A 57,671-nucleotide genomic window follows, 5' to 3' on the forward strand; every position below is an offset into this window, starting at 1 on the left:
CGCCGAGGGCATCGGCGTCCACGCGAACGCCGCGCAGATCGCCGCCGCCGAGGGCGTGGGCGCCCTCCTCGCCCCGGACCCGGCCCCCGCTCCCGTACCGGGCACGCCCGCACCGTTCGGCTCGGCCGACCCCACCCAGGTCCTGCCGCACAACGCGGGCACGTACGACCCGAACGCGGCGACCAGCGTGATGCAGCACACCTCGGGCCCGGCGGGCGCGGCCGACCCCACGGCCGTCCTCCCGAACCGCGGCGCCGCCGACCCGACGGCCGTCATGCCGTCGATGCCGCCGAACCAGCCCGGCCAGCCGGGGCAGGGCGGCGGACCCGAGGACCCGCACCCCTGGCAGAATCAGCTCCGCGCGGCCCGCGACCGCAACGAGCAGACGCAGGTGCAGTACCTCGACCCGAGCGAGGACCCGCTGCGCCGCCGCCCCCAGCGGCAGGTCGCGCGACCGCCCCAGCAGCCACCGCAGGGCCGGCGTCCGCAAGCGCCGCCGCCCGGGCAGGACTACGGCTACCCGCAGCAGCAGCCCCAGCGGCAGCCCCAGCGGCAGGCACCCCCGCCGCCCCAGCCGCAGCGGTACGCGCCGCCTCCTCCGCAGCAGCAGCCCCAGAGGCCCGCGCCGCGCCCGCAGCGCGAGCCTCGTGAGCCCCGGCAGCCGCGACAGCGCAGCGCCAACCCGATGCGCATCCCCGGGCTCGGCTGCCTCAAGGGATGCCTCTTCACGATCGTCATCCTGTTCGTGGCGGGCTGGCTGGTCTGGGAGTTCAGCCCGCTCCAGGGGTGGATCGGGACGACCAAGGGCTACTGGGAGCAGCTCTCGACCTGGGTCGGCGACATCACCGGATGGATCGAGAAACTGGGCGAGAACTCCTCGGGCACGGGCGAGAAGCCCGCGGGCCAGTAGCCCGCCGCACGCTCCCGCTGCCCGCTGCCGCCGCATGCTCCGGCTCCGGCTCCGGCTTTGGCTTTGGCTTCCGGTTCGTCTCGTACCTCATGTTCGTCTCCTACGTGGTTTCGTGCGCCCGCGATGCGTCGCCGAGGTTGGTGATTTGTCGACATCTGACGGGTGATTTCCGTCTCCGCGGTGAAGGTTGGCTCGTCGGACGCGTAGTTTTAGCGACAACACGCGTCCGTAGGAGCAGTCTTGGCACGGAAGATCGGGAGCCGGTACACCGCGAACCAGATTCTGGGGCGGGGCAGCGCCGGCACGGTGTGGCTGGGTGAGGGGCCGGAGGGGCCCGTCGCCATCAAGCTGCTGCGCGAGGACCTCGCCTCCGACCAGGAGCTCGTGGGGCGCTTCGTCCAGGAGCGCACGGCGCTGCTGGGTCTCGACCACCCGAACGTGGTGTCCGTACGGGACCTCGTGGTGGACGGCAACGACCTGGCGCTCGTCATGGACCTGGTCCGCGGCACGGACCTGCGCACCCGCCTCGACCGCGAGCGGCGGATGGCACCCGCGGCGGCCGTCGCGATAGTGGCCGACATCGCGGACGGGCTGGCGGCGGCCCACGCGGCCGGGGTCGTGCACCGCGACGTGAAGCCGGAGAACGTGCTGCTGGACATGCAGGGCCCGCTGGGCCCGGGCGGCGCGCACCCGGCCCTCCTCACGGACTTCGGTGTCGCGAAGCTGATCGACTCCCCGCGTCGTACGCGCGCCACGAAGATCATCGGCACGCCGGACTACCTGGCCCCGGAGATCGTGGAGGGCCTGCCGCCCCGGGCCGCCGTCGACATCTACGCGCTGGCGACGGTGCTGTACGAGCTGCTGGCGGGCTTCACGCCGTTCGGCGGCGGGCACCCCGGGGCGGTACTGCGCCGGCACGTCACGGAGACCGTGGTCCCCCTCCCCGGCATCCCGGAGGAGCTGTGGCAACTGCTCGTGCAGTGCCTGGCCAAGGCGCCGGCCTCGCGGCTGCGGGCCTCGGAGCTGGGCGCTCGGTTGCGGGAACAGTTGCCGTCCCTGGCCGGGATGCCGCCGCTGGACGTGGACGAACCGGACGCGGAGCCGGAGGAGTACGAGGAGGAGACGGAGCCGGCCGCGCCCCGCGAGCGGGTGCGGCGGGGGGCCGTACCCCTGGTGCCGGGGGCCAAGCCCGACTCGAACCGGGACACCCACACGTCGATGCGCGTGCCCGGACCGGACGAGCTGGCCGGGGGTGCGCGGGGAACGGCTCGTGCGCCTCGGGCGGCCGGGGCTCCGCGACCGGGGTCGGCCCGTCACCGGGCCCAGACCCGGCGGCGGCGGATCACGCTCGGTGCGGCGGCGGTGGTGCTGGTCGCCGTCGTGGGGGTGGGGACCTGGGCCGCCACGTCCGGCGACGACTCGGGGGGCGCGCCCACGGACACGGAGAACTCGACGCCTGCGTCTCCGTGACGGGTGGGTGGGCCGGGGTTGTTCCGCCCCCGCCGCCCCTACCCGTCCCATCCCCAGGGGCGCTGCCCCTTCGACCCCGCCAAGGGGGCTGCGCCCCCTGGACCCCCGTCCTTTCGGGGCTCCGCCCCGGACCCCGTTTCGGGGGCCGGCCCCCGGACCCCCGCTCCTCAAACGCCGGAGGGGCTGGGTTTCCAGCCCGTCCGGCGTTTGAAGACGAGGCCGAAGGCCGATACGCGGGAGTCTGGGGGCGCAGCCCCCAGGGATGGAACGGGTGGGGGCGGCGGGGGCGAGGAAACAAGTCCGCCCAGCCGCAGGCGCCCGGGTCGGGTCGGTTGCCACAGCCGTTACGCTGGGAGGCGTGGCAGTCGTCGATGTATCCGAAGAGCTCAAGTCCCTCTCCTCGACCATGGAGTCGATCGAGGCCGTCCTGGACCTCGACAAGCTGAGGGCAGACATCGCCGTGCTCGAGGAGCAGGCGGCCGCGCCGTCCCTGTGGGACAACCCCGAAGAGGCGCAGAAGATCACCAGCAGGCTGAGCCACCTCCAGGCGGAGGTGCGGAAGGCCGAGGCTCTCCGCGGTCGCATCGACGACCTCGGTGTCCTCTTCGAGATGGCCGAGGAGGAGGACGACCCGGACACCCGCGCCGAGGCCGAGGCAGAGCTCGCACTCGTCAGGAAGGCGCTGGACGAGATGGAGGTCCGGACGCTGCTCAGCGGGGAGTACGACGCCCGCGAGGCGCTCGTCAACATCCGCGCCGAGGCGGGCGGCGTCGACGCCGCCGACTTCGCCGAGAAGCTCCAGCGGATGTACCTGCGCTGGGCCGAGCAGCACGGCTACAAGACCGAGGTCTACGAGACGTCGTACGCGGAGGAGGCGGGCATCAAGTCCACCACCTTCGCCGTGCAGGTGCCGTACGCGTACGGGACGTTGTCCGTCGAGCAGGGGACCCACCGGCTCGTCCGCATCTCCCCGTTCGACAACCAGGGGCGCAGGCAGACCTCCTTCGCGGGAGTCGAGGTCCTTCCCGTCGTCGAGCAGTCCGACCACGTCGAGATCGACGAGAGCGAGCTGCGCATCGACGTCTACCGGTCCTCCGGGCCCGGCGGGCAGGGCGTCAACACCACCGACTCCGCCGTGCGGATCACGCACATCCCCACCGGCATCGTCGTCTCCTGTCAGAACGAGCGGTCGCAGATCCAGAACAAGGCCACGGCCATGAACGTGCTGCAGGCCAAGCTGCTGGAGCGGCGCCGGCAGGAGGAGCAGGCCAAGATGGACGCCCTGAAGGGCGACGGCGGCAACTCCTGGGGCAACCAGATGCGTTCGTACGTCCTGCACCCGTACCAGATGGTCAAGGACCTGCGCACGGAGCACGAAGTCGGCAACCCGGAAGCCGTGTTCAACGGTGAGATCGACGGCTTCCTGGAGGCCGGCATTCGCTGGCGCAAGCAGCAGGAGAAGTAGCGCCGCACGCGCCTCCGTCACGCGGGGCGTTTTATCGACAAGGCAACTGCCGCCTCACGGGCGGCAGTTGCCGTCGTATGTGCGGGATGTCGGGGTTTTACGTCACACTCACACCACCTGTCCGAGGCCAAACGATGGTGAAGCGGACATTGCGCGCGCAACGACCTTGACGTTGCTGTGAAAACTGGGAAGGGTGAAGCGTGGCATGCGTATCTCCGGGGCGCATGTGACGCGGGGGACTGAGTGAGCGAGCTGCCCCTGACGCCGTCGCCCCGAGCGCTGCTCTATCGACGATGAGCTACTGGGGGTAGCAAACACATGACCAGGAAGACGCGGATCCGCCTGGCGCGGGTGGCCGCAGGTGCCGTGATCGCCGCCGGCGCCTCCCTGACCGCCGCGGGTGCCGCATCCGCCGCGGAGTCGGACAACTGCCTGCTCGGCCTGCTGTGCACCGAGAGCCCGGCTCCGGACAACCCGGGTGACCCCGAGAACCCGGGCGGCGAGGAGCCCGGGAACCCGGATGACGGCATCGGCCTCCCGGACGCCCCGCCGGAGGCGGAGGAGCCGCCGGCCGGTGACCCGGTCGAGCCCCCCGAGGAGGCCGAGCCGCAGCCCGACAACCCGGGCAACGGCAGCGACAACGGCAACGGGAACGGGAACGGCGACAACGGGGGCGGCAACAACACCGACCCCGACGGCGGCAGCGGCAACGACGCCGTGGCCCAGGAGGAGGGCTCCTCCTCCCTGACCGACACCGGCACGGACACCTCCACCGGCACCAGCACCTCGGCCCAGGGCCAGGCCCAGGCCCAGGGCACCGGCGACGAGCTCGCCGAGACGGGTGCCGCCGAGACCACGTTCCTGCTGGTCGGAGCCGCCACGATGATCGCCGGCGGTATCGGCTTCCGTCTGCTGCCCCGCCTGGTGGGCGGCCGCGGCGGCGCCGCGGCCTGAGCCTGACGGCTAGCCGCACCGCAGTACGCGCAGGAAAGGGCCCGGAGCGAGTCGCTCCGGGCCCTTTCCTGTGCTCCTGTGCCTCTCTCGTGCCCTCCGGCGCCCTACACCGTCTGGTGCGCCAGCAGTGCCACCGCCGCGATCAGTACGGCGAGCAGGGCGATCAGCGTCATCGGGTTCAGCCCCGCGAACGGACTCTCCTGCTGCAGCCGCTCACGGCTCGCCCGGCAGACGGGGCAGCGGCCCTCACTCACGGGCGCCGCGCAGTTCGCGCACACCAACCGGTCGTACGTCATGCGCCTCGCCCTCCTCGCACGCCACGCGTTCGTCTACCCAACGTTTCCGGGAACGCAACCGTTCCCCCTCCACTGTGCCAGGTTCCTCCGGAAAGAGCGCGGGGTCCCTGCGGGGCCTGGCCGGTGCGCTCCGAGTTGGGGAGGGTTTGGGTTGTTTCGCGGCTGGAGGTCTGTTGTGGTTGCTCGCGCCCGCGCGGCGGAGCCGCATATCGACAGGGCCTCGCCCCCCTGCCGGGGCTTGGGCGAGGCGCTCCGAGCGGGGTGGTTTGGATTGTTTCGCGACTGCGGGCTCGTCGTGGTTGCTCGCGCCCACGCGGCGGAGCCGCATATCGACAGAGCCCCGCGCCCCTTGCGGGGGCCGCGCCCCCGTGCCCCGCACAAAACACACATCCCCCACGTAACCCCTACCGGCGACTGCACTCCCGTACCCGGTTCGCGTATGGTCACGCTCATCTACCCCCGGCGACCCGTGGTGCATCCGTGATCCGATTCGACAATGTCTCCAAGGTCTACCCCAAGCAGACCCGCCCCGCCCTCAGGGATGTCTCCCTGGAGGTCGAGAAGGGCGAGTTCGTGTTCCTCGTGGGGTCCTCCGGCTCCGGAAAGTCCACCTTCCTGCGGCTGATCCTCCGCGAGGAGCGGGCCAGCCACGGCCAGGTGCACGTCCTGGGCAAGGACCTCGCCCGGCTGTCCAACTGGAAGGTGCCGCAGATGCGCCGCCAGCTGGGGACCGTGTTCCAGGACTTCCGGCTGCTGCCGAACAAGACGGTCGGTGAGAACGTCGCGTTCGCGCAGGAGGTCATCGGCAAGTCGCGCGGCGAGATCCGCAAGTCCGTGCCGCAGGTGCTCGACCTCGTCGGGCTCGGCGGCAAGGAGGACCGCATGCCCGGTGAGCTGTCCGGTGGTGAGCAGCAGCGTGTGGCCATCGCGCGGGCCTTCGTCAACAGACCCAAGCTGCTGATCGCCGACGAGCCGACCGGCAACCTCGACCCGCAGACCTCCGTCGGCATCATGAAGCTGCTCGACCGGATCAACCGGACCGGCACGACCGTGGTGATGGCGACCCACGACCAGAACATCGTGGACCAGATGCGCAAGCGCGTCATCGAGCTGGAGAAGGGCCTCCTCGTCCGCGACCAGGCGCGCGGCGTCTACGGCTACCAGCACTGACCCCCCGTCCACGGAAAGGCCCGAAGAAGACGCCATGCGCGCGCAGTTCGTTCTCTCGGAGATCGGTGTAGGTCTCCGCCGCAACCTGACGATGACCTTCGCGGTCATCGTCTCCGTCGGCCTCTCGCTGGCCCTGTTCGGCGGCTCGCTCCTGATGAGCGACCAGGTCAACCAGATGAAGGGCTACTGGTACGACAAGGTCAACGTCTCGATCTTCCTCTGCAACAAGAGCGACGCGGAGTCCGATCCCAACTGCGCCAGGGGCGCCGTCACGACGGAGCAGAAGGACCAGATCAAGGCCGATCTGGACAAGATGCCGGTCGTCGACAAGGTGCTGTACGAGTCGCAGGACGCGGCCTACAAGCACTACAAGGAGCAGTTCGGCGACTCCCCGCTGGCCAGCAGCCTCACGCCGGACCAGATGCAGGAGTCGTACCGCATCAAGTTGAAGGACCCGGAGAAGTACCAGGTCATCGCGAGCGCCTTCAACGGCCGGGCCGGCGTGCAGTCCGTTCAGGACCAAAAGGGCATCCTGGATAATCTGTTCACCTTGCTCGGGTACCTCAACTGGGCGGCGCGCGGCGTGATGTTCGTCATGCTGGTCGTGGCGCTGCTGCTGATCGTCAACACGGTGCGTGTCTCGGCGTTCAGTCGTCGTCGTGAGACGGGAATCATGCGGCTGGTGGGCGCCTCCGGGTTCTACATCCAGGCGCCGTTCATCATGGAGGCCGCGGTCGCCGGGCTCATCGGCGGCACCATCGCGTGCGCGTTCCTCGTGCTCGGGCAGTACTTCGTGATCGACAACGGCGTGGCCCTGTCGGAGAAGCTCCAACTCATCAACTTCGTCGGCTGGGACGCGGTGCTGACCAAGCTGCCGCTCATCCTCGCGGCGAGCTTCCTGATGCCCGCGTTGGCGGCGTTCTTCGCGTTGCGCAAGTACCTGAAGGTGTGACGCATGCCAAGAGGGTCGTTCGGTCGAGCAGCCGTACGGCCCTTTTGTGTTGTCCTAGACTCACCGGCATGTCAGGCCACGACCCGTTCTGTCGGCCCCGCCGCCTCCGCCGTGGGGCGGCTCTGACATTCGTCTTCGCGAGTGTCCTCGCGACGGGCGCCGCGACCGGCTCGTTCGGCGAGCCGGGCAGCCCGGACCGCGAGTCGGCCGCCACCTCCCGTTCCACGCTCCAGGGCCACCGCCAGTACGTCGCCGAGGCCGCGGCCCAGGCCATGGCCGCGGGCCAGTCTCCCGTGGAGGCCGCCGAGCGCGCCGTCAGCCGCAGTGGGGACCGCTGGGGCGCGGTGTACTCCGAGGGCGAGTACGAGGAGTTCGAGGAGGCCCTCGACGGGGCGTACACCGGTGTCGGGCTGTGGGCCCGCCGCGGGACCGACGGCCGCATCGAGATCACCCGCGTCCGGGACGACTCGCCGGCCGCCCGGGCCGGCATCCGCAAAGGCGACCGGCTGCGCAGCGTCGACGGTGAGAGCGTCGACGGCCGGCCCGTCACCGAGGTGCTCTCCTTACTGCGCGGCGACGCCGAGGACGCCCCCGCCGGCACCACGGTCTCCCTGGGTCTGCAGCGCGGCGAGCGCGTGTGGAGCGAGACCCTGCGCCGGGCCCGCCTCTCCACGGACCCGGTGACCGTGCGCAGGCTCACCGACGAGGTCACCGTCATCAAGGTCGCCGCCTTCACCAAGGGCTCGGGCGACCACGTACGCACCGCCCTCGACCGGGCGCCCGCCGACTCCCGGATCATTCTCGACCTGCGCGGCAACTCCGGCGGACTGGTCACCGAGGCCGTCACCACCGCCTCCGCCTTCCTCGACGGCGGCCTGGTCGCCACGTACGACGTCAACGGCTCCCAGCGCGCCCTGCACGCCGACCCCGGCGGCGACACCACGAGACCGCTGGTCGCGCTCGTCGACGGGGGCACGATGAGCGCGGCCGAGCTCCTCACCGGGGCCCTTCAGGACCGCGGGCGCGCGGTCGTCGTCGGCTCCCGCACCTTCGGCAAGGGCTCGGTCCAGATGCCGAGCCGCCTCCCCGACGGCTCCGTCGCCGAACTGACCGTCGGCCACTACCGCACCCCCTCCGGCCGCGGTGTCGACGGCCGCGGCATCACCCCCGACCTGGAGGCCGACGAGGGCGCCCTGGAGCGGGCGGAGACGGTACTGAGCGGGCTGGGGCAGTAGCCCGCCCCCTTCGCCGCCCCGGTAAATGCGCTTCCCGTACGCCCCCTCCGTAGTGCGAAAATGGACGGCACTATGAGCAAGGGAATGTACGTACCCAAGGAGGCCCAGCCCAAGAAGGGCGGGGCGGCCGCCAAGGCCAAGGACGGCGAGAAGGGCGGCAAGCGCAAGATCGTCGCGCAGAACAAGAAGGCCCGCCACGACTACGCGATCATCGACACCTACGAGGCCGGCATCGTGCTCACCGGCACCGAGGTGAAGTCGCTGCGTCAGGGGCGGACCTCGCTGGCCGACGGCTTCGTCCAGATCGACGGCGGCGAGGCGTGGTTGCACAACGCCCACATCCCCGAGTACAGCCAGGGCAGCTGGACCAACCACTCCGCGCGGCGCAAGCGCAAGCTGCTGCTGCACCGTGAGGAGATCGACAAGCTGGAGTCCAAGGCGCAGGAGACGGGCCACACGATCGTGCCCCTCGCCGTGTACTTCAAGGACGGCCGGGCCAAGGCCGAGATCGCGCTCGCGCGAGGCAAGAAGGAGTACGACAAGCGCCAGACCCTGCGCGAGAAGCAGGACCGGCGGGAGTCGGACCGGGCCATCGCGGCGGCGCGCCGGAAGCAGCGCGGCTAGGGCTCAGGGTCTGCCCTGACCCGGTCGGCGGGAATACGCTGGCACCCGCCCGCGTTGATCCCGTACGATGGCACAAGCACCTCACCGTGGGTGCGCACCTTGAAAAAACCACATGGGGATGATCGGTTTCGACAGCGGCTGTCGAAGCAGGGGAAGCGTGTCGAGGAAGCGGCCATGATCTCGTAAACCACAGGCCGAAAAAAATAATCGCCACTATCAAGAGCGATTCTCCCAAGGCGACGCAGTTCGCCCTCGCTGCCTGATCAGGTAGCTAGGCAACTGCCCCTTACTTAAGGGAGTGTCAGCCCGGGGCTGTTCCCGACCCGGATCCTGGCATCAGCTAGGGGACTAAACCTCGATCCCGGTCACGGGGTGAAGAGGGAAACCAAACAGTGACTGGGCCCGTCGGCGACTTGTTCGCGTGATCGCCGGGGCCGAGAAAATCACAGCGAACTGCACACGGAGAAGCCCTGATTCCGCACCGTTGGACGCGGGTTCGATTCCCGCCATCTCCACGATCGGGAGGTCCTGTCACCCAGACGGACCACTCCCACCCATGCGAGTGAAGGCCTCGCTGCTCTTGAGCAGCGGGGCCTTCGTCGTGTCTAGGCTCGCTGCGTGACGCACCGGACGGGTGCGTCCTCCCTTCACTCCGGGCCCCTTCTCGTCGGGGCCCGGCCCGACGAGAGCGGTCCCGGGACCGTGACTGGCCGCCTCACGTCGAAGGGAGGACGCCCCTACATGGGCAGTCACGAGGAGCAGAAGCCGACTTTCGTCATCCGGCTGATCCGGCTCATGCCGGAGAGGGCTGCGAAGTATGCGAGGAGGTGGCTGCTCTGGTGGCTCACCAGGTAGCCGGATATCCCCAAACGGTCTGGGGACATCCGACTGGCTCCTGTTGAGCCGGGGCCCTCGTTCGGAGTTTGCCTCTCCGATGCGGGGGCCCACCTTCTCTGGTGGCTCAGCAGCTAGCCGGATACCCCCACAGGGCCTGGGGACATCCGACACGCTCCTGTTGAGCTCGGGCCTCCGCCTGGGTGATGCATCACCGGCCCAGTGCGGCGCCCTCCTCGCGGCCAAGTACAGCACACAGCCCCCGCCATGGCACCACACTCCAGCTCCTCATCACGCGAGCGAGCGACGCCCCGTACTGGCCCTCTCCGTCAGCCGAGGCGCCAGCAGCGTCGCCTCCGGCACCCCCGCGCCGCCCAGCTTCCTCATCAGCAGCTCCACCGCCCCCGCGCCCACCTCCGCCGACGGCACGTCCACGGACGTGACCGGGAGGCGGGTGCGGGCGGCCAGGTCGGCGGGGCAGATGGCGGTGACCGAGAGGTCGGTGGGGACACGTAGCCCGAGGTCCTCGAAGGCGTCGATCAGGGGTTCCAGGATCGCCTCGTTGTGCACGACGACCCCGGTCAGCGCGGGCCGTTCGCGCAGCAGTTGCTCGGCGACCGTGCGGGCCGCGGCGGGGGTCGCCTCGCACGGGTGCACCGAGGACGACAGTCCGTGCCGGGCGGCGGCGGCCGTGAAGCCCTGGGCCACGCGCTGGGCGAACCCGGTCTCGCGCGCGTACACCTCCGGCGGCGACCCGACCAGGGCGACCACGCGGTGGCCGAGGCGCACCAGATGCTCCACGCACACCTCACCCGCTGCCTTGAAGTCGAGGTCGATACAGGTCAGCCCGGCGGACTCGGCGGGGAAACCGATCAGGACCGAGGGTCTGTCCAGGGTGCGCAGCAGGGGCAGTCTGGGGTCGTGGAGCTGAATGTCCATGACAATCAGCGCGTCCGCCGCGGCCGTGTCCGCGACCCGCCGCAGACCGTCCTCGCCCTCCTCCTGCGTCAGCAGCAGCACGTCGTGGTCGTGCGCGCGGGCGGTGGTCACCACCGACACCGCGAACTGCATCACCACCGGCACGTGGATCCCGGCCCGCAGCGGCACCACCAGCGCCAGCACGTTCGATCTGCTGCTGGCCAGCGCCCGCGCGCCCGCGTGCGGACGGTAGCCCAGCAGACGGATGGACTCCTCGACGCGCTGCCGGGTCTCCGCCGAGATCGGGCGCTTGCCGCTCAGCGCGTACGAGACGGTGCTGGGGGAGACCCCGGCGTGCCGTGCCACATCAGTGATCTTCACCATCAGCCCAGCTCCACTGTCAGGAACCCGCTTCCCGCCTCTGCCCGTACCTCGCGTCCGCCCGCGGCCAGTCCCCACGGCACCGTTGGGTCACCGCAAGACGCCCGCAGGGTGTCGCCCTCGCGGACCACGGTGAACGTCACGTCCCCGACGGGCACCGTCACCTGGGCCCCGCGCTCCAGCCCGTACGCGCGCAGGGTGACCCCGTCGGCGTACGCGTAGTCGGGCCGGTCGTCCACCGCGCCCACCGGGATCACCGCGCCCGGGCGGACCAGCAGCGGCACGCTCAGAAAGCCGTGGCGCTCGCGCACCCAGCGGGGACCGGTCACCGTGCGTCCGCTCAGGAAGTGCGTCCAGGTGCCCTCGGGCACGTAGTACGAGACGTCCCCCTCGTCGCTGAACACGGGCGCGACCAGCAGATCGGGGCCGAGCATGTACTGCCGTTCCAGATGCGCGCACCCGGGGTCGTCGGGGAACTCCAGCACCATCGCCCGCATCATCGGCACGCCTTCGGTGTGCGCGGTGCGCGCGGCCTCGTACAGGTAGGGCATGAGGCGGAGCTTCAGCCTTGTGAACTCGCGCAGCACGTCCACGGACTCGTCGTCGAACAGCCACGGCACGCGGTACGACGACGAGCCGTGCAGCCGGCTGTGCGAGGACAGCAGCCCGAAGGCGATCCACCGTTTGAAGAGAGCCGGGGTCGGGGTGCCCTCGAAGCCGCCGATGTCGTGACTCCAGAACCCGAAGCCCGACAGCCCCAGCGACAGGCCACCCCGCAGCGACTCGGCCATCGCCTCGTACGTCGACTCGCAGTCCCCGCCCCAGTGCACGGGAAAGCGCTGGCTGCCGGCCGTCGCCGAGCGGGCGAAGACGACGGCCTCCTCCTCGCCGCGGTGCTTGCGCAGCACGTCGAAGACGGTGCGGTTGTAGAGGTAGGTGTAGTAGTTGTGCATCCGCTCCGGGTCGGAGCCGTCCGCGTACGCCACGTCGAGCGGCACGCGCTCGCCGAAGTCCGTCTTGAAGCAGTCGACTCCCTGCGCGAGCAGCGCCTCCAGTTTCGAGGCGTACCAGTCGCGGGCCGCGGGGCTCGTGAAGTCGACGAGTGCCATGCCGGGCTGCCACAGGTCCCACTGCCAGACGCCGCCGTCGGGCCTGCGCAGCAGGTGACCGAGGGCCTTGCCCTCCGCGAAGAGGGGCGACCGCTGGGCGATGTACGGGTTGATCCACACACAGACCCGCAGGCCCCTCGCCTTGAGCCGGGCCAGCATGCCCTCCGGGTCCGGGAACACCCGTGGGTCCCACCGGAAGTCGCACCAGTTGAACTCGCGCATCCAGAAGCAGTCGAAGTGGAAGACGGAGAGGGGGAGTTCGCGCTCCCGCATGCCCTCGATGAAGGAGGTCACCGTCTCCTCGTCGTAGGAGGTGGTGAAGGACGTCGACAGCCACAGGCCGAACGACCAGGCGGGCGGGAGCGCCGGGCGGCCGGTGAGCGCGGTGTACTTGCGCAGGATCTCCTTCGGGGCCGGCCCGTAGATGACGTAGTACGTGAGCTGCTGGCTCTCCACGCTGAACTGGACCCGGGACACCGCCTCCGAGCCCACCTCGAAGGAGACCTTGCCGGGATGGTCGACGAAGACGCCGTAGCCCGCGTCGGTCAGGTAGAACGGCACGTTCTTGTACGCCTGTTCGGTCGCCGTGCCGCCGTCGGCGTTCCAGATGTCGACGACCTGGCCGTTCTTGACGAGCGGCCCGAACCGTTCGCCGAGCCCGTACACCGATGTGCCGACGCCCAGGTTCAGCTGCTCGCGCAGGTAGTGGGCGCCCGTCGCGTCGCGCAGGATGCCCATGGCCTTGTTGCCGCTGGTGGTGAGGACGCGACCGTGCGCGAGGAAGTCGACCTGCCAGGCGCCGCCCCGGGCGACCCGGACGGAGAGCGCGCCCGCGGTGAGGGTCGCGTGGTCGTCGTCGTACGAGGTCTGCGCCCCGCCCTCCGTACCGCTGACCTCGAAGTGGGGGCCGCGGGGCTCCTCGCCCTCGAAGTGCGTGAACGTGACGCCGATGACGTCGGGCATCGGCGCGTGCGCGCTGATCGTCACGACCGGTCCCTTCAGCAGGTCGCCGCGGTGGCGGACGGGCTGGGTCGGCGCGTGGAGCTCCAGCGTGCCGCCCGGCCCCTCCGTGATGTCGAGGACCTGGCACGGATGGGCCGCGGTGACGCCCTCGCGCAGCAGCCAGTAGCCGTCGGTGAACTTCATGTGGGGGTGTCTCCTTACTTCACGGCTCCCACGGCGATGCCGCGGGTGAGGGTGCGTTGGAAGACCAGGAAGAAGACGATCGCGGGCAGGACGCCCAGGAGCGCGGCGGCGTTGGTCATGGTGGCGTCCATCAGCCGCTGGCCCTGGAGGACGCCGAGGGCCACCGACACCGTCTGGTTGTCGTTGGAGATCAGCATGACCAGGGGGAGCAGGAACTCGTTCCAGGTCCAGATGAAGAAGAAGACCAGCAGGACGCCGAGCGTGGGCCGGCTGACCGGGACGACGATCCGCCACAGCACCTGCCATCTGTTCGCACCGTCGATGCGGGCCGCCTCGATGATCTCGCGCGGGAACCGGCTCAGGACGGCGGAGAGCAGGTAGGTGCCGAAGGCGGCCTGGATGACCGTGAAGACGATGATCACGCTGAGCCGGGTGTCGTACAGGCCGGCTTCCTTGCTCAGGTAGTAGACCGGGTAGACCAGCGCCTCCTGCGGCAGCACGTTGGCGAGGACGAAGAAGGCCAGCACCCAGGTGCGGCCCTTGACGCGGCCGATGCCGATCGCGTAGGCGTTGAGGACGGAGAGCACCACGGCGCCCGCCGCCACCGCGCCGCTGATCAGGAACGAGTTGAAGAGCTTCTGGCCGAAGTCGACGCGTTCCCAGAAGCTCCGGAGGCCGTCGAGGTAGAGGCCGTCGGGGAGGCTGAGCGGGCCGTCCGCCGAGTACTCGGCGGGTGACTTCACCGCGTTGACCGCGACGATCAGGAACGGCACCACCATGAAGAGGGCGGCGACGACCAGGGCCACGAGGACCGGGTAGCGGCCGGCGAGGCTGCGGACGGGGCGGCGGCGCGGCGCTCCGGTGCGTACGGCTGTCGTCATGTGCGGAGCCCTTCCTCGGCGTCCTCTGCCCGCGTCTGGAACCTGAGGCCGACCAGCGCCAGCAGCAGGACGAGCACGGTCAGGACCGTGGAGATCGCGGCGCCGTAACCCACCTGGGTCTTCTCGAAGAACGTGGTGAAGGAGAAGTAGGAGGGGACGTCGGTCGCGCCGCCCGGACCGCCCTTGGTCAGCACGTACACCGCCCCGAAGACCTTCAGCGCGGCGATCGTGCACCAGGTCAGGACGACATGGATCTCCGGGCGGATCTGCGGGATCGTGATGTGCAGGAAGCGGCGCCACCAGCCCGCCCCGTCCAGCTCGGCGGCCTCGTACAGCTGCGGGTCGACGCGTTGCAGGCCCGCCATGAAGACGACGAGCGGGAAGCCGATCTGCACCCACACCATCACGCCCATGACGCTGTAGAGGGCGATGTCGGGGTCGCCGAGCCAGTCCTGCTGCCAGGAGCCGAGCCCGACGGCCCTCAGCAGTTCGTTGAGCGAGCCGTCGTCGGGCGCGAGGATCCAGCTCCACACGATGCCCGCGACCGCGATCGGCAGCACCTGCGGGAGGTAGAAGCAGGCGCGCAGGACGGCGGCGGTTCTGCTGCCGAAGTGCTTGCCGATGTAGTCGAACAGCGCGGCGGCCAGCACCAGTCCGATCGCCGTCGGTACGACCGCCATCGCCACGACCATGAACAGGCTGTGCCGGAACGACGCCCAGAAGGCGGAGTCGTCCATCAGCTCCCGGTAGTTGGCGAGCCCGGACCAGTCGGGCGAGCCCACGCCCTGCCAGTCGGTGAAGCTCATCCCCGTGTTCATCAGGAACGGCACGACCACGACGGCGAGGAAGGCGAGGGCGCCGGGCAGCAGGAACAGGAGGTACGAGTCGCGGGGACGGGGGCGGCGGCGCGGGCTGCCGCGATGGTGCTCACCGACCGCCCGCGCACCCCGTTCGACGGTCACCGTCATCGCTTCGGCGCGCCCTTGTCGTACGCCTCCTGCAGGGCGTCCAGATACGCGTCCGGCTTCGCGCTGCCCGTGATCAGCTTCTGGGTCTCGGAGACGAGGACGTCGTAGAAGCCGGCGACGGGCCAGTCCGGGTAGAAGGCCAGACCGTCCTTCCGGGAAAGGGAGTTGAAGTCGGCGATGAGCTCCTTGGCCTGGGGGTCGGTGATGGCGGCGGGATCGGCGGCGACCGGCACCCCGCCCTTGTTGCCGAGCAGGTTCTGGATCTTCTCCGACATGGTGATGTCGATGAAGTCGTACGCCAGTTCCTTGTTCTTCGCGCCCTTGGGGACGACCCACAGGTTGCCACCGGAGCCGAGGGTGAGGTTCGTGTCCGGCCACAGGAACGTGCCCCAGTCGAACTTCGCCTCCTCCTTGAACCGGCCGTACCACCAGCTGCCGGAGAACAGGATCGGCGCCTTGCCCTGGATGAACGACACCCCGGCGTCCTCGGCCTTCGTACTGCTGGACTTCTCGCTGATGTAGCCCTTCTTCACCCAGTCGGCGAAGGTCTCGGCGCCGTACGTCCAGGCCGCGTCGTGGAAGTCGGTCCGGCCCTTGTAGAGCTCGTACGCGTCCACCCAGGCGCGGTCGGCCTTCGTCAGGGCCAGCTGGTAGAGGTACTGGTGGGCGATGTACTCGGCGCCCGCGTTGGCGAGCGGGGTGACGCCCTCGTCGACGAACTCGTCCATGGCGGCGGTGAGTTCGCCGAACGTGGTGGGCTCTTCGATGCCGTACTTCGTGAACAGGTCCTTGTTGTAGAAGACCATCGTGTACTCGGCGTAGTTCGGCACGCCGTACCACTTGCCGGAGCCCATGACCCCGTTGGTGTCGTACTGGCTGGTGGTGCGCACGCCCGCGCCGATCTTCTTGTCCCAGCCGCGCTCGCCGGCCTCGGCGGAGAGATCGGTGAGGAGCCCCTGCCGGGACAGGAGCCCGGCCGTGGCGTTGCCCTTGTTGTACTCCATGAGGTCGGGGGCGTCGGAGGAGTTGAGGACCATCGGGGCGGTCTTCTGGATCTGTTCGAAGCCCTTCTCCTCGAACTCCACCTTCACACCCGGATGGGTCTTCTCGAACTCCTCGATGGCCGCGTTCCAGGCCACGCCCATCGCGCTGTTCGGGGCCTCGTAGTGCCACAGCCGCAGCGTCCTGCCGTCGCCGGACCCACCGTCCGAACCACCGCAGGAGGCCAGCAGCAGGGCCCCGCTCAGAGCCGCCGCGGCCAGTGCGGCCGTACGCCTTCGTGCCGTCAACATCCTGTGCCTCCGGGGGAGTCGGATGGTTCTCGGGGGCGCCACGCGGTGGCCGTCCGGGTGGCCGAACGGCGCAGTCGAACCGTTTCGATGCGTGACGTCGAAGCGCTTCGACGAGGGAAGGTATGTGCGGGTGGGGAGCGCGTCAATGGGGCGGGTGGCTTCTCGGGGGCGAGAGCGGCTCGGGAAACTGCGCGCCGACCATGGCGCGTTGGCAGCCGTGCGGATCTATGGTGGTCCGTATCCGTGTTCGCATCTGTATCCGGATCCGGATCCGGATCTGGACGCGTGTTCGTGTTCCTTTTCGTGTTCGTGTTCGTGTTCGGCCGGCAGGAGGGGGCTTGCCCATGACCGTGACGACCACCCGAAGTTCCGTACGGGCGCCCGCAGCCGCGGGTACGCCGCTGCTGGGCTCGCTCGCCGACCTGATGCGCGATCCGCTGGGGGCGTATCTGCGGGCCCGGCGTGATCGCGGGGACGTGGTGCGCTTCCGGATCGGGCCGCCTGGGCTGGGGCGGGAGCTCCACGCCGTGTTCTCACCGGAAGGCGTGCAGCGCGTGCTGGCCACGGAGGCCGCCGGTTTCCGCAAGGACACGCCCTTCTACCAGGAGCTGCGCGACCAGATCGGCAACGGGCTGCTCACCAGCCAGGACGCCGACTACCTCCGCCAACGCCGCCTCGTGCAGCCGCTGTTCACCCGCCGCCGGGTGAACGGTTACGCGGAGGGCGTCGCCGCCGAGGCCGCCGCGCTCGCCGAGTCCTGGCGTACGGCGCCGGGCGGGAACGTCGAACTGGTCGGTGAGATGCGCCGGTTCGCGTTGCGCGTGGTCGGCCGCATCCTCTTCGGCACGGACGTGGAGGAGGCGGTCGCCGTTGTCGAACGGACCCTGCCCGCGCTCCAGGACCACGCGCTGAAGCGAGGCCTCGCCCCGGTGAAGACCCCGCCCACGTGGCCGACTCCGGCCAACCGCCGGGCGGCGCGGCGCCAGGCGGAGCTGTACGGGCTGTGCGACCAGATCATCGAGAGCCGGCGCAGCGGGGGAGGAGCGGCCGGAGCGGCGGACTCCGGCGACGATCTCGCGACCCTGCTCGTGCGGGCCGAGAACGCCGAGGACGGGCGGCTCGGGCCCACCGAGGTGCGCGAACAGGTGCTGATCTTCCTGCTCGCCGGTCACGAGACCACCGCGACCGCGCTCGCCTTCGCGCTGCATCTCCTCGCCCGGCATCCCGAGGAGCGGCGGCGGGCGCGGGAGGAAGTGGACCGTGTGCTCGGGGGGCCCGGGGGGCGGGCGCCCACGGCTCAGGACATGGAGGCGCTGCCGTATCTGACGATGGTGGTGAAGGAGGCGATGCGGCTGTATCCGTCCGCGCCGATCATCGGGCGGCGGGCGGTCGCCGGTACGGAGATCGACGGTGTACGGATACCGGCCGGTGCCGATGTGCTGGTCAGTCCGTGGGTGACGCATCGCCACCCCGACTACTGGGCCGAACCGGAGCGCTTCGACCCTGAGCGGTTCACGGCCGAGGCGGAGGCGGCTCGTCCGCGTTATGCGTGGTTTCCGTTCGGTGGGGGGCCTCGGGCCTGTATCGGGCAGCATCTGTCGATGCTGGAGTCGGTTCTGGCGCTGGCGGTGCTGCTGCAGCGGTACGACTTCGAGGCGGTCGGGGACGACGAGGTGCCGCTGGGGGCGGCTATCACGTTGATCGCGAAGGGGCCGGCCCGGTGTCGGGTGGTGGGCCGGTAGGTGTTTCGCCCCCGCCGCCCCTACCCGTCCCACCTCCAGGGGCGCTGCCCCTTCGACCCCGCCACGGGGGCTGCGCCCCCTGGGCCCCCGGGTTCGCCGGGGATGCGGCCCCGCCTCCGTCCTTTCGGGGCTCAGCCCCGGACCCCGTTTCGGGGGCCGGCCCCCCGGACCCCCGCTCCTCGAACGCCGGAGGGGCTGGGTAGTGCGGGCGGGGCTGGGTGGTGTGGGGCGGGGCTGAACTTTTCCGGGCGGGGCTGAGCTTTCCCGGCCGGGCTTGGACTTTCGGCCGAGGTCAGGCATATCCAGCCCGTCCGGCGTTTGAGGACGAGGCCGTCAGGCCGATGCGGGGGTCTGGGGGCGCAGCCCCCAGGGACAGGATGGGACGGGTAGGGGCGGCGGGGGCGTGATCCCTCCAGGCCTGCCGCCGGTCAGGGCTTGCGGCCCACCCCGCAGTACGCGTCCACGGCGGAGCCGCGAGCGGCTGACGCAGGAGCGTCGGGACGCCACTCGGGGACCCGGACGACGCCCGGATCCACCAGTTCGAGACCGTCGAAGAAGCCGGCTATCTCCGCGACGCCCCGCACGTAGTACGGCACCGCACCGCTCGCGTTGTACGCCTCCGACGCGGCGATCATGCCGTCGCTGGTCGCGGTGCTGTCACTGATCACCAGGTGGCTTCCCGACGGGAGGCCGGCCATCATCCGGCGCACCAGGTCACGCGCCTGGTCGTAGTCGGCGACATGTCCGAGCGTGTTGAGGATCATCAGGGCGACCGGCCGGGAGAGGTCGAGGGTGGCCGCGGCGGCCTGGAGGACGGCCTCCGGCTTGTACAGGTCGGCGTCCAGATAGGCCGTCCTGCCCTCGGGTGTACTGGTGAGCAGCGCCTTCGCGTGGGCCAGCACGATGGGGTCGTTGTCGACGTACACGATCCGGGCGTCGGGGGCCACGCGCTGTGCGACCTCATGGGTGTTGTCGGCGGTCGGGAGGCCGGTGCCGACGTCCAGGAACTGCCGGATGCCCCGCTCTCCGGCCAGATGGCGGACGGCGCGCCCCAGGAAGTGGCGGCTGGTGACCGCCACGTCGACCAGACCGGGGAAGATCTCCTTGATGTGGTCCCCGATCTTCCGGTCGACCTCGTAGTGGTCCTTGCCGCCGACGAAGTAGTTCCAGAACCGGGCCGAGTGCGGCTTGGTGGTGTCGATCCTGGCCCGTGTCTCCGCGGCGGCGTGGATCAGGGGGTTGGACTCGGACACGGGACGGCCTCCTGCGGATCGGTGACGGTGATCAGGACTCAACCTAGGCGAACTCGTAGGGGACGCTGGGGAGTTCAGCGGTATGCGACTCACGCACCGTGGGGTTTTGGCCACTCGCGGCCGGGGACGGTGCGGCGGCTGTCGTCGTGTGTACGGCGCGCGGCGATCAGTACGGCCGTCAGCGACGCCGCGAGCGGGACCCCGTAGCCGACGGTCGCGGACACGCCCTCCGTCACCCACCCCCCGGCCCCCGCACCGCACGCGATCCCGGCCAGGAGCCCCGTCACCGCCAACGTCATGCCCTCGTTCATACGGCCCTCGGGGGTGCGGTGCTGCACCAGGGCCATCGTCGTGATCATCGTGGGAGCGGTCGCCATGCCGGCGAGGAGCAGGGCGAGAGCGAGGGCCCAGAGCGAGCCGGTGAGGGTGGCCGTGAGGAGGGGGAGTGTCATCAGCGCCGTCATCGCCGCCACGCACCGGGGGAGGCGCCGCGAGGCCGGGCCGCCGGGCTTCAGGGCGCCGTACAGCAGTCCCGCCCCGCACGAACCGGCCGCCTGCAGCGCGAGCACGATCCCCGCGGCCGACGGGTGCCCGTGCGCGTCGGCGAACGCGATCGTGACAACCTCCGTCGAACCGAAGACGGCGCCCATGGCGAGGCAGACGGCCAGCAGGGGCGCCATGCCGGGTGCCCGCAGCGGTGAACGCGCGGTGGTGGACGGAACCGGCCGACCCGACGCGGGCGGTTCCGTCGACCGCTGGGCCGTGAAGACAAGCACCCCCGCCAGCAGCAGCACGGCGCCCACCAGCGTCCCCGCCTCCGGGAACAGCGCGGTGCACAGGAACGCCGCCAGGATCGGGCCGAGCATGAAGCACAGCTCGTCCGCGGCCTGCTCGAAGGAGTTCGCGGTGTGCCGGGCCGCCGGGTCCTCCCGCAGCAGATGGGCCCAGCGGGCACGGGACATGCCCCCCGTGTTCGGGGTCGTCGCGGTGGCCGCGTAGCAGAGGAAGAGCGTCCAGTCGGGGGCGCCGCGGCGCACGCAGAGCAGGAGCGCCAGGCTGCCCAGGACGGCGACCACCGTGGCGGGCACGGCCACCCGCGCCTGCCCGTGGCGGTCGATCAGCCGGGCGGTCCAGGGAGCCACCAGCGACGTGGCCAGCAGCCCCGTCCCGGTCACGGCGCCGGCGAGGGCGTACGAACCCCGTGACCCGGCGATCATGATGACCGCGCTCACGCCGAACATGCCCATCGGGAGCCGGGCGATCAGGTTCCCGAGGGTGAAGGCGCGGGTGCCGGGGAGGGCGAAAAGGCGGCGGTACGGGGCCAGGGGGCCGGTCCTCCGGCTACCGGAGGACCGCCGTCGTCGCGGCGAGAGGTCGGCCGCGACCAGCGTGTCGGCGGTGACCGTGAGGAGGAGGGGGCGGCGGGGTGCGCCGGTGGGTCGTCGCGGTGGTCGCGGTGGTTGCGGCATGAGCACCACCGTCGTCCGCCGCGTGATCAGGCGTCCAACACCTACTCCGTGGGGACTGACGCATCCTCGTTGTAAGTTCGCCGGATGCCCGCCCCGACCGTGGATCCCCGTCTCCTCCGTGCCTTCCTCGCCGTCGCCGAGGAACTGCACTTCACGCGGGCCGCCGCCCGGCTGTACGTCGCCCAGCAGGCGCTCAGCCGTGACATCCGGCGGCTGGAGAGGGAACTGGGCGCCGAGCTCTTCGTGCGGACCACCCGGCAGGTGGCCCTGACGGCCGACGGTGCCCGGCTGCTGCCGTACGCGCGTCGGGTGCTCCAGGCGCAGGAGGAACTCCTCGCGGCGTTCGCCCCGCAGGCCGGCGCGGGTGGCTCGCGGCGGCCGCTGTTCGTCGACGTCAACAGCCCGGGGCTCGTCGGGGAGCGCGTCCTCGCCCGCGCCCGCGCACTCGTCCCCGGCGAGGAGCTGATGACCCGTTACGAGAGCGGCCTCACGGGTGCCGCCACGGAGATCCTCGCCGGACGGCTCGACGTGTCGTTCGGCCGGTTCGCGGGACTGGACCCCGCGGTGCGGGACCGGCTCGCCCAGCGGCCGGTGCGGTACGAGCCGATGGCCGTGATCCTCCCCGAGGACCACCGGCTGGCCCCGCGGGAGAAGGTCTCCCTGGCCGCCCTCGCGGGTGAGACCGTGTACGCGGGCGCCGGGAACCCGCGGACGCCCGAGTGGACCGACCTGGCGCGCCGGCTCTTCGCGGGGCGCGGCATCGAGGTGGCGCCGCCCGAGCCGCTCGCCGTCGGCGCCGAGGAGTTCCGGCGGATCATGGCCAAGAACCGACACCCCGTCCTGGCCGTGGCGGAATTTCCGGCCATGCCCGGAACCGTGATCCGGCCTCTCGTCGACCCCGTTCCCCTCTCACCCGTGTCACTGGTGTGGCGCAAGGGGTTCCAGCATCCGGGAGTTGACGCGCTCGGACGCGCCGTGGACGAGCTCGCGGCCGAGGAGGACTGGCTGAGGCGTCCCCCGGAGGGATGGATTCCAGCCACAGATGCACTCATTATGGTGAGCCGCTCCTGACACATCGCCCGCACCATTCCCCCACGTGCGCTACATTCATCACCCGGGCGCTGTGATAGTGGGGGGCGCTCGGACCGGGTGGGGGCCCGGTCCGAACAAGAAAGTGCGAAAGTGCCCGGATCGTTCGCGCGCCCGAAAGTGTCCCTTGGGGGGATGAGCGTGCGAGTGGACAACTGGCGGAAAGACGCCCAACCGAACCGGCGGAACACCGGTCGACCGGGCAGCGGAGCAACCGATGCGTCGGACCGGTCCGAGGCCGGCGAGCGGCAGAGCGGTCAGCAGACCGACTGGCCGGATGCGATCGGGCGGACCGCGTCCTGGCAAGGGACCCAACACGTCCACGTACCGAGACAGCCGTCGGCATCCGGCCAGATCGCGGACAACGGCACTGAGTCGCCACGCACCGAGTCCCCGTACTCCTCGTCGCGTCATTCACGCGAGTCAACGGAGTACGACAGGGAAGGCGGCATGGGACGCGCCGAGGAGCCGTCGCGATACGACGCGGCAGCCGAAACCCGTCAGGTCGACGCCCCCGGCAGAGGGTGGATCACCGACTCGGAGACCCGGCAGTTCAGAATCCCGGACACCCAGCGGCTCGGGCACGTCCCGGACGGCCGCGGGAGCGACCGGGCCCTGGGCGGTCCCGGGAGCGACCAGGCCCCGGAGACCCGGCTGATCGAGCCGGTGCCGGCCGGCACCGAGCGGGAGCCCGGTCCGGACCCGGACCCGTCGCCGGTCTGGGAGGAGTCCGGCGAGCCCGTCACCCACGACCCCCACGAGGTCACTGTCCAGCTCGACGGTGTGGGGCGGGAACTGGAGGACTGGCTGGTCCGGCAGGCCAAGGACGCGCCGACCGGGCCGGAGTCCGACGGCCCGGTGTTCGTGGACGAGTCCGGCCGCCGCCGCAGCAGGCTGCGCCGCATCGGCGTTGTCGTCGGCCTCGCCTGCGCTGTATACGCCATCGTCATCGGTGCCACGCTCATGTCGGGCAACTCCAACGCGCCCTGGCTGCCGGGTCTCGGACAGCAGGACGAGGAGCCGGCGAGCAAGGTCGACACGCCACCCCTGGACGCCGAGTCGGCCGAACCGTCGCAGAAGGTGACAGGCGTGCCGAGCGCGGGTGCGTCGCCCACGGACGGCGCCACGACGGCACCCGGCACGGGCGCCTCGCCGTCGGGCGATGCCTCCCCGCCGGCGGCCCCCGGCTCGTCCAAGCCGCCGGCCAGCGACGAGCCCGACCCGGACCCCACCACGGAGGACCCGGGCACCGACCCGTCCCCGTCACGGCCCGACCCGTCCACCCCCGCCACGTCGCCCGACCCCGAGCCCAGCGCCACGGAGTCCACGGACACCAGCGGCGGCACGGGCACCGGCACCGGCACGGACTCCGAGCCCGTCGCCGGAGAGGCCCCCGAGCCCGCCCCCGTCGCGACGGGCACCGCACCCAGCTCCTCCTCACCGGAGAACCCGGAGAACATCGCCTGATGGCACGCACCAACCGCCACGGCCCGGCCCCGCGGGCCCGCCGTCGGCTGCCCCTGCGTTACCTGCTGCCCGTGCTCGTCCTCACCGCGCTGATGGCGATGCTGATGCTGCGCGGCTACGTGCACAGCGAGATCCTCGCCGACCACCGCGTCCGGCCCCCGGCCGCCTCCGACAAGGTGCCGGAGAAGATCCTCAAGGGCGGCCCGGTCATCGACACCCGCAGCGGCCGCACCCAGAGCCTGAAGGTGGACGACCGCCGGCTCGTCCTCACCTTCGACGACGGCCCCGACCCCGTGTGGACGCCCAAGGTGCTCGACGTGCTGGAGAAGCACCGGGCGCACGCCGTCTTCTTCGTCACCGGCACCATGGCCTCCCGCTACCCGGACCTCGTCCAGCGCATGGTCGACGAGGGCCACGAGGTGGGCCTGCACACCTTCAACCACCCGGACCTGTCGTACCAGTCCAAGAAGCGCATCGACTGGGAGCTGTCCCAGAACCAGCTCGCGCTCGCGGGCGCGGCCGGCATCCGCACCTCGCTGTTCCGGCCGCCGTACTCGTCCTTCGCCGACGCCATGGACAACAAGTCGTGGCCGGTCACCGAGTACATCGGCAGCCGCGGCTACATCACCATCGTCAACAACACCGACAGCGAGGACTGGCAGCGCCCCGGCGTCGACGAGATCATCCGCCGCTCCATGCCCAAGGACGGCAAGGGCGCGATCGTCCTCATGCACGACTCCGGCGGCAACCGCGCCCAGACGGTCGCGGCGCTCGACAAGTTCATCCCCATGCTCAAGGAACGGGGCTACGAGCTCGACAACCTCAGCGAGGCCCTGGACGTGCCCAGCGCACACACCCAGGTCGACGGGCTCGACGCGCTCAAGGGCGAGGCGTGGATCGTCCTCGTCCAGGCCTCGGAGCACATCACCGACGGTCTCGTGGCAGGCCTCGCCGTCATCGGCGTCCTCGTCTTCACCCGCTTCGGCCTGATGCTCCTGCTGTCCGGCATGCACGCCCGCCGTGTGCGCAGGAAGAACTTCCGCTGGGGCCCGGCCTCACCCGTCACCGAACCCGTCTCGGTGCTCGTGCCCGCGTACAACGAGGCCAAGTGCATCGAGAACACGGTGAACTCGCTGATGGCGAGCGAGCATCCCATCGAGGTCCTCGTCATCGACGACGGCTCCAGCGACGGTACGGCCCGCATCGTCGAGAACATGCGCCTGCCCAACGTGCGGGTCGTCCGCCAGCTCAACGCGGGCAAGCCGGCCGCCCTCAACCGCGGCCTGCGCAACGCCCGGTACAACCTGATCGTGATGATGGACGGCGACACCGTCTTCGAGCCGTCCACCGTCCGCGAGCTCGTCCAGCCCTTCGCCGACCCGCGCGTCGGCGCGGTCGCGGGCAACGCCAAGGTCGGCAACAAGGACTCGCTGATCGGCGCCTGGCAGCACATCGAGTACGTGATGGGCTTCAACCTCGACCGCCGTATGTACGACATCCTGCGCTGCATGCCGACGATCCCCGGCGCGGTCGGTGCGTTCCGGCGCTCGGCCCTCGAACGGGTCGGCGGCATGAGCGACGACACGCTCGCCGAGGACACCGACATCACCATGGCGATGCACCGTGACGGCTGGCGCGTGGTGTACGCGGAGAAGGCACGGGCCTGGACCGAGGCCCCCGAGACGGTCCAGCAGCTGTGGTCGCAGCGCTATCGCTGGTCGTACGGCACGATGCAGGCGATCTGGAAGCACCGTCGCGCGCTCATCGAGAAGGGACCGTCGGGTCGCTTCGGCCGGGTCGGCCTGCCGCTGGTGTCGCTGTTCATGGTCGTGGCGCCACTGCTGGCACCGCTGATCGACGTGTTCCTGCTGTACGGCCTCGTTTTCGGCCCGACCGGCAAGACGATCGGGGCCTGGCTGGGCGTCCTCGCCATCCAGGCGGTGTGCGCGGCCTACGCCTTCCGCCTCGACCGGGAACGCATGACCCACCTCATCTCGCTCCCGCTCCAGCAGATCCTCTACCGGCAGCTGATGTACGTCGTTCTGCTCCAGTCCTGGATCACCGCGCTCACCGGCGGCCGGCTGCGCTGGCAGAAACTGCGGCGCACGGGCGTGGTGGGAGCACCACCGCCCGAGGGCGTCCCCGGGCAGCGCGTACGCAGTGGCAGTGAGCGGAGGCCGGTGGGATGACCCAGGGATACCAGCAGCAGAGATCCACCGAGGCCGAGAACCCGTACTGGGCCTCGTACGGGGAGACGTACGGCGCACCGCAGCAGCGGGCGGACGAGGCGCTGATCACGGAGGAGCAGGCGCCGCGGGCCGAGGGGCCCGAAGCCGGGCAGCCCGAGGTGAGGCAGCCCGATGCCGAGCGGCCGGACGCCAGGCCGAAGAAGCCCGGCCGCGACCGCTACCTGGACCTGCTGCGTTCCATCGCCCTGGTCCGCGTGGTGGTGTACCACCTCTTCGGCTGGGCGTGGCTGACGGTCCTGTTCCCCTCCATGGGCGTGATGTTCGCGCTGGCGGGCTCGCTGATGGCGCGCTCGCTGAACCGCCCGGCGTGGGGCGTGATCCGGGGCAGGATCCGCCGGCTGCTCCCGCCCCTGTGGGCGTTCAGCGCGGTGGTGCTGGTGCTGATGTTCGCCGGCGGCTGGGACCCGGGGAAGTCGTCCGACGGACCCATGTGGGGCTGGATCCAGCTCGTCAACTACGTGATCCCCGTCGGCGCCCCGCCCTTCCCCTGGCTCATCGGCTCCAAGTCCGGCCTGCTGGAGGACACCTGGGCGGTCCAGGCCGCGGGCGTGCTGTGGTACCTGCGCGCGTACCTGTGGTTCGTGGTCGCGTCCCCGCTGCTGCTGTGGGCGTTCCGCAGGGTGCCCTGGGTGACGCTGCTGGCGCCGCTCGCCCTGACGGCGGTCGTGGGCACGGGCCTGGTCAAGATCCCCGGTGAGACGGGCAACGCCGTCACCGACTTCGCGGTCTACGGCAGCTGCTGGGTCCTGGGCATGGCCCACCAGGAGGGCTTCCTGGCGAAGGTCCCCCGCTACATGGCGGTCTCCTGCGCGGCACTGATCATGGCCTTCGGCCTGTGGTGGGCGTCGGGCCACCTGGGCCCCGACGGCTGGGACCTGAACGACATCCCGCTGGCCCAGGCCACCTGGTCCTTCGGGTTCGTGGTGATCCTGTTGCAGTACTCACCGTCCTGGCAGGAGCTGCCGGGCAGGCTGGCGCGCTGGGACAAGCTGGTCACCCTGTCGAACAACCGGGCCGTCACGATCTACCTCTGGCACAACCTCCTGATCATGGCGACGGTCCCGCTCCTCGACCCCCTCTACGAGCTCCCGTTCATGCAGAGCGACAGCGCGGTCTCGGCACTCGACACGACGTACATGATCTGGATGTTCGTGCTGGTGTGGCCGCTGATCGGGCTGGCGATCGTGGCGCTGGGCTGGATCGAGGACGTGGCGGCCCGGCGCAGCCCGAGGCTGTGGCCGAACGGCGTGCAGCGCGGGGGGAGCCGGCGAAAGGCCTGATTCCGGCGGGCGGTTGGGCGTGTACCGAGTGCGTAACCGAGTGCCGGACGCGCTTGCCTGCGGGTGCGGCCGGGTGGACCTTTTTGGGGCGCGCGGGGGGCGCCCGGCTCGCCGACGCGACCGAGGAGTGAGAGCCCATGACCCAGCCTCCCGACCGGCCGCCGCAGCACGACGGTGACGGATCTCCCGGCGCGTACGGATCTCCCGGCGCGTACGGACCTCCTGGCGCGTACGGATCTCCCGGCGCTTACGGAGCTCCGCAGGACCAGCCGCCGCAGCAGCCGCCGTACCCGGGGTCGTACGCACCGCCCCCGCCGCCGTCACAGCCCCCGGCCCAGGCTCCCGGCGCGCCCCCGAACCCGTACGCGATGCCGCAGCCACAGCCGCCGTACGGGGGCGTGCCGGGGCCTCCGGGAATGCCTCAATACGGTGCGCCGTACGGGAGTCACCCGCCACCCCCGCCTCCCTCGGGGTCCGGCAACAAGATGGTGCTCATCGTGGTCGGCGCGGTCGTGGCCCTGGCGCTGGTGGGCGGCGGCGTCTTCCTGGTCACCGGCGACGGCGGCGACGACGCCAAGGCCGACAGGAGCGTCTCGGCCGGGCCCAGCGCGTCCGAGAGCCCGGCCGGCGAGGTGACCGACGTGCCCACGGCGGGGCTGCCCCCGTCCGGCCTGCCCTCGGGCGGCCGGACGGAGGTGCCCGACCTGCCCACCCCCGACTTCGGCGACGACTCGGGCTCCAAGAAGGCTCCGCCCGCGCCCGGCGTCGAGGGCCAGTGGCAGGACGCGGACGCCAAGACCCTCACGGTCGGCGCGAAGTACACCTCCGGTGACCTGAAGGGCAAGTACGCCCTCTCCTACATCGACACCGAGGGCAAGGGCGTCCTCACCGGCCTCGGCACCTACCGCGCCGACGACTCCTTCCGTCTCGTCCTCAGCCGCATGGGCGCACAGGCCACCACGGAGTCCGACCTCACCTACGGCACGGTCCGCCGCTCGGGCGACGACGTGGTGATCACGTGGGACGACGGCGGGACGGACACCCTGGCGTACATCGGGTCGCTGTCGAACTGACGGTTCCTGTCCCACTGAGCCCGTCCGCCTGCCGGGTGGCGTGAGCGGAGTCACTCCGACCTGGGCGGAAGGCCCGCCCGGCCCGGCAGGCCCTGGCCTACCTTGGACGCGGGCCCGCGCGAGCTCGTCCTCACCGACGGGTTCGCCCGCTCGTGAGAGCAAAGTTCCTTTCCGGTCACTCGGTGCCACAGGCAGGAAACGCGCCGTCCCTACCTTCGGGACTCATCACCCCTCACCACCCCGAGATACGAACCTGAGTACCGGAGAGCCGTGGAGGCGCCATGACAGCCCCGAGCACATCCCCCGCCCCCAGCAGGGGAGGCCGCTGGATCGAGCACTGGGATCCCGAGAACGAGACCTTCTGGAACGAGACCGGCGAGAAGGTCGCCCGGCGCAACCTGTGGTTCTCCGTGCTGTCCGAGCACATCGGTTTCTCGATCTGGACCGTGTGGTCCGTGATGGTGCTCTTCATGGGCCCCGAGTACGGGCTCACCCCGGCCGACAAGTTCTTCCTCGTGTCGATGGCCACGCTGGTCGGCGCCATCGTGCGCGTCCCCTACACCTTCGCGGTCGCCCTCTTCGGCGGGCGGAACTGGACGATCGTCTCCGCGAGCCTCCTGCTCGTCCCGACCATCGCCGCGTTCATCGTGATGGAGCCGGGGACCTCGTTCACCACGTTCCTGGTGTGCGCCATGCTCGCCGGCATCGGCGGAGGCAACTTCGCGTCCTCCATGACCAACATCAACGCCTTCTTCCCGCTCAGGAAGAAGGGCTGGGCCCTCGGCCTCAACGCCGGCGGCGGCAACATCGGTGTGCCGGTCGTGCAGCTCGTCGGCCTCGCGGTCATCGGTGCCAGCGGCGGTCCGCGCGTGCTGCTGGGGATCTACATCCCCTTCATCGTCATCGCCGCCGTGCTCGCCGCGGTCAAGATGGACAACATCGCGCACATGAAGAACGACACAGGCGCCGCCAAGGAGGCCGTGAAGGACGCACACACCTGGATCATGTCCTTCCTCTACATCGGCACCTTCGGCTCCTTCATCGGCTACAGCTTCGCCTTCGGCCTGGTGCTCCAGACGCAGTTCGGGCGCACCCCGCTGCAGTCGGCGTACGTCACCTTCATCGGCCCGCTGCTGGGCTCGCTGATCCGGCCCGTGGGCGGCTTGCTCGCCGACCGCTTCGGCGGTGCGAAGATCACCCTCTGGAACTTCGTCGCCATGGCCGCCGCCACCGGCGTCATCGTGATCGCCTCGATGCAGAAGTCGCTGCCGCTGTTCACCACGGCGTTCATCGCGCTCTTCGTCCTCACCGGACTCGGCAACGGCTCCACGTACAAGATGATCCCCGGTATCTACCAGACCAAGGCCCTCGCGATGGGTCTGGAGGGCGAGGAGGCCGCCGCGTACGGGCGCCGGCTGTCCGGTGCCTCCATGGGGCTCATCGGTGCCGTGGGCGCGCTCGGCGGGCTCGGCATCAACCTCGCCTTCCGCCAGTCCTTCCTCTCCGTGGGCTCTGGAACCGGCGCCTTCCTCGCCTTCCTCGCCTTCTACGGGATCTGCTTCGCGGTCACCTGGGCCGTATACCTTCGCCGCCCGGTGGCCGCCAAGGTCGCGGCCGCCGCCACGAGCGAGTCCAAGCCGCAGCTCAGCTACGCCGAGGTGTGACGGTGCGACGCCCCGGGGAGAGCCGCCCCGGGGCGCATCACAGGACGAGCGCAAAGAAACCGGAGCAAAGTGGGAAGGCTGATCGCATCCGGTGATTTCACATGAGGCGGTATCGGTAACACCGCCGACATAAACCCGAACCGAGTCTGTCACGCGCCGTTGACAGGCTCGTTCGGCACTCCGGTTTCAGCACGCCAGTGCTGCGACGACTCGACTGCGGGACGAGACATGTACGACGAACAGCAGCGACCACCAGACCACGGGCCCCTCGCCGGGTTCACCGTGGGCGTGACGGCCGCGCGACGGGCCGACGAGCTCGGAGCGCTGCTCCAGCGGCGCGGCGCGTCCGTCCTCCACGCGCCCGCGCTGCGCATCGTGCCGCTCGCCGACGACAGCGAGCTGCTCGCCGCGACCAAGGAGCTGCTCGACCAGGCCCCGGACATCGTGGTGGCGACCACCGCCATCGGCTTCCGCGGCTGGATCGAGGCCGCCGACGGGTGGGGGCTCGGCGAGGACCTGCTGGCCCGGCTGAGAGAGGTGGAAATCCTCGCGCGCGGGCCCAAGGTGAAGGGCGCGGTACGGGCCGCCGGGCTGACGGAGGAGTGGTCCCCTTCGTCGGAGTCCATGGCGGAGGTGCTCGACCGGCTGCTCGAGGAGGGCGTCGACGGCCGCCGTGTCGCCGTACAGCTGCACGGCGAGCCACTGCCCGGATTCGTCGAGGCGCTGCGGGCCGCGGGAGCGGAGGTGGTGGGCGTGCCCGTCTACCGCTGGATGCCGCCGGAGGATCTGAGTCCGGTGGACCGCCTGCTGGACGCGACGGTGAGCCGTGGGCTCGACGCCCTGACCTTCACCAGCGCTCCCGCCGCGGCGTCGTTGCTGTCACGCGCGGAGGACCGAGGACTGCTGCCGGAGCTGCTCGCCGCGCTCAACCACGACGTGCTGCCCGCGTGTGTGGGGCCGGTCACCGCGCTGCCGTTGCAGTCGCGGGGCGTGGACACGGTTCAGCCCGAGCGGTTCCGGCTGGGCCCGCTGGTGCAACTGCTGTGCCAGGAGCTGCCGGCCCGTGCTCGTACGCTGCCCATCGCCGGGCACCGGGTGGAGATCCGTGGCCACGCGGTGTTGGTTGACGGGGTCCTGCGTCCCGTGCCGCCCGCCGGGATGTCCCTGCTGCGGGCGCTGTGTCGGCGGCCGGGCTGGGTGGTCGCCCGCGCGGACCTGCTGCGGGCCCTGCCGGGGGCCGGACGCGACGAACACGCCGTGGAGACGGCCATGGCCCGGCTGCGGACCGCGCTGGGCACCCCGAAGCTGATCCAGACCGTGGTCAAGCGGGGGTACCGGCTGGCGCTGGACCCGGCGACGGACTCCAAGTACGCGGAGTAGTGCGTCCGCCTCCGGCGGTTGGGCCGGTTTGGGTGGTGGGTGCCTGGGGTTTGTTGGTTTGTGCGGGTTCGTAGTGGCTGGTCGCGCAGTTCCCCGCGCCCCTGGGAGGTGGGCGGACCCGGCAGCACGAGGTGCCGCCACCCCTACCGCCGTACGCCGGAGCGCCGTTGGGGGGTCGGGGGCGCGCCGAGAGGTCTCCGTCCTCGGTCCGGCGGTTCTGTGGGCGGTCACGGGCCCGGCGGCGGACGCCGGCCGCTGCGGGCGGACACCTCCCGGCACACCCCCTGCCGTGCGTACGCGGCTGCGGGCGAGACGTGGTGCCGGTCAGTGATGATGCCGGGCGCGCCCCAGGCTCTTTAAGGGGCGCGGGGAACTGCGCGACCAGCCACAGCCAACCCGCAGCCGCCCACCGACAGGAACCCGGCAGACGAGAACGCACCCGCCCCCGCCGGAGGCGCATGTGCGGACGGGCGGTGCGGGGGGTACGAATTCCTCGAACGGCGTTCGTATCACCCGCACCTCACCCGACCCCCGCACGGGGTGACCCCAAGGCGGTGACAGGCACATGGCATTGGATACGGCCACAGCCTCGTACGAGCCGCGTTTCGACTGTGGACGGCTCTGCCTGGATCTCCTCGCCACCACGCACCCCGTGGAACAGCTCAACTCGCCTGAGCGGTTGCGGGCGTGGATCGCGGGAGCCGGGTGCGTGCCGCCGGGGACCCAACTGACGGGCGCCGACGCCTCCTGGCTGGTGGGCTTTGGTGAACTCCGGGCGTGCGTCGGTCAGTTGGTGCGGCGCGAGCCGGGCGGCGGTGGTGGCGCCGACTCCCGCTCGTTCGAGTTCGCCCTCGCCCGGCTCAACGAGTTCGCGCGGGCGGCGACCCCCGCACCGCGAGCCGTGCGCACGGCGGAGGGACAGCTGGTCCGGACGCTCGACGGCGCCCCCGGTCGCGCCGCGCTGCTGGCCCTGGTCGCCCGGGACGCCGTGGAGTTGCTCACAGATCCGGTGGCGTGCGCGAGTCTTCGCCAGTGCGCGGGGGACAACTGCCCCATCGTGTACGTTGACACGTCCCGCGGGCGGCGACGCCGATGGTGCTCCAGCGAGACGTGCGGTAACCGCGAGCGGGTGGCACGCCACCGGAGGCGGGCGGCGCTGGCCCGGACATAGGGCCTTCACAAGGGACGCTCCCGCACCTGCGGTCTGCCCTGGTTTGCCCCTGACTGACTGCGCTTCTCACGAGTTATCAAGTTCTTTGTGACTCGTGTCAGTTGGGCCGCTTTCCCGACCGCGTGCCGCGCCAAACGTGGCGAGTTTCACAGCATGGGATTCATCTCTTCACAATTCCTGCCATCCCGTGCCGCGATTGGGGCGGAATTGGGCTCCTTGTCCCCCAGCTGCCCCCCAACTCGCATCTCGATCAGGAAAGTTGTGTCGTCACTTTGAACACACACCTGGTTACCTACGTAACTCGTGATGAGCGACCGACTGGGGGAACCCCCGGACACCGGAGGTAACCGTGCGCAAGGATTCCGCTGTGGCCGATGAACGCCCGCACAGGGCACGACATCGCGCGTCGCAGCCCTCAGAGCCTGACGAGGAGCTGATGCGCGCGCTTTACCGCGAACACGCGGGACCTTTGCTCGCATATGTGCTGCGCCTGGTCGCTGGGGACCGGCAGCGCGCCGAGGACGTCGTGCAGGAAACGCTCATCCGTGCCTGGAAGAACGCCGGTCAGCTCAATCGAGCGACCGGTTCGGTACGCCCCTGGCTGGTGACGGTCGCACGCCGCATCGTCATCGACGGCCACCGCAGCCGGCAGGCCCGGCCGCAGGAGGTCGACCCGTCGCCGCTGGAGGTCATACCCGCGGAGGACGAGATCGACAAGGCGTTGTGGCTGATGACACTCTCGGATGCGCTGGACGACCTGACCCCTGCCCACCGGGAGGTCCTGGTCGAGACGTACTTCAAAGGGCGTACGGTCAATGAGGCGGCCGAGACGCTCGGCATCCCCAGCGGAACGGTGCGCTCACGGGTGTTCTACGCCCTGCGGTCGATGAAGCTGGCTCTGGAGGAGCGCGGGGTGACGGCATGATGAATACGTACGGGGGTTACGGAACCGGGGGCTCCGGGCCAGTAGGCGGAGCCCAACAAGGTGGCGGCGGGCCAGGCGACATCCACGAAACCGTGGGCGCGTACGCCCTCGGGATACTGGACGACGCCGAGGCGACCCAGTTCGAGGCGCATCTCGCCACGTGCGAATGGTGCGCCCAGCAACTGGACGAGCTCGCCGGAATGGAACCGATGCTGGCCGCGCTCGCGGACCTGCCCGGTGCGCAGGGGACCCCTGCCATCGGCGAGTCGCTGGCGGTCAAACCGAGCCAGCAGATGTCGAAGCGGCTGGTCGGCGAGGTCGTCCAGGCGCGTGCCGCGAAGAAGCGGCGCAGCTTCTACATGCTGGCGGCCGGCGTCGCGCTGATCGTCGGCGGTCCGACCGCCGTGTTCGCGACGACGGACGGTGGCGACAACCCGGGCAGGTCTGTCCAGGCGCAGCCCAAGAGCGCCAATCCCGCCAAGGACGCCTTCGACAACCTGAACGAGAAGGTCACAGCCACGGACAAGTCGACCGACGTCAGCGCCACGGTCGCCCTGGAGTCCAAGGGCTGGGGCACGAGCACCGTCCTGGAGCTGGCGAACGTGAAGGGGCCCGAGAAGTGCTCCCTGATCGCCGTCGGCAAGAACGGTGAGCGCGAGACGGCGACCACCTGGGCGGTCCCCGCTCAGGGGTACGGCATCAAGAACGCCACGGACGCGAAGGCGAAGGAGCCGCTCTACACGTTCGGTGGCGTGTCCATGGACACCAATGACATCGACCACTTCGAGGTTCAGACCTTCACGGGCAAGAAGCTCGTCAAGATCGATATGTAGGACATGCAGGACATGCTGGACTCGGACAAGGTCCGCCGCAGACCGTGTGACGGTTCTGCGGCGGGCTTGTGAACACACCTCGGGCGGCCGCGTAGCCTCCCGGGGTCCCCTTCGCGTACGGTTGACGGCTGCCCAGCACGTCAGAAGGGGGCCCGGTGGCCGCTCAGGTTCAACAGGGGACCGCGCTCGGCTCGGTTCACGATTCCGTCCGTGAGCGCGAGATCCGCGTCGAACAGGAACACCTGGACCAGGTGTACCGGCGCCTCGAGGAGAAGATCCACGAGGCGGAGTTCCTGATGAACGACGCCGCCAAGCGCGGCCAGGTCGGCACGCCCGGCGCGCTCGCCGAGCGGGACGCCCAGGTCTTCCGGGCCGGCGTCCACCTCAACCGGCTCCACAACGAGTACGAGGACTTCCTCTTCGGCCGGATCGACCTGCTGCTCGGCAAGGACGGCAAGAAGGGGCCCGACGGCGCGTACACGGCCGTCGAACCCGCCGAGGGCGCGGTACGCGAGGACGGTACGGCCGACATCGCCGAAACCCTGCACATCGGCCGCATCGGAGTGCTCGACGAGGACTACGCGCCCCTGGTCATCGACTGGCGGGCGCCCGCCGCGGCCCCCTTCTACCGGTCCACCCCCGTCGATCCCGGACGGGTCGTACGGCGGCGCGTGATCCGTTCCAAGGGGCGCAGGGTGCTCGGCGTCGAGGACGACCTGATGCGTCCCGAACTGAAGGCATCCCTGGACGGGCACGAGCTGGCGGTGATCGGCGACGGCGCCCTGATGGCCGCGCTGGGGCAGGCGCGCAGCCACACCATGCGGGACATCGTCTCCTCCATCCAGGCCGAGCAGGACCTGGTGATCCGTGCCCCCGCCGCCTCGGTGACGTACGTCGAGGGCGGTCCTGGCACCGGGAAGACGGCCGTCGCCCTGCACCGGGCCGCGTACCTGCTGTACCAGGACCGGCGCCGGTACGCGGGCGGCATCCTGATCGTCTCGCCGACCCCGCTGCTCGTCGCCTACACCGAGGGCGTGCTCCCCTCGCTCGGCGAGGAGGGCCAGGTCGCCATCCGGGCCATCGGCTCCCTGGTCGACGGCGCCGAGGCCACGCTGTACGACGCGCCGTCCACGGCCCGCGCCAAGGGCTCGTCCCGCATGCTGAAGGTGCTGCGGAAGGCGGCGCGGGGCGCGCTGGAGCTGAACGACTCGCCGAGCCGGCTCCGGGTCGTCGCCTTCGGGCGCCGGCTCGAACTGGAGGCCGACGAGCTGGAGGGCATCCGGCGCACCGCGCTCAGCGGGACCGCCCCCGTCAACCTGCTGCGCCCGCGCGCCCGCCGCCTGCTCCTGGACGCCCTGTGGGCGCGGTCGGGCGGGGCGACGCGTCACACCGACCCCGAGCTCGCCGCCGAGCTGCGGTCGTCGTTCGACGAGGACATCACGGGGGAGGACGACTTCACCGCGTTCCTCGACGCCTGGTGGCCCGAGCTGACCCCGCGGCGGGTGCTGGACGCCATGGCCGACGAACGGCGGCTCGGGCGCTGGGCCCGGCGGATCCTCACCCCCGGCGAGGTGCGCCGCGTCGCCCGCTCGCTCAGGCGGGACGGACTGTCCGTGCACGACGTGGCCATGCTGGACGAGCTGCAGGCCATCCTCGGGCTGCCGGCCCGCCCGAAGAAGAAGCGCGAGCTCGATCCCCTCGACCAGCTCACCGGTCTGGAAGAGCTCATGCCCGTACGCGAGGAGTCCCAGCGCGAGCGCGCCGAGCGCCTGGCCCAGGAGCGGACCGAGTACGCGCACGTCATCGTCGACGAGGCCCAGGACCTCACCCCCATGCAGTGGCGGATGGTGGGGAGACGGGGACGCCATGCCACGTGGACGGTCGTCGGCGATCCGGCCCAGTCGTCCTGGTCCGACCCGGACGAGGCGGCCGAGGCGAGGGACGAGGCCCTCGGCACGCGCCCCCGCCGTCGCTTCACCCTCACCGTGAACTACCGCAACCCCGCTGAGATCGCCGAGCTGGCGTCCAAGGTGCTCGCACTGGCGATGCCGGGTTCGAAGTCCCCGTCGGCGGTCCGCTCCACGGGCGTGGAGCCTCGCTTCACGGTGGTACGGGAATCCCTCCCCCACACCGTCCGCGAGGAGGCCGCGCGGATGCTGGACCGGGTCGAGGGCACCGTGGGCGTCGTCGTCGCCATGAACCGGCGCGAGGAGGCGGCCCGCTGGCTCGCCGGCCTCGGTGACCGGGTCGTCGCCCTCGGCAGCCTGGAGGCCAAGGGCCTGGAGTACGACGCCACGGTCGTCGTCTCGCCCGCCGAGATCGCCGACGAGTCCCCGGCCGGGCTGCGGGTGCTGTACGTGGCGCTGACCCGGGCGACCCAGCAGCTCACCGTGGTCTCGGGCGAGCGGGACGAGCCGGACGCGCACGGGGTGCCGGATCTGCTCCGCGACTGAGGGCGAACAGCGCCGCCACGGGGCCCTTCGGATGAACTACCGGTACGGGAATGGCTCTACGGGATCTGTTTGTTAGCCTGGATGTGGCACCGGCCCGATCCAAGCCCCCGGGCCCAACCTTCGTCGCTTCGAGCGACCACTTGCCGCGAGGCGAGCATGGCGGGTCGGTGCCACTGAGTGTGCGAGAGGCCCACATCACCTGGTGGTGTGGGCCTCTTCCGTTGCCGTGAACCGGCTGGACACTGCTTGATCAACGAACAAAACGTTCGCAATCCGAGGGCGGCTACCACGTACTCCGTAGTAGGTGCGACGATCGGACGGCACTACCACGATCCAACGGCACTACCCAGCTCCAGCTGAAAGCAGAGGAAGTCGGTCATGGCAACGGCGCCCAGCGTCTCCTACTCGATGACGGTCCGGCTGGAGGTGCCCGCGAGCGGAACCGCGGTCTCCCAGCTCACCACGGCCGTGGAGTCCTCCGGAGGCTCGGTGACCGGCCTCGACGTGACCGCGTCCGGACACGAGAAGCTCCGGATCGACGTCACCATCGCGGCGTCCTCCACCGCGCACGCCGACGAGATCGTCGAGGAACTGCGCGGCATCGAGGGCGTGACGCTCGGCAAGGTGTCCGACCGTACGTTCCTCATGCACCTCGGCGGCAAGATCGAGATGGCGTCGAAGCACCCCATCCGCAACCGTGACGACCTGTCCATGGTCTACACGCCGGGCGTGGCCCGCGTCTGCATGGCGATCGCCGAGAACCCCGAGGACGCGCGCCGCCTGACCATCAAGCGCAATTCCGTTGCGGTCGTGACGGACGGCTCCGCGGTGCTGGGCCTGGGCAACATCGGCCCGAAGGCCGCGCTGCCCGTCATGGAGGGCAAGGCGGCCCTCTTCAAGCGGTTCGCCGGCATCGACGCCTGGCCGATCTGCCTCGACACCCAGGACACCGACGCCATCGTCGAGATCGTCAAGGCGATCGCCCCCGGCTTCGCCGGCATCAACCTCGAGGACATCTCCGCCCCGCGCTGCTTCGAGATCGAGGCCCGTCTCCGCGAGGCCCTCGACATCCCCGTCTTCCACGACGACCAGCACGGCACCGCGATCGTCGTCCTCGCCGCCCTGAAGAACGCGCTTCGCGTGGCGGGCAAGGCTATCAGCGACATCCGCGTCGTCATGTCGGGCGCGGGCGCGGCCGGTACGGCCATCCTCAAACTGCTCCTCGCGGCCGGCGTGAAGAACGCCGTCGTGGCGGACATCCAGGGCGTCGTGCACTGCGACCGCGAGGACCTGGCGGACCACGCCCCGGACTCCCCGCTGCGCTGGATCGCCGACAACACCAACCCCGAGAGCCTCACCGGCACCCTCAAGGAGGCCGTGCGCGGCGCCGACGTCTTCATCGGCGTCTCCGCCCCGAACGTGCTCGACGGGGACGACGTGGCCGCCATGGCCGAGGGCGCCATCGTGTTCGCGCTCGCGAACCCCGACCCCGAGGTCGACCCGGCGGTCGCCCGGCAGACGGCGGCGGTCGTGGCCACGGGCCGCTCCGACTTCCCGAACCAGATCAACAACGTGCTCGTTTTCCCGGGCGTCTTCCGCGGCCTGCTGGACGCCCAGTCCCGCACCGTCAACACCGAGATGATGCTGGCCGCGGCGACGGCGCTCGCGGACGTCGTGACCGAGGACGAGCTCAACCCGAACTACATCATCCCGAGCGTCTTCAACGACAAGGTCGCCGGCGCGGTGGCCGGGGCGGTCCGGGACGCGGCGCGGGCCGCGGGCGTGACGGTCTGAGCCCGCTCCGGCCCGGACCCGCGGCGGTTGTGACGGTGGCCACGGCCACCCCCGAACACGGCGCGTCGCGGGACGGGGCCCCCTGGCTGCCCTCTAGGGTGTCGGCCAGGCTCAGGGCCTGCCATGACCTGCGGGTCGCCGCCGGTGGCGAACAGCGCGTCACCATGCCGTTGCGGTGGCGCTTCCGTGTGACTCCCAAGGGTGTTCGTGTGACTCCCAGGGGTGCCGGATTGGCGTTCCCGCCGCAGGTGGAGGCAGGATGCGTCCCTGGGCGCGAGGGTCTGACGAGGGACCCGGGTACGGGGACCCACCGAGGGCCCTGGCAGCATCGGCTTCGCTGTGCCCACCATGCGGCTCCGCCGCGTGGCACGCCTCAACGGCAAGAAAACACGGGAGTAACAACATGAACCGCAGTGAGCTGGTGGCCGCGCTGGCCGACCGCGCCGAGGTGACCCGCAAGGACGCCGACGCCGTGCTGGCCGCGTTCGCCGAGACCGTCGGCGAGATCGTCGCCAAGGGCGACGAGAAGGTCACCATCCCTGGCTTCCTGACCTTCGAGCGCACCCACCGTGCCGCTCGCACCGCGCGCAACCCGCAGACCGGCGACCCCATCCAGATCCCGGCCGGCTACAGCGTGAAGGTCTCCGCGGGCTCCAAGCTCAAGGAAGCCGCCAAGGGCAACTAAGCGCTCCGCTTCGAGCGCCGGGGGCCGTGCGGGCCGTCCTGCGGCTTGCGGGCCGCCGCGTGGCGGGTCGCGCCCACGCGCCGGAGCCGCCTGCGCGGCACGGCCCCGCGCCCCTTCCAGGAGCGCCCACAGAACGCCGATGGGGCGGTCACCCGAGTTCGGGTGACCGCCCCATCGGCGTTCACGGACGACGGCTGTCGGCTGTTCCAGCCCGTGGGCGCGTGGCTCTAGCCGAGGGCCTTGCCCGGCAGTTCGACCTTCGCGCCCAGCTCCACCAGCTTCTCCATGCTGTGTTTGCCCGGGGGTGACCCCCGGACCCCCAGCCGACGGGCGCGTGGGCGTCCTAGCCGAGGGCCTTGCCCGGCAGTTCGACCTTCGCGCCCAGCTCCACCAGCTTCTCCATGAAGTTCTCGTAGCCGCGGTTGATCAGGTCGATGCCGTGGACGCGGGACGTGCCCTGGGCGGCGAGGGCCGCGATCAGGTAGGAGAAGCCGCCGCGGAGGTCGGGGATGACCAGGTCGGCGCCCTGGAGCTTCGTGGGGCCGGAGACGACCGCGGAGTGCAGGAAGTTGCGCTGGCCGAAGCGGCAGTCGGAGCCACCGAGGCACTCGCGGTAGAGCTGGATGTGGGCGCCCATCTGGTTCAGGGCCGAGGTGAAGCCGAGCCGCGACTCGTAGACCGTCTCGTGGACGATCGACAGGCCCGTGGCCTGCGTGAGGGCGACCACCAGCGGCTGCTGCCAGTCCGTCTGGAAGCCGGGGTGCACGTCCGTCTCCAGGGCGATGGACTTCAGCTGGCCGCCGGGGTGCCAGAACCGGATGCCCTCGTCGTCGATCTCGAAGGCACCGCCGACCTTCCGGTAGGTGTTCAGGAAGGTCATCATCGAGCGCTGCTGGGCGCCGCGGACATAGATGTTGCCCTCGGTCGCCAGCGCCGCCGACGCCCAGGAGGCGGCCTCCAGACGGTCCGGGATCGCCTGGTGCGTGTAACCGCCGAGGCTGTCGACACCCGTGATGCGGATGGTGCGGTCGGTGTCCATCGCGATGATGGCGCCCATCTTCTGCAGCACGCAGATGAGATCCTCGATCTCGGGTTCTATGGCCGCGTTCGAGAGCTCCGTCACACCCTCCGCGAGGACCGCGGTGAGCAGCACCTGCTCGGTGGCGCCGACGGACGGGTACGGCAGCCGGATCTTGGTGCCGCGCAGCCGCCGCGGCGCCTCCAGGTACTGCCCGTCCGCCCGCTTGTCGATCTTCGCGCCGAACTGCCGCAGCACCTCGAAGTGGAAGTCGATGGGCCGGCCGCCGATGTCACAGCCGCCGAGGCCGGGGATGAACGCGTGGCCGAGGCGGTGCAGCAGCGGGCCGCAGAACAGGATCGGGATGCGCGACGAACCCGCGTGAGCATCGATGTCGGCGACGTTCGCGCTCTCCACGTGCGACGGGTCCATCACCAGTTCGCCCGGCTCCTCGCCCGGACGGACCGTCACCCCGTGCAGCTGGAGCAGCCCGCGGACGACGCGGACGTCGCGGATGTCGGGTACGTTGCGCAGCCGGCTCGGAGCGCTGCCGAGCAGCGCCGCGACCATTGCCTTCGGTACGAGGTTCTTCGCACCGCGGACACGGATCTCACCCTCCAGCGGGGTTCCGCCGTGGACAAGCAGGACATCGTCGTTGACGGTCATGAATCTCGCGTTCCGTGGAGTCGGGCAGTTGTGTCGGCAGACGATCGGCAGACCTGTGGTGCGGGAGCCGGACCGGCATGAGCCGATGAGCAAGCGTAATGGCCGCCTACCCCTTCGCAGTAAGCCCAAGGGCCTCCAAGAGACGTCATAGGTTTGCCACAACACGAACCGTTTCCCAGCGGGCACGGGCGGTCACCGGCGAGGTAACCGGCATCCGCGTGCGCGGGGAGCGCACCCGTGCGCCCGCCCGCCACCCGCCACCGCCCTGACCGGGGCCCTTCGGGCCACTGCCTTGGATTCATGGCTGCGTGCCTGTGGGTCGGAGGATTGGCTCCCCGCGCGCGGGAAAGATGCGGGATCATGTCTGGCATGACCGAGGTGTCCTCGCTCACAGGGCGGCTGCTCGTGGCCACGCCCGCCCTGGCGGACCCGAACTTCGACCGCGCGGTGGTGCTTCTCCTCGACCACGACGAGGAGGGCTCGCTCGGCGTGGTCCTCAACCGGCCGACCCCCGTGGACGTCGGCGACATCCTGGAGGGCTGGGCGGACCTCGCCGGCGAGCCCGGTGTCGTCTTCCAGGGCGGCCCCGTCTCGCTCGACTCGGCGCTCGGCGTCGCGGTGATCCCCGGTGGCACGTCCACCGAGCGCGCCCCCCTGGGCTGGCGGCGCGTGCACGGCGCGATCGGCCTGGTCGACCTGGAGGCCCCGCCGGAGCTGCTCGCCTCGGCGGTCGGCTCCCTGCGCATCTTCGCCGGCTACGCGGGCTGGGGGCCGGGCCAGCTGGAGGACGAACTCGGCGAAGGGGCCTGGTACGTCGTCGAGTCGGAGCCCGGGGACGTCTCCTCTCCCGCACCGGAGAGACTCTGGCGCTCGGTCCTGCGCCGCCAGCGCAACGAACTGGCGATGGTCGCCACCTACCCGGACGACCCTTCGCTCAACTGATGTCGGTGCTCTTCAGTACCCTTGCAGCCATGAGCACTCTTGAGCCCGAGCGCGGTACTGGTACGGGGACCCTCGTCGAGCCGACGCCGCAGACGTCGCACGGCGATGGCGACCACGAGCGCTTCGCGCACTACGTCCAGAAGGACAAGATCATGGCGAGCGCCCTCGACGGCACGCCCGTCGTGGCCCTCTGCGGCAAGGTGTGGGTGCCCGGTCGCGACCCGAAGAAGTACCCCGTGTGCCCGATGTGCAAGGAGATCTACGACTCCATGGGCGCCGGGGACGAGGGCGGCGACGACAAGTAGCGGTCGGCCGCCGTCAGGGTGGGGCGGCTGCGGGGCCCGTCCGGGGCAGGCGGACGGGACGTGCGCAGCCGCCGCCGCGAGTACGGCCGCGGTGCCCTGGGCGGGTGCCGCGGTTTCGTCGTACCTGAGGGTGGACGGAATCGCGGGTGCACGGCCCGGGGTGGGTGGGGCTGGCGGCGCACAGTGGTTTTCATGAGGACTCGGGCGCGCTCGACGAGGCGTCCGAGTCCAAGTCCGAGTCTGCGGGTGCGGGTGCGGGCATCGGCGACGGTGAGCGGGTGGCGTGGATCGGTGTGCTGTGCCGTGTTGGCCGCTTCAGGTGGCGGACGTGCGGGGCGGTGACGCGTTCGCGGCCGGGTCCGGGGCGACGGGGGCTGCTGCTGGGGGGTCTCTCGCCCCCGCCGCCCCTACCCGTCCCATCCCCAGGGGCGCTGCCCCTTCGACCCCGCCAAGGGGGCTGCGCCCCCTGGCCCCCCGGGTGCGTCCCCCCCCGGCCCGGTCCTTTTGGGTCTTCGTGCCTTGGTCCCGCGGGTTCGTCGTGGGGTGCGTCCCCCGGCCCGGTCCTTTTGGGTCTTCGTGCCTTGGTCCCGCGGGTTCGTCGTGGGGTGCGTCCCCCGGCCCGGTCCTTTCGGGGTTCCGCCCCCGGGCGCTCGTTCCGAGGCCGCTTCCGGACTCCCGCTCCTCGGTGTGCGGTGCGGTGGAGGGTGGGTGCCGCGCTGGACGTGTGCCGGGGGTACCGACTCTGCACGGCCGGGGCTGAGGCTTTGGCTGTGACCTTGGGGTTTCGGCCGAGGCCGGGTGCACCCAGCCCGTCCGGCGTTTGAGGACGAGGCCGAAGGCCGACAAGCGGGGGTCTGGGGGCGCAGCCCCCAGGGGACGGATGGGGGTCCCCCCGCTCGAGCGAAGCCGAGAGTGGGGGAGGGTAGGGGTGGCGGGGGCGAAGAAAACCGGACGCGACCGAGAAGCCGGCGCCCCCCGGGCCCCAGGGCGCGACACCGGGCGGACGAGCACGTGGGCCGGCGGACGCGAGCCCGGGCCCACGGAAATCGCGGGACCGAGCACGCCCAGGGCGAGGGAACACCAGGAGACGCGACCCACAGGATTCCGCGGCCGGTTTCCGCCCCGACGCGCGAAACCCAACTTCCGTTACCCCTACGGTAGTTGACCGCATCCTCTCCACCCACGCACCACGCGGCGAGCCACGCAGCCCACAACACGCCCGCACACGCACCCCGTTGCACGGAACGCTTCCGCCGGTCACAGAGTGGTTGAGACCTCTTGTGGGCATGTTCATGGACTCCCTAACCTCCGGTGTGTTGTACAGCGCGAAACCTTCATTGCGCATGTTGCAACGCTGTCCCCCACCGAAGGAAAGCCCCATGAAGCTCGCTGCCAGAACGGGCCGCCCCGCCCGGACGTCTCGTACGGCCCGCATGGCCGCCCCCGTGGCGGCACTTGTCATCGCAGGGCTCACCGCCACCTCCTGCGCCCCCCAGACCTCCGACAACTCCTCCTCCGGCAAGGACGAGAAGACCGGCACCCTGCGCGTCTGGCTGTTCCAGGAGGTCAGCAACAAGCCGAAGGAACAGGTCGTCAACGAGACGATCTCCGCCTTCAGGAAGGCCCATGACGACGTCAAGGTCACCGTCGAGTACATCCCGGTCGAGACCCGCGCACAGAAGATCAAGGCCGCGTTCAACGACCCCAAGAGCGCCCCCGACCTCATGGAGTTCGGCAACACGGACACCGCGGGCTACGTGAAGGACGGCGGCCTCCTCGACATCACCAAGGAGTTCACCGCCTGGAACGAGGCCAAGGACTCCGACCCGACGGCCAAGCAGTCCGTGACGGTCGACGGACGGATCTACGGCGCGCCGTTCTTCGTCGGTGTCCGCGCCCTGTACTACCGCACGGACGTCTTCAAGGAACTGGGCCTCGAACCCCCCAAGTCCCAGGCCGAGCTGATCGAAACGGCGCGCAAGATCCGCGCGGCGAAGCCCGACCTGTACGGCCTGGCGGTCGGCGGTGCCTACACGTTCGGCGCGATGCCGTTCGTGTGGGCCAACGGCGGTGACATCGCCGTGGGCAAGGGCGGGTCCTACGCGTCGAGCATCGACAGCGCGGCGTCCCAGAAGGGCATCAAGGCGTACACCTCCCTCTTCGGCGACGACAACTGCCCGGCCGCCAAGTGCGCGGGCTTCGGCGGCAACGACACGGTCACCGCGTTCGCCTCCGGCAAGGCGGGTATGGCCATCGGCGGTGACTTCAACTACGCGGCGGTCGAGGCCGGGAAGGTGAAGGGCAAGTTCGGGGTCGTACCCCTGCCGGGGGTCAAGGAGGGCTCGATCGCGCCGGCCTTCGCGGGCGGCAACAACATCGGCGTCCTGAAGAGCACCACACACCGCACGCTCGCCGTCGACCTCATGGAGCAGCTGGCGTCGAAGGAGACACAGGGCAAGCTCTTCGACGCGATGGGCTTCCTGCCGACGTACACCGACGTGCGCGCGGACCTCGCCAAGAAGGAGCCGCACATCGGACCCTTCGTGAAGACGCTGTCCGCGGGCACCAGGTTCGTTCCCGCTTCGCCGGCCTGGTCCCAGATCGACGCCTCGCTCGTCCTGCCGACGATGTTCCAGGAGATCGTCAGCGGCAAGAAGGACGTGGCGGCTGCCTCGAAGGACGCGGCGAAGAAGATGAACGACGCGTTCAGCTCCGCTGGGTGACGCGGATGACGGACCGTACGGTCCCGGCGGAGGGGCCGACCGACCGCGAACACGGCGGTACGCGCCGGGAGGCGGCCGGCGACACGGGCCAGGTGACGGCTGGCGGTACGCGCCGTGAGACGGATGGCGGCATGGACCGGACGGCAGCCGGTGACACGCACCGTGAGACGGACGGCTCCTCGCACGGGCGGCCGTCGGAGGGGGGCCGGGCGGCCAGGGGGCGCGGCGGTTCGCCCCGGTCCCGTGGCGGCTGGACACCCTGGCTCTATCTCGCGCCCGCCCTCGTCGTCCTCGGCGGACTGCTGGTCTACCCGATATACCAGCTCGGGCTGATCTCGTTCCTCGAGTACACCCAGGCGCAGGTCAGCGGCGGGCAGCCGACCACCTTCCAGGGCTTCGGCAACTACGCGGAGCTTTTCGGGGACCCGGAGTTCTGGCAGGTGCTGCTGGCCACCGTGCTCTTCGCAGCGGCCTGTGTGGTGTCCACGCTGGCCGTCGGCTGCGCCCTCGCGGTGCTGCTGACGCGCGTACGGGCCCTGCCGAGGCTCGCGCTCATGCTGGCCGCGCTCGGTGCGTGGGCGACGCCGGCCATCACGGGCTCGACCGTGTGGCTGTTCCTGTTCGACCCCGACTTCGGGCCCGTCAACCGGATGCTGGGGCTCGGCGACCACTCCTGGACGTACGGGCGGTTCAGCGCCTTCTTCCTCGTCCTGCTCGAAGTGGTGTGGTGCTCCTTCCCGTTCGTGATGGTGACGGTGTACGCGGGCATCCGCGCCGTACCCACCGAGGTCCTTGAGGCCGCCGCGCTGGACGGCGCCACGCAGTGGCGGATCTGGAGGTCGGTGCTCGCACCGATGCTCCGCCCGATCCTGACCGTCGTCACCATCCAGTCGGTGATCTGGGACTTCAAGGTCTTCACGCAGATCTACGTCATGACGAACGGCGGCGGTATCGCCGGGCAGAACCTCGTGCTGAACGTGTACGCCTACCAGAAGGCGTTCGCGTCGTCCGAGTACAGCCTCGGCTCGGCGATCGGAGTGGTCATGCTGCTGATTCTGTTGGTGATCACGCTCGTCTATTTGCGGCTGCTGCGCAGGCAGGGGGAGGAGCTGTGACTTCCATGAGTTCCGTGACGTCCGTGACTTCCTCGAGTTCCTCAAGTCCCGTTCGGCGGAAGTCCGTTGCCCGTCGTTTCGTACGGCGCCCCTGGCGGCTCGCGGCGGAGGCGTCCGCGCTGGTCATCGCGGTCGTGGTGGCGTTCCCGCTGTACTGGATGGTGCTCAGCGCGTTCAAACCGGCGGGGGAGATCGAGTCGACCGAGCCCCGGCCCTGGACCCTGTCACCCAGTCTGGATTCCTTCCGGCGCGTCTTCGAACAGCAGGAATTCGGCCGTTACTTCCTCAACAGCCTGGTGGTGGCCGGCTCGGTGGTCGTCGCCTCCGCGATCATCGCGTTTCTCGCGGCGACCGCCGTGACCAGATTCCGCTTCCGTTTCCGCACCACCTTGCTGATCATGTTCCTGGTGGCGCAGATGGTGCCCGTGGAGGCGCTGACCATCCCCCTGTTCTTCCTCATGAGGGACTTCGGCCAACTCAACACCCTGGGCTCGCTGATCCTGCCGCACATCGCCTTTTCGCTGCCGTTCGCGATCTGGATGCTCCGGGGTTTCGTGAAGGCGGTGCCGGAGGCGCTGGAGGAGGCGGCGTACCTCGACGGGGCGAGCCGTACGCGATTCATGTGGCAGATCCTTTTCCCGCTCGTCTTCCCCGGGCTGGTCGCGACGAGCGTCTTCTCCTTCATCTCGGCCTGGAACGACTTCCTGTTCGCCAAGTCGTTCATCATCAGCGACACCTCCCAGTCGACCCTCCCGATGGCCCTGCTCGTCTTCTACAAGCCCGACGATCCCGACTGGGGCGGCGTCATGGCGGCGTCCACGGTGATGACGATTCCGGTGCTGGTCTTCTTCGTACTCGTACAGCGACGACTGGTCTCCGGGCTGGGCGGAGCGGTAAAGGACTGACGTGACCGAACTGATCCCGAAGCCCCGCAGCGTCGTCGCCGGTCCCGGCGAGGTGCGCCTGACGACGCACTCCCGGCTCCACGCCGACACGGCGGCGGAGGGCGTCGGCCACTGGCTGGGCACCGTCCTCGGACAGGCCACCGGCCTGCCGCTCCGCGAGGGCCGTGAGCTCGACGGCACCGGCGGCGACGGCCTCGGCGGCGGCATCAGGCTCCAGGTCGACTCCGGTCTCGGCCCCGAGGAGTACCGCCTCGTCAGCGACGGGACGGGCGTCCTGATCGAGGGCGGCAGCGCGGCCGGTGTCTTCTGGGGCGCCCAGACGCTGCGGCAGCTCCTCGGGCCCGACGCCTACCGCAGGGCCCCGCTCGGCCGCGACCGTGTCTGGGCAGTGCCGCACGTCACCATCCACGACAGCCCCCGCTTCCGCTGGCGCGGCCTCATGCTCGACGTCGCCCGGCACTTCATGCCCAAGGACGGGGTCCTGCGCTACCTCGATCTGATGGCGGCGCACAAACTCAACGTCTTCCACTTCCACCTGACGGACGACCAGGGCTGGCGCCTGCGGATCGAGCGGTACCCGAAGCTCACCGAGATCGGATCATGGCGGGCACGCACCAAATTCGGTCACCGTGCCTCACCCCTGTGGGAGGAGAAGCCGCACGGGGGTTACTACACCCAGGACGACATCCGGGAGATCGTCGCCTACGCCGCCGAGCGGCATATCAGCGTCGTCCCCGAGATCGACATCCCGGGACACTCGCAGGCCGCCATCGCCGCGTATCCGGAACTGGGCAACACCGACGTCATCGACACGACCTCCCTCACGGTCTGGGACACCTGGGGCATCAACAAGAACGTACTCGCCCCCACTGACAACACCCTCCGCTTCTTCGAGGGCGTCTTCGAGGAAGTGCTGGAGCTGTTTCCGGCCGACGCGACCGGATCCACGGGGTTCTCGTCCTTCGTGCACATCGGCGGCGACGAGTGCCCCAAGGACCAGTGGCGCCAGTCCGCGACCGCGCAGAAACGCATCCGGGAGCTGGGGCTCGCCGGCGAGGACGAGTTGCAGTCCTGGTTCATCCGGCACTTCGACAACTGGATGGCCGCGCGCGGGCGTCGCCTGATCGGATGGGACGAGATCCTTCAGGGCGGCCTCGCGCCGGGTGCCGCGGTGTCGTCCTGGCGCGGCTACCACGGCGGGATCACGGCCGCCCGAGCGGGCCACGACGTGGTCATGTGCCCCGAGCAGCAGGTCTACCTGGACCACCGGCAGCACGGCGGCGCCGACGAGCCGGTGCCCATCGGCTACGTACGCACCCTGGAGGACGTCTATCGGTTCGAACCGGTTCCACCGGAGTTGACGCCCGAGGAGGCGCGGCACGTGCTGGGCACCCAGGCCAACGTGTGGACCGAGGTGATGGAGGACCAGGCGCGCGTGGACTACCAGACGTTCCCGCGCCTTGCGGCCTTCGCGGAGGTCGCGTGGAGTTCCCTGCCCGCCCCCGGGGAGCGGGACTTCGCGGACTTCGAGTACCGCATGACGGCGCACTACGGGCGGCTCGACGCCCTGGGAGTGGCCTATCGGCCTCCTGCCGGGCCCCGGCCGTGGCAGCGGCGCCCAGGAGTGCTCGGACGCCCGATCGAGGGGGCGCCGCCGAACGTGTGAGGCGACCTCGAAACGGCGCAAGTCGGGCATTGGTCCAGAAAAGGCGGCCTCACGAGGAGAAAGTCCCACAAGGATTGTCGAAGAGTGGCAATACGTACTCACGGGTGATGCGGTGCGAAAACGGACCATCACCGTGGTGAGGTGGGCGAATGCCTCCTAGCGGACCCCCGCGTTCGGGTCTCGCGAGAATGTGCCAGAGTTGCCACGTCCGCCCTGTCAGCACGTACCGTACGGCAGCACAGGTGGGACCAGGTGGGGCAGCGGGAAGGGGCAGCCGGTTTTGACCACGCACGCACCGCAGGCGGCGCAGGCCGTGACGCTGCCCGGCTCGCTGGACGAGGCCGTGGAGGCGCTGGCCGCCATGCCCGCCGCCGTCCCGGTGGCCGGCGGCACGGACCTGATGGCCGCGGTCAACTCCGGGCAGCTCAGGCCCGCCGCGCTCGTCGGCCTCGGCCGGATCAGCGAGATCCGCGGCTGGCAGTACCAGGACGGTCACGCGCTGCTCGGCGCGGGCCTGACGCACGCACGCATGGGGCGCCCCGACTTCGCGGCGCTCATCCCGGCTCTCGCGGCCGCCGCGAGAGCCGCGGGCCCGCCGCAGATCCGCAACGCGGGCACCCTGGGGGGCAACATCGCGACGGCCGCCCCCACGGGGGACGCGCTGCCCGTGCTGGCCGCCCTGGAGGCGACGCTGATCATCGCGGGCCCGGGTGGAGCCCGCCGTGAGATCCCCGTCTCGCACCTGCTGGCCGGCATGGAGATGCTGCGCTCCGGTGAACTCATCGGGTACGTGCGCGTGCCGTTGCTGCACGCGCCGCAGGTCTTCCTGAAGGCCACCGGACGCACCGGCCCCGGACGCGCCACGGCGTCCGTCGCGGTCGTCCTCGACCCCGCCCGGCGCGGGGTGCGCTGCGCGGTCGGTGCCATAGCGCCGATGCCGCTCAGGCCCCTGGACGCCGAAGGATGGGTCGCCCAGCTGATCGACTGGGACGGCGAGCGCACGCTCGTGCCGGAGGCCCTGAACGCCTTCGGGGAGTACGTCTCGGTCGCCTGCATCCCGGACCCGGCGCCCGCCGAGGACGGCTCCGTGGCACCGCTTCCGCCCGCCGTACTGCAACTTCGGCGCACCGTCGCCGTACTGGCCCGACGAGCATTGGGGAGGGCACTTTCGTGACCGACGACCAGCACGGGGAGGGCACGCCCCAGCAGGGCGCGCACGGCGGCTGGGAGCGGCTGCCCCAGGGGGACTACGACGACGGCGCGACGACGTTCGTCCAGCTCCCCGAAGGGGGCATCGACGCGCTGCTGGCGTCGGACAGCCCGCTCGCCGCGCCCGGCCACGGCTACGTGCCCCCGCAGATAACGGTGACGCCCACCGAGGCGGCGGGCACCGACCCGGCGGGCACCGGCACCTGGACGGCACCGGCCGAGGGCGCGCAGTGGCCCGACCCGAACACCGTGCCCCAGGGGACGGAGCCGCACGGGTTCACGTACAACCCGGGCAGCACCGGCCAGTGGACCTTCGGGGACGTCCCCCAGGAGCAGACCGGTGCCGGGTCCGCTCCGGGTCACGACGTGACCGGGCAATGGTCGATTCCCGTCGCCGGGGGCGAGATTCCGGACGAGTCGGGCGAGTTCAGCGCCTCGGCCCTCGTCGAGCAGTGGGGCGGCACCCCTCCGGCCACGCTCCCCGGGGGCGCGCCCGCGCCTTGGGCGACGGAGGAGATCGGGACCGCGTGGACGGCACCGCCGCCCGGGCGGACCGAGGAGCGCGCGCACGGCGCGGCCGTCGAGGAGCACGCGCCCGGAGCTTTCGACGGGGCCTCCGCAGGGCACCCGCCCGCCGAACCGGAGGGGCCACCGGCGGCCGAAGCGCCCGAGGTGCCCGCTGAGGCGCCAGGGCAACCGCCGCGCGACCCGTACGCGGGGTCGCCCTCCGAGGCCGCCAGCGAGGCGCCTGAGGGTGCTCACGAGGCCTCGGGGCAGACCGACGAGGCCTCCCCGGAGCCGTCCGGCGCCCCCGAGGAAGCCCCGGCCGGCGACCCGCCCGGCGCCGCACCGGCCGCCGAGGACGCGGAGGAAGAGCCCGCCGAGCCCGCCGCGCGCCTGCTCGACGACCACCCCCTCGCCTCGTACGTCCTGCGGGTGAACGGCACCGACCGGCCGGTCCCCGACGCGTGGATCGGTGAGTCGCTGCTCTACGTGCTGCGCGAGCGCCTCGGCCTCGCGGGCGCCAAGGACGGCTGCTCGCAGGGCGAGTGCGGTGCCTGCAACGTGCAGGTCGACGGCCGGCTGGTCGCGTCCTGCCTGGTGCCCGCCGTCACCGCCGCCGGCAGCGAGGTCCGTACCGTCGAGGGGCTCGCCGACGACGGGCAGCCCTCCGACGTGCAGCGGGCGCTCGCCCGGTGCGGCGCGGTGCAGTGCGGATTCTGCGTGCCGGGCATGGCCATGACCGTGCACGACCTGCTGGAGGGCAACCCCGCCCCGACCGACCTGGAGACCCGGGCGGCCCTCTGCGGCAACCTGTGCCGCTGCTCGGGCTACCGGGGTGTCGTGGAGGCCGTACGCGAGGTCGTCGCGGAGCGCGAGACGCACGCCAAGGCGGAGTCCTCGTCGTCCTCGCAGTCCCCGCAGTCCGCACCGGAGGCCGAGGAACCGCGCATCCCGCACCAGGCGGGCCCCGGAGCGGGCGGCGTCAACCCGGCGGCGTTCGAGGACCCTTCCGGGTACGACCTCCCGGGGCATCCCCCGGGACAGCATGACCAGGGGTACGGACCGGACGGAGGAGGCCAGGCGTGACCAACGAAGCCGCCACCGCGACCCCCGCGGAGGCCACACCGGCCGCCGATCCGCTCACGCACGGCCTCGGCGCTTCGCTGTCGTCCGCCGACGCCCGCGCGAAGACGGAGGGCACGTTCCCGTACGCGGCCGACCTGTGGGCCGAGGGCCTGTTGTGGGCCGCCGTGCTGCGCTCCCCGCACCCGCACGCGCGCATCAAGTCCATCGACACCTCCCACGCGCGCGAGATGCCCGGCGTCCGCGCCGTCGTCACCCACGAGGACGTGCCGGGGACCGCGCTGCACGGCCGCGGCAGGGCCGACCGCCCCGTGTTCGCCTCCGAGGTCGTACGCCACCACGGGGAGCCCATCGCCGCCGTCGCCGCCGACCACCCCGACACCGCGCGCATGGCCGCCGCCGCCGTCATCGTCGAGTACGAGGTACTCGACCCCGTGACCGACCCCGAGCAGGCCTTCGAGGCCGAGCCCCTGCACCCCGACGGCAACCTCATCCGCCACATCCCGCTGCGCCACGGCGACCCCGACGCGCTCGGCGAGGTCGTCGTGGAGGGCCTGTACCGCATCGGCCGCCACGACCCGGCCCCCATCGGCGCCGAGGCAGGACTGGCCGTGCCCCGCCCCGACGGCGGCGTCGAGCTCTACCTCGCCTCCACCGACCCGCACACCGACCGCGACACGGCCGCCGCCTGCTTCGGCCTGGAGCCCGACCGCGTCAAGGTCGTCGTCACCGGCGTGCCCGGCGCCACGGCCGACCGCGAGGACCAGGGCTTCCAGCTCCCGCTCGGCCTGCTGGCGCTCAGGACCGGCTGCCCGGTCAAACTCGCGGCGACCCGCGAGGAGTCCTTCCTGGGCCACGCCCACCGCCACCCCACCCTGCTGCGCTACCGCCACCACGCGGACGCCACGGGCAAGCTGGTGAAGGTCGAGGCGCAGATCCTGCTGGACGCGGGCGCCTACGCGGACACCTCCTCGGACGCGCTGGCCGCCGCCGTGGCGTTCGCCTGCGGCCCGTACGTCGTCCCGAACGCCTTCATCGAGGGCTGGGCCGTACGCACCAACAACCCCCCCTCGGGCCACGTCCGCGGCGAGGGCGCCATGCAGGTGTGCGCGGCGTACGAGGCCCAGATGGACAAGCTGGCCAAGAAGCTGGGCCTGGACCCGGCGGAACTGCGCATGCGCAACGTCATGTCCACCGGGGACGTCCTGCCCACCGGCCAGTCGGTGACCTGCCCGGCCCCCGTGGCGGAACTCCTCCAGGCCGTACGGGACTTCCCGCTCCCCGCGCTCCCCAAGGACACGCCCGAGGAGGAGTGGCTGCTGCCCGGCGGGCCCGAGGGCGCGGGCGAGCCGAGCGCGGTCCGCCGCGGTGTGGGCTACGGCCTGGGCATGGTGCACATGCTGGGCGCCGAGGGCGCCGACGAGGTCTCGACGGCCACGGTCAAGGTCCAGGACGGCGTGGCCACGGTCCTGTGCGCGGCCGTGGAGACCGGCCAGGGTTTCACCACGCTGGCCCGGCAGATCGTCCAGGAGACGCTCGGCATCGACGAGGTGCACGTCGCGCCCGTCGACACGGACCAGCCCCCCGCCGGAGCGAGCTGCCACGGCCGCCACACCTGGGTGTCGGGCGGCGCGGTGGAACGCGCGGCGAAGATGGTCCGCACCCAGCTCCTGCAGCCCCTGGCGCACAAGTTCGGCATGTCCACCGAACTGCTCCAGATCACCGACGGCAAGATCACGTCGTACGACGGCGTCCTGTCCACCACCGTCGCCGAGGCGATGGACGGCAAGGAACTGTGGGCCACGGCCCAGTGCCGCCCCCACCCGACCGAACCGCTCGACGACACCGGTCAGGGCGACGCCTTCGTGGGCATGGCGTTCTGCGCGGTCCGCGCGGTCGTGGACGTCGACATCGAGCTGGGCTCGGTACGGGTCGTGGAGATGGCGGTCGCCCAGGACGTCGGCCGGATCCTCAACCCCGCCCAGCTCGCCGCCCGTATCGAGGCCGGCGTCACGCAGGGCGTGGGCGTGGCCCTGACCGAGAACCTCCGCTCGGCCCGCGGCCTGATCCGCCACCCCGACCTGACGGGGTACGCCCTGCCGACCGCCCTGGACGCCCCCGACATCCGCATCGTCAAACTCGTCGAGGAACGCGACGTGGTCGCCCCCTTCGGCGCGAAGGCCGCCAGCGCGGTCCCGGTCGTGACGTCGCCGGCGGCGGTCGCCTCGGCGGTCCGCGCGGCGACGGGCCGCCCGGTCAACCGCCTGCCGATCCGCCCGCAGGCGGCGGTGGTGACGGGCTCCTAGGGCCTGTCGTTTGGATCATGCCGGCTCCGGGTGAGGGCTTCTCATGGCCTCCGGTGAGCGGGGCTTGGTGCGTGCAGCTGCAAGGCGGAGGAGGGCGTCAACGCGATGGGGGTCCCCCCGCTCGAGCGCAGCCGAGAGTGGGGGAGTTGGCAACCGACGACAACGCCGCAGATGTGCGTGCCAAGCCCCGCGGCCCAGGCATGATCCAAACGACAGGTCCTAGGCGCCCGGAGCACGCGGCACCCGCGCACCGTGGCCCACGGTGCGGATTGCGGCCGTTGTCAGTGGGGACGCGTAAGGTTCTTGGTCAGTGGGGGATGGCCGCGCCGCTGGTGCGGGCGTTCCCGGCTGGGGGAAGCACGACGTGAAGCACAGGTGCTGGGGGAGCCATGAGCACGAGTACGACTACGGTGGGCAGCGGGACGATCACGCTGACCGGCGAGGAGATGGGCCCGTACGTCACGCACGCGGACACGCGGCGGTGGCTGACGGACCCCGGAGTGCCGCACGGCAGCGCGCTGCTGGGATTCGGCCCGCTGCGCGAGGGGGCCGGGCTGCGGAGGGTGGCCGAGCTGGTCGCCGACGCGGGGTTGCTCGCGCAGGAGCTGCGGGACCAGCTGGTGATCGGGTCACTGCGCACCCTGGACAGGGACCTGGAGTCGATCGTCCTGGACGGCGCGACGGGCGAGATCTCGACGACGTCCTTCCACCCCGCCCCGGGGCTGATGGACCTCTCCCCGCTCGCCCCGTCGCTGGAGGCGCTGCTGCGGTTCGCGGAGGCCACGGAGGAACTCGTCGAGTGCCGGGGCCGGTTCGCGACGTTCGAGGGCCGCGTGGGCCCGAAGCCGGTGGCGGCGATGACCTCGCAGCTGACCTCTCACCTGACCGAACTGCTCGCCGCGGACACCGCGGCGGACGAGGCGCCGGATCTGACCCGGCTGGCTCCGTACTGGCGGATGGCCGCCCTGATCCGCCCCCTCGCCCGCATCGCGGGGCCGGGTGACGGACTCGCCCTCTCCCTCCCTCCGCGTCTGCTGGACGAGGAGTTCGGCGCGGGCGAGATCATGCGCTTCGAGGAGGTGGACTTCCCCGCCACCCTCGTGCACGAGCCGACGCGCCGCTTCCTCAAGGAGGTCGGCCTCCCCGAGGACGGCTTCATGTTCCAGCTGGACACCGAGGTGGCGCTGCCGACCCTCCCCGAGTACTACGCGGAGGAGCGCCCCGGCCACGTCGCGGCCGCCGAACTGCCGGCGGACGCGGACCGTTTGGTCCGTCTCGGCCAGCTGCTGGAGGAGACGAGCCTCGTCGTCGACGGCACCACGGGCGCGATCCTGTGCTGGAGCGAGCGCGACCGCACGCTCCGCCCCCTGAACGCGGACATCTCCACCCTCGCGTTCACCGTCTGGCTCATCCACCGCGAGAAGGCCCTGGACGCCGAGTACGACTTCACGGCCTCCTACACGCAACTGGCCGCCACGATGACGGAAACCCTCGCCACGGTCGACCCCATCGCCTGCGACCGCACCCCCACGGCCCCCGACGACGACGGCTGGCGCTACTGGCCGGAGATATTCGAGGACCGGACAAGCGGCACGCTGTACGCCTAGGACGTGATGGCTTCCAGGACTTCGGGCAGTGACGTGACACCGTCCGAGGCGAGGAAGTGGCCGGCCCCCGGGACCACCTCGGGGGAGACTCCGAGCAGCCCGGCGAGACGGTCGGTGTGCCCGAGCGGGACGTACGGGTCCGTGTCGGACCTGAAGATCCTCAGTCGCCCGACGCGGTTGCCGAGCCCCTCCACGTCACAGCCGTCCGCGATGTAGGAGTCCAGTTCCGGAAGGGCGGGCAGGGGATCGACGAATCCGGAGACCAGCACGAGGGTGCCGAGGTGCCAGGGAGCCGGAAGCGACCGCAGGTGGCGCAGCACGGTCAGACAGCCCAGGCTGTGCGCCACGACGATCGAGTGCTCGTCGAGGGCCCCCAGGCCGGTGCGTACGGCCTCCGCCCACCGGGCGGGGTCCGGGTCCTGTGAGTTCGGAAGAGCCGGGACGGTCGTCGGGATGCCGTTCGCGCCGAGTCGACCGGCGAGCCAGCCGAACCAGTGATCTTCAGGGGACGCGCCGTAACCGTGGATGATCGAGGCACGCCGATGAGTTGTTCCGGTGGTCATGCCACAGGACGGTAGGGGTTGACGTCAGCGTGAAGGTCAAGCCAGCGGAGAGGAGCCGGCGGTGCTGATCAGCGAACTCGCCGAACTGACCGGCGTGAGCGCACGAGCGCTACGGCACTACGAGGACCAGGGACTGCTGCTCCCGGCCCGCGACAGCAGTGGGTACCGGGACTACTCCGAGTCAGATGTCGTCCGAGTGGCCCGGATCAGGGCGATGATCTCCGCCGGTCTGGGCACCTCGCTCATCCGCCGGTACCTCGACTGCGCTCGCGACGGCGACCACGGCACGTCCCTCGAGATGTGCCCCGGCCTGCGGGCCGAACTGGACGCCCTGGCCCGGCGTCTCGACGCCGAACAGGCCGAACTCCGGGAGAAGCGGCGACGGTTGAGCGTCCTCGCGCCGGAGGTGTGAGGCGCCGACGACGTCACGGCCGGACCACCCGCCAGTGGCCGACCGCGACGCCTGTGTGGAAGCCGCGACCGGATTCGAACCGGCGTAACTCGCTTTGCAGGCGAGTCCCTGACCACTCGGGCACACGGCTGTGGTGGAGCAGTTGGAGCAGTTGGAGCAGTTGGAGCAGTTGGAGCAGGCGGGATGGTTGAAGCAGCGGGACAAACTGCGCGTTCCGAACTCGGTACACCGACCCTAGGCCGTGCTCGTCGTCGTGCTCAAGGGAACCGGCCGCGCCGCAACGGGACTGCCATACGCCGTTCATGAACGAGAGGCGTGGTCCTACGACCAAGGTCCCAGGCGGGTGACTCCTTTTGACAGGAGCCAATGTCGGCGGTGCCCCTTACGCTGGCGACCATGGCCACCCTGGAACCTCTGGAACCGCGTGACGCGGACGTCGCCGACGCCATGCCCGCCCTCTCTGAAGCCGACGGCGCTGGTGTGCTGCGCAGGCCGTACCGTGCCCTCAGCATCGGCATCGTCTCCGTCGTGCTGCTGATCGCCTTCGAGGCGACGGCCGTGGGCACGGCGATGCCGGTGGCGGCGCGGGAGCTGGACGGGATCCCGCTGTACGCGTTCGCGTTCTCGGGGTACTTCACGACGAGCCTGTTCGGGATGGTGCTCGCCGGGCAGTGGTCGGACCGGCGTGGGCCGCTGGGGCCGTTGACGGCGGGGATCGGCGCCTTCGCGGCCGGGCTGCTGCTGTCCGGGACCGCGGGGGCGATGTGGCTGTTCATCCTCGGCCGGGCCGTGCAGGGACTCGGCGGTGGACTGGTGATCGTCGCGCTGTACGTGGTCGTGGGGCGCGCCTACCCGGAGCGGCTGCGGCCGGCGATCATGGCGGCGTTCGCGGCGAGTTGGGTGCTGCCGTCCGTGGTGGGGCCGCTGGGCGCGGGCGCGGTGACCGAACACCTCGGCTGGCGCTGGGTGTTCGTCGGCATCCCCGTGCTGGTCGTGTTGCCGCTCGCGCTCGCGCTGCCGCAGGTGCGGCGACTGGCGGCCGGGCCGGCGGCGGGGACCGAGCCGGCGCCGCTCGACCGCCGCCGCATCCGCCTGGCCCTCGGGATCTCGCTGGGCGCGGGCCTGTTGCAGTACGCCGCGCAGGACCTGCGGTGGCTCGCCCTGGTACCCGCCCTCGCGGGCACCGCGCTGCTGGTGCCCGCCGTACTCGGGCTGTTGCCCCGCGGCACCTATCGGGCGGCTCGCGGGCTGCCGTCCGTGGTGCTGTTGCGCGGGGTCGCGGCCGGGTCGTTCGTCGCGGCCGAGTCCTTCGTGCCGTTGATGCTGGTCACCCAGAGGGGTCTGTCGCCGACGCTCGCCGGGTTCTCGCTGGCGGCGGGCGGGGCGACCTGGGCGCTGGGGTCGTGGGTGCAGTCGCGGCCGCGTGTGGAGCCGTACCGGGAACGGCTGATGACGGCCGGCATGGTGCTGGTGGCCGCGGCGATCGCGACGGCGCCGAGCGTGCTGATCGAGGCG

The 57,671-nt window shown here is 71.0% G+C and carries 45 protein-coding genes, 1 tRNA gene and 1 other RNA gene (2 of these 47 cut by a window edge); 35 read left to right on the top strand and 12 right to left on the bottom strand.

All coding sequences use genetic code 11. The annotated features are described in order from the left end of the window. The 4 genes from ACZ49J_RS33115 to ACZ49J_RS33130 form a co-directional block, all read left to right on the top strand. Nucleotides 1–910, top strand: partial view of a serine/threonine-protein kinase gene (locus ACZ49J_RS33115; RefSeq protein WP_467450298.1) — the 3' portion only. Its footprint begins 827 nt before the window's first position; 910 of the gene's 1,737 nt are visible here — the last part of the coding sequence; the start codon falls outside the window, past its left edge; the stop codon is at nucleotides 908–910. Nucleotides 911–1,150: 240 nt separating this feature from the next. Further along, the gene (locus tag ACZ49J_RS33120) at nucleotides 1,151–2,380 is read left to right on the top strand and encodes a serine/threonine-protein kinase (protein WP_467450299.1); all 1,230 of its coding nucleotides are present in this window, start codon (nucleotides 1,151–1,153) and stop codon (nucleotides 2,378–2,380) included. Between the two features lie 358 nt (nucleotides 2,381–2,738). Beyond that, complete coding sequence (prfB, locus tag ACZ49J_RS33125) at nucleotides 2,739–3,845, top strand: peptide chain release factor 2 (protein WP_467450300.1); 1,107 nt, start codon at nucleotides 2,739–2,741, stop codon at nucleotides 3,843–3,845. 318 nt (nucleotides 3,846–4,163) lie between these two features. Then, nucleotides 4,164–4,799 carry an LPXTG cell wall anchor domain-containing protein gene (locus tag ACZ49J_RS33130; protein ID WP_467450302.1) on the top strand — a complete coding sequence of 212 codons (636 nt, stop codon included), beginning with the start codon at nucleotides 4,164–4,166 and terminating at the stop codon, nucleotides 4,797–4,799. 104 nt (nucleotides 4,800–4,903) lie between these two features. Here the strand turns inward: ACZ49J_RS33130 and ACZ49J_RS33135 are convergent, their stop codons facing one another. Beyond that, nucleotides 4,904–5,095 (bottom strand): hypothetical protein, encoded by a 192-nt coding sequence (locus ACZ49J_RS33135; protein ID WP_467450303.1) that lies wholly within the window; start codon nucleotides 5,093–5,095, stop codon nucleotides 4,904–4,906. Nucleotides 5,096–5,575: 480 nt separating this feature from the next. Between ACZ49J_RS33135 and ftsE the strand changes: the two genes are divergently transcribed. From ftsE to ssrA, 5 genes are all read left to right on the top strand, one after another. Then, the gene (ftsE, locus tag ACZ49J_RS33140; RefSeq protein WP_467450304.1) at nucleotides 5,576–6,265 is read left to right on the top strand and encodes a cell division ATP-binding protein FtsE; all 690 of its coding nucleotides are present in this window, start codon (nucleotides 5,576–5,578) and stop codon (nucleotides 6,263–6,265) included. A gap of 34 nt (nucleotides 6,266–6,299) precedes the next feature. Then, nucleotides 6,300–7,217 carry a permease-like cell division protein FtsX gene (gene ftsX / locus ACZ49J_RS33145; RefSeq protein WP_467450306.1) on the top strand — a complete coding sequence of 306 codons (918 nt, stop codon included), beginning with the start codon at nucleotides 6,300–6,302 and terminating at the stop codon, nucleotides 7,215–7,217. A gap of 68 nt (nucleotides 7,218–7,285) precedes the next feature. After that, complete coding sequence (locus ACZ49J_RS33150) at nucleotides 7,286–8,452, top strand: S41 family peptidase (protein ID WP_467450308.1); 1,167 nt, start codon at nucleotides 7,286–7,288, stop codon at nucleotides 8,450–8,452. Between the two features lie 84 nt (nucleotides 8,453–8,536). Continuing rightward, the gene (smpB, locus tag ACZ49J_RS33155; protein WP_467450625.1) at nucleotides 8,537–9,076 is read left to right on the top strand and encodes an SsrA-binding protein SmpB; all 540 of its coding nucleotides are present in this window, start codon (nucleotides 8,537–8,539) and stop codon (nucleotides 9,074–9,076) included. Nucleotides 9,077–9,190: 114 nt separating this feature from the next. After that, nucleotides 9,191–9,594: a transfer-messenger RNA gene (gene ssrA / locus ACZ49J_RS33160) on the top strand. Nucleotides 9,595–9,825: 231 nt separating this feature from the next. Here the strand turns inward: ssrA and ACZ49J_RS33165 are convergent. From ACZ49J_RS33165 to ACZ49J_RS33190, 6 genes are all read right to left on the bottom strand, one after another. Beyond that, nucleotides 9,826–9,960, bottom strand: coding sequence for a hypothetical protein (locus tag ACZ49J_RS33165; protein ID WP_467450310.1), 135 nt, complete (start codon nucleotides 9,958–9,960; stop codon nucleotides 9,826–9,828). A 241-nt stretch (nucleotides 9,961–10,201) separates the two neighbouring features. Next, on the bottom strand, nucleotides 10,202–11,212 hold the full coding sequence (locus ACZ49J_RS33170) for a LacI family DNA-binding transcriptional regulator (protein ID WP_467450312.1): 1,011 nt from the start codon (nucleotides 11,210–11,212) through the stop codon (nucleotides 10,202–10,204). Then, nucleotides 11,212–13,464 carry an alpha-xylosidase gene (gene yicI, locus ACZ49J_RS33175; protein ID WP_467450314.1) on the bottom strand — a complete coding sequence of 751 codons (2,253 nt, stop codon included), beginning with the start codon at nucleotides 13,462–13,464 and terminating at the stop codon, nucleotides 11,212–11,214. The genes ACZ49J_RS33170 and yicI overlap by 1 nt, the downstream gene beginning before the upstream one ends. A gap of 14 nt (nucleotides 13,465–13,478) precedes the next feature. Further along, nucleotides 13,479–14,345, bottom strand: coding sequence for a carbohydrate ABC transporter permease (locus ACZ49J_RS33180; protein WP_467450315.1), 867 nt, complete (start codon nucleotides 14,343–14,345; stop codon nucleotides 13,479–13,481). Continuing rightward, nucleotides 14,342–15,313 (bottom strand): carbohydrate ABC transporter permease, encoded by a 972-nt coding sequence (locus ACZ49J_RS33185; RefSeq protein WP_467450317.1) that lies wholly within the window; start codon nucleotides 15,311–15,313, stop codon nucleotides 14,342–14,344. The genes ACZ49J_RS33180 and ACZ49J_RS33185 overlap by 4 nt, the downstream gene beginning before the upstream one ends. Continuing rightward, nucleotides 15,310–16,605 (bottom strand): ABC transporter substrate-binding protein, encoded by a 1,296-nt coding sequence (locus ACZ49J_RS33190; RefSeq protein WP_467450318.1) that lies wholly within the window; start codon nucleotides 16,603–16,605, stop codon nucleotides 15,310–15,312. The genes ACZ49J_RS33185 and ACZ49J_RS33190 overlap by 4 nt, the downstream gene beginning before the upstream one ends. 344 nt (nucleotides 16,606–16,949) lie before the next feature. On the opposite strand from ACZ49J_RS33190, the gene ACZ49J_RS33195 reads away from it, so the two are divergent. Further along, nucleotides 16,950–18,347 carry a cytochrome P450 gene (locus ACZ49J_RS33195; RefSeq protein ID WP_467450319.1) on the top strand — a complete coding sequence of 466 codons (1,398 nt, stop codon included), beginning with the start codon at nucleotides 16,950–16,952 and terminating at the stop codon, nucleotides 18,345–18,347. 428 nt (nucleotides 18,348–18,775) lie between these two features. Here the strand turns inward: ACZ49J_RS33195 and ACZ49J_RS33200 are convergent, their stop codons facing one another. Beyond that, nucleotides 18,776–19,600, bottom strand: coding sequence for an SAM-dependent methyltransferase (locus ACZ49J_RS33200; RefSeq protein ID WP_467450321.1), 825 nt, complete (start codon nucleotides 19,598–19,600; stop codon nucleotides 18,776–18,778). Between the two features lie 89 nt (nucleotides 19,601–19,689). Next, nucleotides 19,690–21,069: an MFS transporter gene (locus tag ACZ49J_RS33205; protein WP_467450322.1), complete on the bottom strand. Its 1,380-nt coding sequence runs from the start codon at nucleotides 21,067–21,069 to the stop codon at nucleotides 19,690–19,692. A gap of 84 nt (nucleotides 21,070–21,153) precedes the next feature. On the opposite strand from ACZ49J_RS33205, the gene ACZ49J_RS33210 reads away from it, so the two are divergent. The 13 genes from ACZ49J_RS33210 (at nucleotide 21,154) to ACZ49J_RS33270 (ending at nucleotide 39,132) form a co-directional block, all read left to right on the top strand. Next, nucleotides 21,154–22,140: a LysR family transcriptional regulator gene (locus ACZ49J_RS33210; RefSeq protein WP_467450324.1), complete on the top strand. Its 987-nt coding sequence runs from the start codon at nucleotides 21,154–21,156 to the stop codon at nucleotides 22,138–22,140. Nucleotides 22,141–22,608: 468 nt separating this feature from the next. Further along, nucleotides 22,609–23,625: a hypothetical protein gene (locus ACZ49J_RS33215; RefSeq protein ID WP_467450325.1), complete on the top strand. Its 1,017-nt coding sequence runs from the start codon at nucleotides 22,609–22,611 to the stop codon at nucleotides 23,623–23,625. Further along, nucleotides 23,625–25,814: a polysaccharide deacetylase family protein gene (locus tag ACZ49J_RS33220; protein ID WP_467450326.1), complete on the top strand. Its 2,190-nt coding sequence runs from the start codon at nucleotides 23,625–23,627 to the stop codon at nucleotides 25,812–25,814. Before ACZ49J_RS33215 ends, ACZ49J_RS33220 begins: the two co-directional genes overlap by 1 nt. Then, nucleotides 25,811–27,154, top strand: coding sequence for an acyltransferase family protein (locus ACZ49J_RS33225; RefSeq protein WP_467450328.1), 1,344 nt, complete (start codon nucleotides 25,811–25,813; stop codon nucleotides 27,152–27,154). The genes ACZ49J_RS33220 and ACZ49J_RS33225 overlap by 4 nt, the downstream gene beginning before the upstream one ends. A gap of 485 nt (nucleotides 27,155–27,639) precedes the next feature. Continuing rightward, the gene (locus tag ACZ49J_RS33230) at nucleotides 27,640–28,227 is read left to right on the top strand and encodes a hypothetical protein (protein ID WP_467450330.1); all 588 of its coding nucleotides are present in this window, start codon (nucleotides 27,640–27,642) and stop codon (nucleotides 28,225–28,227) included. Nucleotides 28,228–28,508: 281 nt separating this feature from the next. Further along, a complete protein-coding gene (locus ACZ49J_RS33235) occupies nucleotides 28,509–29,891 on the top strand; it encodes a nitrate/nitrite transporter (protein ID WP_467450331.1) in 1,383 nt (460 codons plus the stop codon). A gap of 228 nt (nucleotides 29,892–30,119) precedes the next feature. Beyond that, nucleotides 30,120–31,271: a uroporphyrinogen-III synthase gene (locus ACZ49J_RS33240; protein ID WP_467450332.1), complete on the top strand. Its 1,152-nt coding sequence runs from the start codon at nucleotides 30,120–30,122 to the stop codon at nucleotides 31,269–31,271. 565 nt (nucleotides 31,272–31,836) lie between these two features. Beyond that, nucleotides 31,837–32,442, top strand: a complete 606-nt coding sequence (locus ACZ49J_RS33245; RefSeq protein ID WP_467450335.1) for a CGNR zinc finger domain-containing protein — start codon at nucleotides 31,837–31,839, stop codon at nucleotides 32,440–32,442. A gap of 349 nt (nucleotides 32,443–32,791) precedes the next feature. After that, a complete protein-coding gene (locus ACZ49J_RS33250; RefSeq protein WP_013003188.1) occupies nucleotides 32,792–33,367 on the top strand; it encodes a sigma-70 family RNA polymerase sigma factor in 576 nt (191 codons plus the stop codon). Continuing rightward, nucleotides 33,364–34,200, top strand: coding sequence for an anti-sigma factor family protein (locus ACZ49J_RS33255; protein WP_467450336.1), 837 nt, complete (start codon nucleotides 33,364–33,366; stop codon nucleotides 34,198–34,200). Before ACZ49J_RS33250 ends, ACZ49J_RS33255 begins: the two co-directional genes overlap by 4 nt. A gap of 155 nt (nucleotides 34,201–34,355) precedes the next feature. Then, nucleotides 34,356–36,653: a HelD family protein gene (locus ACZ49J_RS33260; protein WP_467450337.1), complete on the top strand. Its 2,298-nt coding sequence runs from the start codon at nucleotides 34,356–34,358 to the stop codon at nucleotides 36,651–36,653. Nucleotides 36,654–37,031: 378 nt separating this feature from the next. After that, the gene (locus ACZ49J_RS33265; RefSeq protein ID WP_467450338.1) at nucleotides 37,032–38,447 is read left to right on the top strand and encodes an NAD-dependent malic enzyme; all 1,416 of its coding nucleotides are present in this window, start codon (nucleotides 37,032–37,034) and stop codon (nucleotides 38,445–38,447) included. Nucleotides 38,448–38,850: 403 nt separating this feature from the next. Beyond that, on the top strand, nucleotides 38,851–39,132 hold the full coding sequence (locus ACZ49J_RS33270; protein ID WP_006139383.1) for an HU family DNA-binding protein: 282 nt from the start codon (nucleotides 38,851–38,853) through the stop codon (nucleotides 39,130–39,132). A 343-nt stretch (nucleotides 39,133–39,475) separates the two neighbouring features. On the opposite strand, the gene murA is transcribed toward ACZ49J_RS33270, so the two are convergent. Next, the gene (murA, locus tag ACZ49J_RS33275; protein WP_467450339.1) at nucleotides 39,476–40,816 is read right to left on the bottom strand and encodes a UDP-N-acetylglucosamine 1-carboxyvinyltransferase; all 1,341 of its coding nucleotides are present in this window, start codon (nucleotides 40,814–40,816) and stop codon (nucleotides 39,476–39,478) included. A 369-nt stretch (nucleotides 40,817–41,185) separates the two neighbouring features. On the opposite strand from murA, the gene ACZ49J_RS33280 reads away from it, so the two are divergent. From ACZ49J_RS33280 to ACZ49J_RS33325, 10 genes are all read left to right on the top strand, one after another. Further along, nucleotides 41,186–41,758: a YqgE/AlgH family protein gene (locus ACZ49J_RS33280; RefSeq protein ID WP_467450341.1), complete on the top strand. Its 573-nt coding sequence runs from the start codon at nucleotides 41,186–41,188 to the stop codon at nucleotides 41,756–41,758. A 29-nt stretch (nucleotides 41,759–41,787) separates the two neighbouring features. Further along, entirely contained in the window at nucleotides 41,788–42,063 is a 276-nt protein-coding gene (locus ACZ49J_RS33285) for a DUF3039 domain-containing protein (protein WP_134035357.1), read from the top strand. Between the two features lie 1,433 nt (nucleotides 42,064–43,496). Continuing rightward, entirely contained in the window at nucleotides 43,497–44,786 is a 1,290-nt protein-coding gene (locus ACZ49J_RS33290; protein WP_467450627.1) for an extracellular solute-binding protein, read from the top strand. Nucleotides 44,787–44,917: 131 nt separating this feature from the next. Beyond that, on the top strand, nucleotides 44,918–45,901 hold the full coding sequence (locus ACZ49J_RS33295; RefSeq protein WP_467450629.1) for a carbohydrate ABC transporter permease: 984 nt from the start codon (nucleotides 44,918–44,920) through the stop codon (nucleotides 45,899–45,901). A gap of 5 nt (nucleotides 45,902–45,906) precedes the next feature. Further along, a complete protein-coding gene (locus tag ACZ49J_RS33300) occupies nucleotides 45,907–46,806 on the top strand; it encodes a carbohydrate ABC transporter permease (RefSeq protein WP_467450342.1) in 900 nt (299 codons plus the stop codon). A gap of 1 nt (nucleotide 46,807) precedes the next feature. Then, nucleotides 46,808–48,472: a beta-N-acetylhexosaminidase gene (locus ACZ49J_RS33305; protein WP_467450343.1), complete on the top strand. Its 1,665-nt coding sequence runs from the start codon at nucleotides 46,808–46,810 to the stop codon at nucleotides 48,470–48,472. Between the two features lie 280 nt (nucleotides 48,473–48,752). Beyond that, complete coding sequence (locus ACZ49J_RS33310) at nucleotides 48,753–49,646, top strand: FAD binding domain-containing protein (protein WP_467450344.1); 894 nt, start codon at nucleotides 48,753–48,755, stop codon at nucleotides 49,644–49,646. Beyond that, a complete protein-coding gene (locus ACZ49J_RS33315) occupies nucleotides 49,643–51,271 on the top strand; it encodes a (2Fe-2S)-binding protein (protein WP_467450345.1) in 1,629 nt (542 codons plus the stop codon). The genes ACZ49J_RS33310 and ACZ49J_RS33315 overlap by 4 nt, the downstream gene beginning before the upstream one ends. Next, nucleotides 51,268–53,574, top strand: coding sequence for a xanthine dehydrogenase family protein molybdopterin-binding subunit (locus ACZ49J_RS33320; protein WP_467450346.1), 2,307 nt, complete (start codon nucleotides 51,268–51,270; stop codon nucleotides 53,572–53,574). The genes ACZ49J_RS33315 and ACZ49J_RS33320 overlap by 4 nt, the downstream gene beginning before the upstream one ends. A 389-nt stretch (nucleotides 53,575–53,963) precedes the next feature. Next, nucleotides 53,964–55,181 (top strand): SUKH-4 family immunity protein, encoded by a 1,218-nt coding sequence (locus tag ACZ49J_RS33325; RefSeq protein ID WP_467450347.1) that lies wholly within the window; start codon nucleotides 53,964–53,966, stop codon nucleotides 55,179–55,181. Here ACZ49J_RS33325 and ACZ49J_RS33330 read toward each other — a convergent pair. Next, complete coding sequence (locus tag ACZ49J_RS33330) at nucleotides 55,178–55,744, bottom strand: RBBP9/YdeN family alpha/beta hydrolase (protein ID WP_467450349.1); 567 nt, start codon at nucleotides 55,742–55,744, stop codon at nucleotides 55,178–55,180. The two genes, ACZ49J_RS33325 and ACZ49J_RS33330, sit on opposite strands and share 4 nt — an antisense overlap. A 61-nt stretch (nucleotides 55,745–55,805) precedes the next feature. Here ACZ49J_RS33330 and ACZ49J_RS33335 point away from each other — a divergent pair, with 61 nt between their 5' ends. Next, nucleotides 55,806–56,156, top strand: coding sequence for a MerR family transcriptional regulator (locus ACZ49J_RS33335; RefSeq protein WP_467450350.1), 351 nt, complete (start codon nucleotides 55,806–55,808; stop codon nucleotides 56,154–56,156). A 56-nt stretch (nucleotides 56,157–56,212) separates the two neighbouring features. On the opposite strand, the gene ACZ49J_RS33340 is transcribed toward ACZ49J_RS33335, so the two are convergent. Continuing rightward, nucleotides 56,213–56,286: transfer RNA gene (locus tag ACZ49J_RS33340), tRNA-Cys, on the bottom strand. A 266-nt stretch (nucleotides 56,287–56,552) separates the two neighbouring features. Here ACZ49J_RS33340 and ACZ49J_RS33345 point away from each other — a divergent pair. Next, nucleotides 56,553–57,671, top strand: the 5' portion of a protein-coding gene (locus ACZ49J_RS33345) for an MFS transporter (protein ID WP_467450351.1). Its footprint extends 339 nt past the window's final position; only the first 1,119 of its 1,458 coding nucleotides appear in the window; its start codon is at nucleotides 56,553–56,555; its stop codon lies off the right edge, out of view.

The organism is Streptomyces sp. NPDC030840, assembly GCF_055572015.1.

Coding starts and splice junctions, on each gene's coding strand:
- ACZ49J_RS33130 (WP_467450302.1), top strand. CDS start 4,164: ATGACCAGGAAGACGCGGATCCGCCTGGCGCGGGTGGCCGCAGGTGCC.
- ACZ49J_RS33135 (WP_467450303.1), bottom strand. CDS start 5,095: ATGACGTACGACCGGTTGGTGTGCGCGAACTGCGCGGCGCCCGTGAGT.
- ftsX (WP_467450306.1), top strand. CDS start 6,300: ATGCGCGCGCAGTTCGTTCTCTCGGAGATCGGTGTAGGTCTCCGCCGC.
- ACZ49J_RS33150 (WP_467450308.1), top strand. CDS start 7,286: ATGTCAGGCCACGACCCGTTCTGTCGGCCCCGCCGCCTCCGCCGTGGG.
- smpB (WP_467450625.1), top strand. CDS start 8,537: ATGTACGTACCCAAGGAGGCCCAGCCCAAGAAGGGCGGGGCGGCCGCC.
- ACZ49J_RS33165 (WP_467450310.1), bottom strand. CDS start 9,960: ATGTCCCCAGACCGTTTGGGGATATCCGGCTACCTGGTGAGCCACCAG.
- ACZ49J_RS33170 (WP_467450312.1), bottom strand. CDS start 11,212: ATGGTGAAGATCACTGATGTGGCACGGCACGCCGGGGTCTCCCCCAGC.
- yicI (WP_467450314.1), bottom strand. CDS start 13,464: ATGAAGTTCACCGACGGCTACTGGCTGCTGCGCGAGGGCGTCACCGCG.
- ACZ49J_RS33180 (WP_467450315.1), bottom strand. CDS start 14,345: ATGACGACAGCCGTACGCACCGGAGCGCCGCGCCGCCGCCCCGTCCGC.
- ACZ49J_RS33185 (WP_467450317.1), bottom strand. CDS start 15,313: ATGACGGTGACCGTCGAACGGGGTGCGCGGGCGGTCGGTGAGCACCAT.
- ACZ49J_RS33190 (WP_467450318.1), bottom strand. CDS start 16,605: ATGTTGACGGCACGAAGGCGTACGGCCGCACTGGCCGCGGCGGCTCTG.
- ACZ49J_RS33195 (WP_467450319.1), top strand. CDS start 16,950: ATGACCGTGACGACCACCCGAAGTTCCGTACGGGCGCCCGCAGCCGCG.
- ACZ49J_RS33205 (WP_467450322.1), bottom strand. CDS start 21,069: ATGCCGCAACCACCGCGACCACCGCGACGACCCACCGGCGCACCCCGC.
- ACZ49J_RS33210 (WP_467450324.1), top strand. CDS start 21,154: ATGCCCGCCCCGACCGTGGATCCCCGTCTCCTCCGTGCCTTCCTCGCC.
- ACZ49J_RS33215 (WP_467450325.1), top strand. CDS start 22,609: ATGGGACGCGCCGAGGAGCCGTCGCGATACGACGCGGCAGCCGAAACC.
- ACZ49J_RS33220 (WP_467450326.1), top strand. CDS start 23,625: ATGGCACGCACCAACCGCCACGGCCCGGCCCCGCGGGCCCGCCGTCGG.
- ACZ49J_RS33225 (WP_467450328.1), top strand. CDS start 25,811: ATGACCCAGGGATACCAGCAGCAGAGATCCACCGAGGCCGAGAACCCG.
- ACZ49J_RS33230 (WP_467450330.1), top strand. CDS start 27,640: ATGGTGCTCATCGTGGTCGGCGCGGTCGTGGCCCTGGCGCTGGTGGGC.
- ACZ49J_RS33235 (WP_467450331.1), top strand. CDS start 28,509: ATGACAGCCCCGAGCACATCCCCCGCCCCCAGCAGGGGAGGCCGCTGG.
- ACZ49J_RS33240 (WP_467450332.1), top strand. CDS start 30,120: ATGTACGACGAACAGCAGCGACCACCAGACCACGGGCCCCTCGCCGGG.
- ACZ49J_RS33245 (WP_467450335.1), top strand. CDS start 31,837: ATGGCATTGGATACGGCCACAGCCTCGTACGAGCCGCGTTTCGACTGT.
- ACZ49J_RS33255 (WP_467450336.1), top strand. CDS start 33,364: ATGATGAATACGTACGGGGGTTACGGAACCGGGGGCTCCGGGCCAGTA.
- ACZ49J_RS33265 (WP_467450338.1), top strand. CDS start 37,032: ATGGCAACGGCGCCCAGCGTCTCCTACTCGATGACGGTCCGGCTGGAG.
- ACZ49J_RS33270 (WP_006139383.1), top strand. CDS start 38,851: ATGAACCGCAGTGAGCTGGTGGCCGCGCTGGCCGACCGCGCCGAGGTG.
- murA (WP_467450339.1), bottom strand. CDS start 40,816: ATGACCGTCAACGACGATGTCCTGCTTGTCCACGGCGGAACCCCGCTG.
- ACZ49J_RS33280 (WP_467450341.1), top strand. CDS start 41,186: ATGACCGAGGTGTCCTCGCTCACAGGGCGGCTGCTCGTGGCCACGCCC.
- ACZ49J_RS33285 (WP_134035357.1), top strand. CDS start 41,788: ATGAGCACTCTTGAGCCCGAGCGCGGTACTGGTACGGGGACCCTCGTC.
- ACZ49J_RS33290 (WP_467450627.1), top strand. CDS start 43,497: ATGGCCGCCCCCGTGGCGGCACTTGTCATCGCAGGGCTCACCGCCACC.
- ACZ49J_RS33295 (WP_467450629.1), top strand. CDS start 44,918: ATGGACCGGACGGCAGCCGGTGACACGCACCGTGAGACGGACGGCTCC.
- ACZ49J_RS33300 (WP_467450342.1), top strand. CDS start 45,907: ATGAGTTCCGTGACGTCCGTGACTTCCTCGAGTTCCTCAAGTCCCGTT.
- ACZ49J_RS33325 (WP_467450347.1), top strand. CDS start 53,964: ATGAGCACGAGTACGACTACGGTGGGCAGCGGGACGATCACGCTGACC.
- ACZ49J_RS33330 (WP_467450349.1), bottom strand. CDS start 55,744: ATGACCACCGGAACAACTCATCGGCGTGCCTCGATCATCCACGGTTAC.